The following is a 57,671-nucleotide window of genomic DNA, read 5'->3' as shown; positions in this document are numbered from 1 at the left end:
GACTATAGGTATATGTCAATATATTCACGAATAGGTTATGTCCTCTCAGGAAAGTATCTGCTCAATCTTACTGGAAGGAGAGACGGGTCGTCACGGTTTGGCCCAGGAAACAGATTCGGGAATTTTGGAGCACTCGGCATAGGATGGATATTCTCAGACGAGGAATTTATGAAAAATTCTATTCCATTTATAAACTTTGGAAAAATCAGAACAAGCTTTGGGGTTACTGGGAGTGATCAAATTGGCGACTATGCTTACTATAGCTTATACGAAGTCTATCCGCAGTCTTATCAAGGGGTTAGGGGACTTCAACCATCTTCTTTATTGAACCGAAATTTTAAATGGGAAGTAACAGAAAAGTTAGAAGCGGCAATCGAACTCGGATTGTTCGATGACCGACTTGGGCTGGAGGTAAATTGGTACCGCAATCGTTCCTCTAACCAACTTGTTAATTATCCGCTCTCTGTAATAACCGGATTCCCGTCGGTATTGACAAACTTCAATGCAACTATTGATAATTCAGGATGGGAAGTGTCAGTTAGAGCGGATCTCATGCAGTTTGAAGACTGGTCATGGAGGGCTTCCGCAAATATTTCGCTTCCAAACAACAAACTTGTAAAATTTGATGGCATTGAAAACTCACCATATGCTGAGATTTATAAGGTTGGTGCGCCACTCTACGTCAAATCTGTTTATCACTTTATTGGAATAAATCCGGATTCTGGGCTTTACGATTTTGAGGATACGAATAATGATGGATTAATAAATGAAACTGACAAGTCACCGGTTAACCTTCAACCTAGGATGAAGTATTTTGGAGGCATCAGTAACACTATCCGGTACAAGGAATTTGAGTTATCATTTCTGCTACAATTTTCACATCAGAATCTGGCTCGATTGCTGTCTGATATGCCGGGTAGGGCCGGAGTTAACCAACCATCTTACGTTCTTCAACGTTGGCAACAATCTGGTGACCAAACCGATGTTCAGCGCTACTCGACGATTAACGCGTCTGAAAATAGCTACAAGCGTTTTCTGGACTTCGTACAAAGTGATCATAATGTTACTGCAGCATCTTTCATACGGTTAAAGACCCTATCTCTCGGCTATGAACTGCCGGGTCAACTAATTAAAGCAGTTCACTTGATCGCTGCAAAAGTGTTTGTCCAAGGGCAGAATCTGTTTGCAATTACCCCTTATGATGGACTTGATCCTGAGACGGGTAATACATTACCTCCATTACGAATGTTAACTATAGGATTGCAAATTACATTGTGACGTGGTTATGGATATTAAAACATATAAATATACACTATGAAGACAAGACTATTTTATCTTTTCCTCCCAATTGTAGCCTTCAATTTCTCTTGTGACGACGAGGAGAAGCCGAAATCTGTGCCAATTGTGGTGACATCATCGTCAACTGATGTTACTCCGACGACGGCGATTGTTTCAGGTAGCATAACAAGTACTGGGAACTCCACTGTGATTGAAACTGGCTTTGTTTACAGTAGTAATGTATCACAACCAACAACGGCAGACAACGTGTTGAAGAGTATGTCCGTAAGTGAAAATTTTAGTGTTACCTTGCAAGGTCTTACCTCGGCAACGACATACCACGTTCGCGCTTATGCAATTAACGATGTAGGTACTGGATATGGTGAGGTAATTGATATTATAACCGAGAATGCGGCACCGATGGTGACCGAGCTCTCTATTGAGGGTTCACTTGAAATAAATAGCACTGTGACGGCTAAATACAAGTATACCGATTCTGAAAATGATCCCGAAGGAACGTCTCTATTTCAGTGGTATGCGGCTAATGATGCAAATGGTGTAGGCGAAACAGCGATTGCCGGTGCGACATCTAAAACACTAATAATTGAAGATGAACAGATAGGAAAATTTCTAAGATTCTCAGTCACACCAATGGCAGCTACCGGAACAACGGCTGGGAATGAAACAAAATCCGAATATTCGACAGCAGTCGGTGCGGAGAACGTAACATTCAATTATAATGGAGTTTCCGTTACATATGGGATAATTATCAGCAATACAACGCAAAGAAAATGGCTTGATCGAAATCTTGGGGCAACTAGATCGGCACAGACGCTCGACGACTATCAGGCATATGGGCACTATTTCCAATGGGGCCGACTTGCGGATGGTCATCAGATAGTAACACGTACCGGGCCCGCCGATGCGAATGTCACAGTGGGGAGCGGTACCACCACCACAAAATCCACTGATGTTGTACCCCCCGACAGTAAATTCATTATTGATTCTGAATTTGGAAGCGCGGGAGATTGGTTAGTGACGCAAGATGACAATTTGTGGCAGGGTGTGGAAGGTATAAATAATCCATGCCCAACCGGCTGGCGGATACCGACAAAGGATGAATGGGATGCTGAGGCGATTACATCTCTTGCCGACGGATTTGATAAATTAAAACTAACCTACACTGGATATAGAAGCGTCGAAGATGGTGGCATTTATACGTCAAGCACTCAGTCATATTATTGGACTTCCACAGTATCCGAGTCGGGCGGGAATAAATACTCATTTCAGGTCAGGTTTAGTGATGCATTCTACAACTCTATGACAAACCGGGCGAACGGCATAGCCTGTCGATGCATAAAGGATTGATTTTTTAATAACCGTGCGATGGGAATAGCGTGTTCTGTTGCCATCGCACTTTAAAACGATACAAAGACCATGTTTTCTAGTGAAACCCGAAGCGTTTTTTATATAACGACACGCTCATCATTTTCTGTGCTTCTTATAGCGTTGGCGATTTCGTCATGCGACAATTTCCTTGATGTAGACGTTCCCAACTCCAAAATAACCGACAAATTCGTATTTTCTGACGAAGCAACGGCGAACGCAGCGCTGGCAGGAATTTATCTGGATCTTTATCGAGATGGCGGATTTGCAGGCGGTGGCAGATTGGGAATTGTGACTCTCGCTGGGTTGTCTGCAGATGAGCTTAAAAACAACGCACATGATGATCCGCTTTACATCCAGTATGAACGAAATGACATTGATCCGAATAATATGTATTTGCTGAGTCTTTGGACCTCAATGTACAAAACAATTTATGAGGCAAATGCAATGTTGGAAGGGTTGGATTCATCCTCGGGACTAAATTCTTCACAAAAGAAGCAATTATCTGGTGAAGCTCTGTTTATTCGTGCATTCTGTTTTTTCTATTTGGTAAACACTTTTGGCGATGTACCTCTTGTTACTTCCACAAACTACACTATCAATCGTGGTCTTAGCAGAGCATTGCCTTCGGAAGTGTACGATCAAATTAAAACTGATTTACTGTCCGCAGAGAACCTTCTGTCAATGGATTACGTATCGCCTGGAAGAGTACGTCCAAATAGCCTCGCCGCATCAGCACTATTATCACGAGTCTATCTTTATACAGGTGACTGGGCAAGAGCTGAAGATAAGGCATCTAAAGTGATCGCAAGAACTGATTTATACTCCTTATTAGATGATCCCAACAAGGTATTTCTTCAAGGTAGTTTGGAAGCCATTTGGCAGCTTAAGCCGGCGGACAATGCATTCAATACAAATGAAGGTTATATTTTTAGCAAAGTGCAGGGGCCACTATTTAATGTTCTCAAAGATGAGATGGTGCTAAGTTATGAGGAGAACGACTGCCGACAAAATACGTGGATTACATCAACAGCGTCAGGTGGGAAGGACATTTACCTACCTTTCAAATACAAGAAGTTTGACCTCGTCACTCCAACTGATGAATATTCGATGGTTATTCGATTGGCTGAAATATATTTAATTCGGTCTGAGGCTCGTCTCAAGCAAAATAAACTTGAGTCAGCTATTTTAGATATCGATTCGATAAGATTCAGGGCGAAGTTACCTTTAATACATAATACCGATCCTACAATTGATAGTGATCATCTCTTTAAGCAGATTATTCATGAAAGAAAAATAGAACTTATGGTTGAATGGGGACATCGATGGTTCGACCTAAAACGTTGGGGTATCGCGGTTAATGTGTTAAGCGCAATTAAAACTGGATTCTCTGCGTACGATTCCCTATACCCGATTCCTCAAGCTGAGTTGTTCAATAATAAGAATTTGGAACCTCAGAATGCTGGTTATTGATGTTTTATATCTTAAATAGTTTAGTATTCTTACTATTGTACCGACAGTGCAAGGTTGGATTATTGTCACAAATATTTACATATGTAGTTTGTTACTGCGAGCACACATTGCCATCCCTCAGAACATTCTATGAAGAAACAGTCTAATTGTTCTATGTGCCTATTTCATATATCTCGAAGTCTGTCAAAACGTGTCCTTACCGGAGCGCTAACTTGCCTCACGATATTATCATTTGGTCAATCGTCCATACACCTTTCTGATAGCTTGCCAAGGGATGAAAATGTAGTGTACGGGGAATTGGCTAATGGATTTTCATATTCCATTTTGCAAAATGACCTGCCTCCGAATAAAACGTTTATGGCCTTAGTAGTACAGGTCGGATATTCTGATGAAGCGCCGAATGAAATTGGTATTTCACATTTTATAGAACATTTAGGATTGCGTGGCACAATCCACTTTCCAAATGGGATCCGAGATTGTCTTCAACGTCTTGGTCTTGAATTGGGGAGAGATTTTAACGCAACTACCGGCGATAAGACATACTATCAAATAGCGATTCCATCAAATGATTCAGTAATACTGAAGACGTCTCTGTTAGCTCTTCGTGATCAAGCGGGTGGACAGAGATTTCTGGATAATGATGTACGCGAGGAAAAAGCTGTTGTTCTTAATGAACTAACCAGAGGTAACAGTGAATGGTTTTCGACAATGTACGAAACGCGATATCAACTTCTTGGTCAAAACGCAGAGAATAAGAACGTTAAAGAATCTGAAATTGACAATATACAACGGGTTACTAATAGGCAAATTCAGAAATTCTACAGACGATGGTACCGGCCACGGCGGCAAATGCTTGTTGTTGTGGGGGACGTAAACGTGTCCGTTCTTAAAAAGCAGATCGAGCGCATTTTTGGTGATTTAAAGGACTTTAATCAGTTAGGCGAGCCTAACAGAAAAGATAAGATTTCTCGCTTAAGTGGAATGGATCATCGTTATATCGTTACCAAAGATCCGAACTCAAGAGATATTGCGGTTAGTATTTACAGGACAAAAATAGCGGAATTAAACATTAAATATCCTTCTACTGTTTCTGAACTAAAGGCCAAGGTACAGGACGATTTGTTTAACTGTCTCGTTAAAAATAGATTTGAAATTCTTGCGCAACGCTTTGAATTGCCTTTTCACGATATCTCTACAATAGTCGAGAGGCGGGCAATCGTTGAATCTGCCGGAATCGATGCCATTGAAACAAGATTTCATGCCTCTGGGGTGGAAGATGTTGAGTGGGCGTTAAGATTTATTGGCGATGAGATGCGGCGTATCGTGCGCTGGGGATTTTCAGACAGCGAGATGGAACGCGCAAAACGCCTAGTGATTCACCAGCGATTATCGGATTTGCGAACATCTTCTGCGTTGTTGGCTTCAATACGAACTTATCGGATGAATGGTAGTTTTCTTCCGGTCAATACTAGCCACGGTTATGAGGAATTGGCAAAACAAGTTTCTTCTGACGACGTTATTGATACTTTTCGTGATTGGCTGACGTCAGGGGCCAATGTTGATATGCACATATCAACTCCACCTGGAATCACGAAGCCTTTACCAACGAAAGCGGAAGCATTTACATGGTTAGAGGGAACGGAAAATGAATCTATACTTCCTCTAACTAATGTCAAGTTTATGATGCTACCAAATCCTTTGGCAAATCGGGAGGCGCCGGACTATTCGATCAAACCTTCATTTGAACCAAATACTACCGAACTAGTGCTCGCAAACGGCGCGAAAGTGCTACTTAAATGTTTAGGCCCGCCTCGTAAAACAAAGGAGGGCGATGGGGTCGATGTAGCTTTACACTGCTTCAGAGCGATTGGAGCGTCGAGCTATGGTGTGGCCGACTATCAATCAGCACGTGCAGCTGCTGCTATACAATCAAATATGGGTGTTAGCACGCTGAACTCTGTCGAGTACATGCAGTGGAAGCGCCTTAATAATGAAGCAGGATTAATACTGGGCGCATCACCTTACGTAACAAATGATGAATCTGGCATAAAAGGTGGCGCTTCTCTGAGTAACGTTGAGAGTCTTCTAAATCTCGTTTATTTACTTTTTTCGCAGCCAAGAAAGGACTCATTAGCATTTAATGCGTGGTTAAGAGATAGAGAGCGAACTGACTTACGTGAGCAGAATCATATTTTGCGTTTTGAGGATTCGATAGCACATACTATCGGAATAGAAGACAATGGATTCACTCGAGAGCAATTGAATCAAATAAACTATGAAAGATCCTATCGGATATACAGGGAATTGTTTTCGGAACCTGGTGAATACACATTCATACTTGCTGGATATTTTGATCAAAAAAGAATGGCTGAAATATCAAACCATTACCTAGGAGCGATTGTTGGCGGCGATGTGCCGCGGCCACAACGAACACACCTCCTACCTAAAGATTCTGCTAGCGTTTTAGGCCATCTCTCCCCACTGAAGAACTTAAGAGCCACAATCATGGGGGACTCCATAGGCAATGTTCATGTTAGAATTTTATTCCGTTGTACGCGAAAGGAGGACGCAGCAGCAACAGTTAAAATACAAGTGCTCAATGAGATTATAAAATCCCTACTATTCAATAGACTGCGAGAACGAGAAAGAGGTGTTTACTCTGTACTATCGAATTTGAGAACTTCTCTTAAAATGGACGAGGCAATTTTTGATATTAACTTCGAGGCGTCGCCTAATAATGTAGATGCACTTGTAGCCTCTGCTATAGATGAGATTCAACGAATTGCGCGGAACGATTATGAGGAACATATTTTTTACAATGCAATATCGACAGTGAATTCACGAATAAATGTACAGATGAATGATCCATTTTACTGGACGGAATACCTCAGTAGATGCTGTCGGAAAGCTTGCAACTTTGATATTGGATTGGAATTAAAGAAACTCCAACTACTTTCACGATCAGATTTAAACAAGTTTACTAAAAATTATGTAAAGGTTGAAGAATATTCTCTTTTTATGCTTCTATAGTTCCGAAGCGAATGTGTTATTAGCTCCGGGATGGCAGGATAAATATACGGTGACTCGCCTTTGTTAAGCTTGGGCTAATAGAAGACTAAATTAATATATAGAAAATGCCGACATGAACGTTTTTATTTAAAGATAAGGCGCCTTAGGAGGCGCCTTATCTTATTAGCTTCATGCTGTTCGCGGACCTATTGAACAATGCGATCAATAGTTGTTATGGAAGAGCTGATGGGTGCGGCGCTTGTATTGTGCAGCTGCACTTGGCAAGTTACCCGATAAGGTCTGAACGTTGCGTCGGTTTGTACCTGCGTTGTGCCGCCAGTAACCGGAACATTTACGGTGCAAAGGTTAGATCCGGCGTCATCGCATTGAACGCCTGTGTTGACGCACTGAGTCAGGCCGTTTGGATCTGACTTCAGTTTAGCGCGAACATAGACATTTTCAGGAGCAAGAAACGACGCAAATGCGCTTCCAACGGCGAGTACGAGAGCAAATGCTGCGAGGCTTAAATTTTTGGTTTTCATGGTAATTGAATTTTGGGTTTTATGAATTGCCTACCTTGTTTGTTCAGGTGGTCGGCGATATTCCTGATTTACCGTGCACGTAAATTTTTTTTGTGAAAATTGTATTGATAATATTGAGTAGTCTGTACATCACTCTTGTTATGAGCATTTCAATATTTCTATTATTTGTGGCTGGACCGGAACGTCTACTGGATTAGTTATTGGACAATTCTGTCGATGGTACTGACGTCAGATATGCCTCCACCGTCACTGCTGTATAATTCAACTACACAGCCCACACGATAGGGTTTATATGTCGAATATGTTTCTACCACAGTTGAACCACCTGTAACTGGTACATATATGGTGCAAACGGAGGTGCCCGTATCGTCGCATTGAACACCCGTATTAACGCATTGTGTTATTCCTGAGGGATCTGATTTTAGTTTAGCTCGAACAAAGGCATTTTCTTGGGAAGAATAGGTCGCCAATGAACCTCCAATGGCGATCAGCCATGTTATGATTATTAATAGAAAATTGTAAATGGTCATGCTTTATGTATTATTTATTTTTACTTATTTTATTTGGTAGTTTTTTAACGCGAGTTCACAGTTTACGAGCGATATTTTTCGTTGGATGTAATGGTATATAACGAACTGCTAATTATACTGTGAGACTAAAGTCTTTTGGTGATTTTGTTCCGGTAATATTAAACTATAAAGAATCAGATGGTGATCGTAAATCGCTATCAAATTTTCGCCCACCACTGAGAATGAAGATGGCAGGTGATTGTATTTTGCTTCCAAATGAAAACTGTATAGATAGGTTCCACGCACCATATCGTACACGTCAATCGTGCAGCCTTTCAGAAATTCCATTTTGTCTTCATTTTTTGCTAGCAAAGGCGATTGGATGAAGAGCCGATTTTCGGATACACAACTTTTTACGTTTATTCGAGCAGGCGGTGTAGCCAGTGTGCGATAACTTTTTGATTTAATGTTCGCTACTTTTATTGGAGCCTGACTGAATGTGTCTATCGTATGGAAACGATGGATTAAGTTTAATGATGTGTCAGCAATCATATACTCATTTCTATATGCATATACGTAAACTATCCTATTTATCTCTTTATTGTACAGCAGGTTTCCATCGACACAGAAGATTCCATCCACTTGTTTTTCTAATATGTCTGGTTTGAATTCAAAAAATGGCGAGTCAAGCGTTAGCGTTGCCAACTCACTTCCGTTGCTCTCTCGACTTAAGGATTTTAATGCAAGTCGGCTACCGCTAACGGGTACGGCCTCAGCAAAAAACGGAGCGCCTTTTGGTGAGAAATTTTTTGCTGATCTTGTACTTAAAGATCCTTTAAAAATGCCGGGCATCGAGCCGTGGCTTAAGTAAAAGAAGGGTGAGTCGACTTTCATTCGAAATACCCTATAATCTTCCGGTAACATTACTGTATCTAAGCCAACATTCATATGCAACGTATCGAGGCTTGGAATTGTTACTTGCAATAAGTGCAATGGGCCGGAATAACTGCCCAGATAAACTGTTTTTTTCGATGTACCCGCAATGTAAAATGAATTTACTTTCAGGTCGATATCACCGCGCTCGGCCACTGAAACAAATGAATCAAAATTTCTTTCGAATGATTCCCGAGGTATTTCGGCTGCAAAGGGGGATAAAGAGTAAAGTAGGTAAAGTACTACAATTCCAAAAGCCATGCACCCAGTCAGAATGATGATTTGCTGCCTTGTCATAATTAAGTATTATTCCAGTTGATATAGAATTCTCTTGTTTCAAGCAATCACTTGATGATGCTCGTTTCTCTTATTTAATAAGATTATTCCGTAAACCGCAAGTAGTGTAAAGCCGATATTAAAGACCAAGTGACCTTTCCAACCCATTTTATTAAGTACGCCGCCGCAGGAACAAGGTAAGTTTGGGGTAAATGCCAACATGAAGGCAATATATATTGAGAATATGAACATGAGGGTGAAACAACTGTATAGCGCTACAAGCTGAAGACGTGGAACAAATAGTATAGATGCAATTGCGATTTCAAGGCTTGGGATAAACCAGGCTATCCACCACTCATGATGCCATATTAATGGTGACTTTGCAATTTGCGTTTTGAACTCATCATAAGTCAGTAGCTTGCTAACCGCTGCGTATACAAATAGCACTGCAAACAGAACGCAGATAATGTCGAGAATGAATTGTTTTTTCATACGATTCTATTTTTGAAGATTCGCTGTTGACGTAACAAAGGTGCAATATATGATGTACGAATGGGTTCCTTTCTCTTTCGTTTAAGGGAGCATTTTTATAGTTGCGGTGCCCTCAGGCGGAGCGATATGCAGTGGGCGGATGTCCGAATTTTTTACTGAATGCTTGACTAAAGTTTTGTGAATGCCTGTAGCCGACTTTCGAGGTGATTTCGTTCACCGATAGAGTTGTGTCCCTGAGCAGAACAATAGCGCGGTTTAGGCGCTCTTCATACAGATACCGAATCGGTGATGTATCGAAATATTTTCTGAATCCTAATATTAGTTTTTTTCTACTTATCCCGGTTGCGTATGCAAGCAAATCAAGCGACCAATCCTTGTTCATTTCGTTGAGCATAAGCGAACGTGCCTTATCGATCATAAGAAAGAATTGGTCATTGTTTTTTTTGCTGGGTTTAGGCGTCAGAGTATGGTCGACAAGTAGGATAATCATTTCCGTTACTTTTATTTGGTTGAATACTTCCTGCGTGTTGCCTTTGCGATGGCGCCTTAGTTGGTCCAGAATGCTGTGCACCTCGTAAGGTAGTCTAAGCGGCAAGGGCATCTGATAGATTTCGTTGTTTCGTACGGACGCTAAAAGTTCACTGAAAACCGAATTGGCCGCGATACTCTCCAGGAGATCGGCCGGGAGCTGTATTAGAATTACAGTATGTAATCCGGATTTCAGCGTGAGATCACATTTGCCTGGTACTGTATGAACAATCTGATACTGCTTCGGATTTATTTCGGATCGCACTGCATTATGTACATACTCGATTTTACCCGAAAGATTGATTACAATGCCGGTAAATTCCGGAAAGCTAAAGGGAGTCGTGGTGTCTTTTTTTACATCCTCACAATAGTGAGTAAAAGCCAGGTGGGAGTTACTGCCTGCCAGAGGCACGGAAAACCCCAAAACGTTTGAGACGTTCATGACGGTTCAGATTATCGGTTGTTGTATCACAATTATCTTGTTCTGGAAGCATTTATTTGCAAATTTAGTTTCCTGCAGACGGTTTGAATTTTGGGGAAATTGTCTCGTGTAACTGTCGGTCAAATAGAGGAAAGTGACATGAGCATGGAATGGGACACCACGTAATCCGTTTGCGACCGAACTGGTATGCTTTTGCACCGCCTATAGTTGAGGAGGATAGAGGTAATAAATAATGTATTCTTTTAGTTTAACTGTAATGGGTAAAAAAGAATGTTTCTTTATCATCACGTAAAATGTAAAGACGTTTGAAATCTCTCGAAAAAAGCCTTTGAGTTGCGGTGATGATGTAAAAATACTGAAGAAGATTTCCTAGATGTTGACAAAAGTTTTCTTTTAACGGAGCAATTTGGCTGACCACAACTGTAATTTAGTTACGTAAGGATTGGTTTGGATCACCTGCGTGAGGGAGTGGTGTTTTTTGGGGAAGGCTGTTGTAATTGCGGGCTTTATTGGATTCTAAGCACAGGACAACATCAGTGGTTAATTTGTAACAAAATAAGATGATAGCCAATCGGAGTTCTTTTGAGCTTATTCGTGACTTGAAAATCAAGAGTTGTAAAACCGACGAACATAAGGACCTTCTAATGAAGATCCTTATGTATTAGTGGTCATTCCGCTGCGTAAAACAGTGTGGGACACGTGTGGACAACCGCTGTGGTGTGTTTGAGAATGGGTGTGCAGTTGGGGCCCCTTCGGCCGGGTACTGTAATCCATCCGCTACTGGTGGTGTTTACGCGTACCTCGCACAATTGAGTTCCGTTGTTGTCGCATTGCCCTCCGCACTTTACACACATAAAGACACTGTTGGCCGTGGGTTTCACCCGTATGTATGTGTCCTCAGGTGCAAGCATTGTTGCACTGGCAAGCGAAATACCGCAGGTAGTCAGGGCTAGGATACCGCCGATAATGGTTCTGTTTTTTGTTCTCATAATTATTTTTGGTTAGTGTGTTCGGATATTTCCAGGTCATATGTTAATAAGTATTGATCAAAAATTGCGAACAGGATTCCGTTGGAGACCTGGAAGTTGTTAAGGCGTTGATTTTTATAGTTGGGAACATGGAGGCTGCCAAGGTATGCCCCGTTTTTTATGCTGTAGGCGTCGATGGTAGCCCCGTTCATAAAAGTTTCCGGCGAGTCGTTATCGGCCAGTACTGTCGATTGAATGTATAATTTATCGTCTGCCACACAACTTAGTCCATTTACTTGCAGCGGAGGCTTAGCGAGCATTTTTTTGCCACTTTTTTTGATCTGTGCGATCTCCAATCGTGCTCTGGAAAATGTGTCGATTGTATGTCCGCGATACTGTAAGTCCATGTTTGAATCGGCCACGATAAACTGATTTCGATAAAAATAGACGTAGACCATGCGCTTGGCGTTTTGACTGTAATGTAATGTTCCGTCAACGCAGAATATTCCATCGATTTGTTTTGTAAGGAGGGAGGGTTTGAATTCCAGCTGGTTGGCGGCTTTTCGGGCAAGAATGTATTCGTTGCTATTTCCGTCATAGGATCGTAAGGCGAATGCTTCCTTACCGATCGGTGTTGATTCTACAAAATAGTAGTCGTTGCCGGTCATGAAGGGATACGCTTCCCAATTTTTAACCAGCCCGCGCAGGATTGCGGGTTCTAAACCGTGCATGAGATAAAAGTAAGGTGGTTTGACCTGAAGCTTGAACTGTCGGGGTTCCAGGATACTTTCCATGTGAACCTTTAGCATGACGTGTGATGAGTCTTTCAAATCGCTGCTGACAACGGCAACGTGGAACGGAGCGGTGGTATTCCCAAGATAGACGTGGCCATGATCCGTGCCCGCTATATAGAAGGAGTTTACCTCGAGGTCAATCAAAGCGTCGGGTGTTGTGAGCTTTTTCGCAAAGAACGATCGCTCAAATCCCCCTCTCGGGATGTCACGGGTCAGCGGGGACAATGCATACAATGTGACGATGATGCCGACCGATAGCAGGGTGCAGCATGCTAACGTAAGGCGACTACTCCGCTTAAATTGAAGCGCTTTCATTTTGTTGGTCAATTGAGAATTTTTCTGCTGCTACAAGTGCTGCCTGCTTGGCGTGGAGCCCGATGCCCAAGACAGCCAAAACGATAAAAATGATATTGAACAACATATGCTCTGTCCAACCCAGACTATTAAGGATGCCGCCACAAGAGCATGGTACGTACGGACTGAAATTGATAATAAACCCGATATATAAGGTGAACGTTAACATCAGCGTGAAACACCCAAATAGTGCGGCTAACAGAAGTTTTCGTATCAGTAAGGCGATTGCTAGTATAAGTTCAAGCGTTGGAATCATCCAGGCGATTGAAGGGGCGTAGTTCATGATCAACGGAGATTTGCCCAATTGAGCAACGAATAGATCATATGTCGCTAACTTATTTGTTGCCGCGTAGATAAAGAGAATAACAAATGAAAATACAATGATGTCCAATAAGTTAATAGCTTTCATGCAAGTTTCATTTAACGATTATCATATCCAGCCACCATGAAATTATAGTGAGAATTTGTGTGTGCGATTAAATGTACAAAATATAGCTTCCCAGATGTTGACAAAATTTTTGTTAGTGTTTTTTTGCATTAATGGGCGCGCAACGATTCATTACTCGTATAATATGTTTCCCAATTATTCATGACCAAGAACAGGCAGATTCTCTTGGAGATGCGGTCGGATCGCTACTATCGCAAAAAATACAGCGGTGTCCCGACCTGTAACTGCAGATCAGGACCACCACTTCCCAATTGTTTACCGCGCTAAACCGCCCCCATTACCTCCAGATACTTGTCAAACATTTTCAACAAATGCGTCCCGGTCACGACGACATGCATGTTATCATAATAGAGTTCCAGCAAATCCTCCGCCACCTCGAGCTCATCGCTCACCAGCCGCAGCTGGTAACTTTTGTTTCCGACAGCCTCGACCCGCCCCATAATCGATTCATGTTGCCCCGGCAAAAATACCATCACCAGGTTCCCTTCATCCCGCAACCACGCAAAGAGTTGCCGATCGTTATCCAATTCCGGCAGCACCGCGGGTACGTCCGGCATTTCGTTAAAGGCGAGCAGAAAGTCAACCTTGTCGTACCGATCCGTATTCAGCTCGGCTACAATGCGTTGCTTCCGCACAAACACAAACCCATCCAGCGTCAGCCCGTGCGTGATGAGGTGATCCATATCCCACACGTCGCCGGTATCGATCCGCACGCCGTGCACCTCGTCCGCAGCCTTAACCTTAATTTCCCGGTAGTCGCCACTGCTGAAAAAGGATATTGGCTGGCTCCTGGCGGTTGGACCCGATATAAGCTTTATTGTGGACCGGAACTTGTTAAAATCGTTACGTCTAATTGGCGCATACTTGAGTGACTATGTGAAGAAGAAACCGTAGGACCTACGTCGATCGCGATGGGACTTGTGTGTACCTCTTATTTTTCCGGTGCCGGGGGATGTTTGAAAAACAGTTCTTCGAGCGCCATTCGATTTTCCTTTTGGCATTTTGATAATACCTTCTCGCGAAGGTAGTTACTGAAGGCGGAGACTATGCCCTTTTCGGTGAGATTGAGAGCGTAGGTGCTCCGGTCGTAGAATCTTTCGTATGTTCCATTTTCGTATATGATATAGGTATTGTTCAATGTATGCTTACCTAACACAACTGTCGCTAGTTCTTCCTTCTTTATCGCCATAACTGGTTATTGCGCTATGTTTTAAAATAGCGAATAAAAGTCTACCTGCTTTTACCTTTCGCATGCATCACCTGTAAGTTGCTTTTTTCGCCGACGAAAATTGCGAATCTTAAGTTGCCTAATCCTGTAGAAGCATCCGTACGTTTTCGCGGGTGAGGCCGGTGTAGGTGCAGAAGTCGTCGATGGTGATGATCTGGCCGGGGCGCTTGCCGGTGAACTGGCGGATGCGACGCTGGATGCGGCAGGCTGTTTTGTAGCAATAGCCCATGATGCGCTGGATGTCTTTGGGGGTGATTACCACCGGATTTTTTTGCATGGTGCTGACAGGTCTTTGATAGGGCTTTAGTACGGCTTATGTACGGCTTTAGTAGGGCGTATGCCCGTCTTCGTTTTTTTCTTTTTTCGAAGTACTGTGATGGCCGATCTTTTTGCAAGGCTTTGGTACCTGTTTCTGTGTGGCGATGGGAACATGTGGGAACAAATGGGAATCTATAGGAACGGATGGGAACCTTTGGGAACTGTCGTTTTGTGTAGCCTCGGGCGGCGGGTATGTTTGAACCGCTGCAGCACACGAGGCGTACCGGCCAGCCTGTAATGGGCCGGATTACTTAATAACAAATTTTTTTTATGGCTAAACAAAAAGGAATCATTAAGGTGGAAGGCACACTGGGCGACATTACGTTCCTGAAAACTGCCGACGGCTACATCGCCCGCGAGCGGACGTCGCTGAATGGCGACCGGATCAAGAACGACGCGTCGTTTCAGCGGACGCGCGAGAATAATGCGGAGTTCGGTCGTGCCGCCCAGGTGGGACAAATTATCCGTACGGCGTTCCGCCCGCTTTATAGCGGCGTTGCGGACTCGCGGATGACCGGGCGCCTGACGAAGGAGCTGATGCGTGTGATCCGCACGGACGCGAGCAACCAACGCGGGCAGCGGACGCCGGAGGACGGTGAGCTGGGGCTTTTGCAAGGGTTTAATTTCAGCCGCGATGCGTCGTTGTCGAGCAAGCTGTATGTGCAGTTCGATGCGACGATCGATCGGGCCGCGGGAACGGCCACGGTGGCGCTGCCACTGTTTGCTCCCGGCAAGATGGTGAGCTCGCCGAGCGGGGCTACGCACTTTCGCCTGCTGTCGGGCCTTGCGCAGATCGACTTCGCGACCGGTGATTACAACCTGAGCCAGACACGCTCGGCCGAGACGCTGGTGAATAATCCCGCGGAAGTACAGCTGCAGCTGGCGACGACGTTCGAGCCGGGCACCGAGGATGTGTTGCTGCTGGCGTTCGGGATCGAGTTTATGCAGGTTGTGAACGGGCAGCAGTATGCCCTGAACGACAGCGGGTACAATGCGCTGGCGATCGTGCTGGTCGATCACCCGGGCCTGTAGACGGCGGAGTATTTGTTAAACGATTAAACCAACTTCATTATGAGTGTTTTGGAACGGATGCAGGAGCCTACTCCTGAGTTTTTCCGCTTGCTGCGTACGATCGGCCTGTGCCTGGTGGCGGCGGGTGGCGCCCTTGTGGCGGCGCCGGTTGCTGTGCCGGCGGTGGTTTTGACTGTTGCCGGGTACCTGACGGTGGCCGGAACGGTTATGACTGCCGTGAGCCAGGCGGCGGTGGAGAAGCGCGAGGAATGAAAAGTGATAGAGGCGGCTTCGGCCGCCTCTTCTTCTGCTTATGCTATGTTACACTCTTTAAAATTTTAATTATGTCTATTATGTCGACTATTCAGGATTTCATTATAAAAAAAGGCGCGGAGTTTCGTGCGGATCTGGGAAACTATCGGGAGGTTAAGATCAAGGGGATGGCGGATGAGCTGCACGGGGTGCGGATCGAGACGGGGAATGTGTGGGATATGGATCACTTTATCCCTCACGGGTTGGCGCTGGACGGGTTTGTTTTTGTACGGAAGCAGCGCATTTTGGCGGAGGTGAATGTGGACCGTTATGACAAGGTCGATTTTCTGTTTTCGCTTGGGGACATGCCGGAGCTGCCGGTGGTGTTGCCGGGGTTGGACCGGGACCGGCAGTTGTTCGAATGGCTGCGCGATGAAAGGTTGTTGGTGATGGTGTTTTTGCAGAAGCGGCACGAGTCGATCATGGGTTGGGTGGAAGTTGTGGAGGATGCTGGGTGTCAGCTGCGGTTGGTGAATGATGAACTGGAGGTGGCGGTGGAGCTGTTCGAGTTTGCTTATCGTAAAATTCATCTGATTGTGGTGGGGACGCACTTGCTGGAGATGTTTGATCGGTTTACTGTGGCGACGGGGCAGGTGTAGAGGGCGGTGGGATATGGTGGCGGCTGGCGCCGCCGTTGTGTTTGAGGTAGTCGGGAGACTACCGCCATGCTGGGCACGAGTCGCCCTCCCTTCGGTCGGAAGACTCGCGCCAGAATGCGTACATCAGCGCTGCGCGCTGGACCTGCTTAGATGTGCTAAAGTCATGGTACAGAAAATTATCAAATTCGGCGCTTGATTCTTATGGCAGTCCTCGCGTCAGATTCATGGAAGGCAGGACTATACGTCCTGCTTTTTTGTGTGCCCCCGCTTATCCCTCGAGCTTTTCGAAAACGCCACGAGGTTAAGCTGCTCGCGCAGTCTCGACCGCACGCGGTTGCCATAATGGGTTTCGATCTCCGACGCCTGCAGGTTCGTCGTGATATGTGTAAGCATACCCTGACTCGTAAAAAGCTCGTACCGGCTTAAAATGATTTCCGCCATGACGTTGCACTCAGTGCCGAAGTATTTCAGATTCTGCTCGGCGCCCAGGTCATCAAAGCAGTAGATCCGCGGACCGCGACTGTTGTAGGAAAGCTTACTATAGCGCGAAATCACTTTATAGCCTTCTTCCAGCAGCTCGAAGCTCACATCGCGACAAGACCGGATCGTGAATTGATGCGGCGGCGGCGGGATGGCGCGCATGAGCGTCATGAGCGCGGATTTGCCGCAGCCGACCGGCCCGGTGAGCAGCAGGCCTTTGTTCAGGTCGATGCCGAGGCGCCCGGCTTCGGCATCGTGCCGCAGAAAGTAGGCGATAAGCCGGTGGACGACCGGATAGTCCGTCTCGTCGATGGCGAAGTGCGGTCCGTAGGCCTGGCGGCCGTGTCGTTCCAGGAATTGGATACACCAGGTGTAGTCGATCATAGGGTTGTAAGGTTAAAGGTTTGCATCTGACCACGGTGGCTGCCGGCCGTCGGAAGAATATCCGGCGGCCGGTGCCGGTGGGTTCCCGATACGCTCGGGATGGACGGGCTACATAGGCTCATCGAAATCTTTGTCGTTGTCGGTGGCCAGGTGGTTGGGCCTGGGACCGTTCCTGGATCCCTTCGCGTTAAATTCTTCTGCTTTCAGCATCCAGCTACGCGCCACGGCCTGCCAGTCTTTTATGGGCGTGCGGTCGCGCCGTTCCCAGCCGTTGCCCTGGTAGTAGTTGTAAAATTTTTCGGCCTCGAGGGGTGAATTTTTTTGCTCGCGGAAATAGTCCACGGCTTCTTTCAGGTCCAGGGGGCGTGAATGTCGTGTACTCCCGGATCTTTCTTTTTCAGGAGCGGGGGCGGGGGCGTTGCCTCTCGTTTTGTCTATAGCGTTTTCAATGTTTAGAGTGTTTATAGTAGGTGGTACGTCTGGAGTAGAGGTTGTGTCGGGAGGTGTGTCGATCGGGGCACGGCGAACCGGCTGCGCGGGATCGTGGACCGTTACCCGGCTGGGGATATGCGGGTGATGCGAAGGCGCGTAGGTGATATACCCGTGATCGTGTAATTGGTTGAGCACGCGGTAGTACGTTTTGTAGGAGCCGAGGCAGGCGATGCGCATGACGTCTTCGCGGTTGATGGGCATCCGGTCGGCGAATTTTTTGCGGTTCCAGTAATAGAAGAGGGACATGTAGACGCCCAGATGCATGGTGGTCATGTTGTCGTCGTCGGCGAAGACGTCGCACGTGGTTTTGAAGTGGAGGATGAAGTTGGCCATAGTGTTTTTTTTATGGCCGCAAAGCAAAAGTCCGTGTCGTTGCAAGTCCATGTCACTTTTTGGGGGATTTCCCCCAACATTGGGGGAATGCGTTTTTGGCGTTAGAACGTAGATTTTTCGTCATTTTTTTTTACTATTTCTCTCAAATGATTTCCGATCTGCTCCCAATAGAGCAGGGCTTTGCGGCACACCGCCGCGTCTGTGAATCCGCGGCGGATCGTCTCCGGCGCCACGCGGTTGACGGACGAGGGGATGCGCGACAATCGTTCTGACCGCAGTACGTCCGTATCGCCCAGGTGGATAATGCCCTGCACATGCGCGGCATTTGCGATGGCACCGGCGATAACAGGACGTATGTGGAACATCAACCCGTCTTTCGCCGCCATATCGTCGTATGCTTCGTCTGACGCCAGCTCGTGCGGGATTTCCGCACGGGGTGTATGTATCGTCGGCGCGGGCACGACACTGACTTCGGCGAGCCATTTGGCGAGCTGCTGTTGTACGCTGGGTTTATAGGGATGCCAGGCCAGGTCCGTGGAAGAGGGAAGGCCGGCCAGCCGGAGCTTGTAGTCATGCAATTGCCCCAGGCGGGCTTCCGGCGATGTAGAGGTCTGCAGCTGATCGGCCATGATCCGGACACAATACGAGATGCATGCAGGGTCGTTGAGGTTAAGGGCTATCAACGTTCGTATCACGTCGCCATCGCCTGACGTTGGCTGGTTTCCAAACGCAAGCTGTTGCAACTTCTCTTTAAACGCACGCAGGTAGACGGCGGTATAGAACGTGAGATCGTCTGCGTGCCGCAGTGACTCGAATGGCTTGAGGGCTATGTCGATCAGACCTGGACTTACCTGCAAGGCCATGAGCCGGTCGCGCAGGGCGGCCAGGTCGCTGCCGAGCATTTGCTGGTACAGCGCGCACGCCCCGGGTGGCATGGGAAGACCGGGATCGATCTGTCCGCCGGCCAGCGTGACCGTATAGTCCAACAGGCGTTCGAGGACCCGGTAGGTATGCCGGCAAATATCGTCTGCCACGGTGCGGTGGGAGAGTGTGCTATACAGCTGGATCGACTGGGTATGTTGCAACAGGTGGTCTATCAGTTCCAGGAGCGCGTGCTGGCGCGATGCGAGGTAGCGGACCTGTGCGTGGGCGTGTGCGCGACATTCTTTAAAAAGCTCATACCGGACCCGGGCGGCGTACTCGTCTATGATCGGACAGACAAAGTGCAATAACGCTGCCCTGTCGGCGGGTGGAAGTGCTGTCGGGGGCGGTAATTGTTTGAGTACGATCCGGACATCTACAGCGATAATCTTTTGTAGTGCCGCCAGGTGCTCGCCTGGTTCATCTATATCATGTTCCATCGTTGGCTGACAATTAACGGGAGATCCAAACAACGGCGACCAAGCGGTTTAACGTCCGGGTGATCAGCCGGTAGGGGTGTTAAAAGAGTAGCGGTAACGATGGGGTTATGTGCGGCAGGGATACGGCGGCGATGCCGTAAAGAGATCCGGACGAAGAAGCGAGGGGGCAACGAAACAAGTAAAAAAAAGCCTCATGGCGTCTATGATTGGTTAGGTTCAGGCAATCACAGAGAGGGTCGGTATAGTATAACGGGGTTAATATAGGTAAAAATGTGGATTTTCGATAAAAGCTTGGTGTGGCCCCGTAAGCAGCTCGGATGTGTCATGCGCTATGGTGTACGAGCTGCATTCGCACGATCTGGATTGTTTTATCTTTAATAGACAAGCTGTACACAGGTCTGGTCGCACCGTTGAATATTTTTTCTTAAATATTCGGCGGGAGGTTTAGAATCAATACTTTTGTTTTCCACCAGGTATGACATGAAAAGATTTTACGTTTGGGTATTCATTATTACCATAGTCGGCTGGGGGATGAGTTGTCATGGCGACCGCATTGATCGGAACGTCCGGAACTCACAAAAATTGAAAGTCGGCATGACGCAGGAAGAGGCGTTGGCGATCATGGGTGAACCGGATTATATTAGGGAGCACGCAAATGAAAAGGGCGTTTATGATTATTATTACGAAAGTCCTTTCGGTGCATCCGACTTGATTTTCTTTACGGTCGACCCGGCAAAACGGGTAATAGAGGTTACGCCATATCCCGAGCTTCCGTACGCATTTGAAAGCGCTGCGCACCCGCTGGGCAGCGGCTATACTATCGATTTTTCAGATGTGTACAGCGGCGAGAAGGCATTGTCCGATTCCGCGAATAACGTGATCATCAAGGGCCCTGTGTTGGACTATGTGTTTGACTCCCTTTATATCGTCGTCGCGGAGCGGCCGTTTGATAGTATTCCCGCCTGCGCAGCTCCTGGCAAAACATTTGAGATCAAATGCCGCGAGGCTTTTGATAAGAGTACCTTTAGTCAGTATTGGATCGTTTACAAGAAGGATCGGAAGGTGAACGGCCCGTTGTCAGAGCGGAACTTTCAAGCCGTGAAAGACACCCTTGAGGTGGCGTCAAACCTGAAATACTGATCGCATCGCTTTCGGAAGAGCTGAAATAATGAATAACAAATGATGACGATGCTGAAATCGTTGCTGCTTATGATGTTCATGTTGACATCAAACTGTGATTGGACCGGCGGCGAAATCACGGACTACGGCGAGTACTGCGATGGTGAGTTTAAAATCAGTGTCTATGAAAAAGACAACCGCTTAAAATACGAGGTTCGCAACCGGAATGACGAGTTGGTGATCCAACAGGATATGAATATTTCTGTTTTCCAGCGTTGGGGGTTGTTCCTTGATAAGAAGAAGGATTTTTGGGTCCTCAGCTCCGACGTTGGCATTTCTGTCTGGCGAAAGGATCCGGACACAGGTCAATATCGCAAGCATACATTTTACCATAGATTGGGTAAAGACGATGTGCCGCCTGAGCTGTATGCCTCATCGCTTAGAAGGTTTTTATAACGGATGCGGTACGGGTGTCATGCGAAAAAATAGTTAACAGATGTGGATCTCGGTATTGGTTTTCGACCCCTCAGCGCGGGAAGACACCCTGGATACAAGGTGTCTGATGCAGCGTTCATCGATTGTTGAGGACATTATAAACAGGCACCTCGCGCGCGAGGGCCGGTTCTTTGTAAAGCCCCTGATGGGGCAGGCAAAAGCGGTGGCGGCCCGAAATCGCTCGGCTGTGCAAGTGGTCATTTCAATAACCTACACCATAGCTCCGAAGGAGCGTAACACATCAGCCCAGGCTGAAGGCCTGGGGCCTATAATATAGATGAGGGAATAGCCCTGTAAGGGCGTAACAGTCATAAGGTGAACTAAGTAACGAACGCAATCCCCGCCCCCGCATCGCTCGTCCGTAGGTCCGAAGCACGCGCCTCCGCGACCAGTTTCTTCCAGATCGCATTCCCCGTCACATTCGGATATTTCTCCCACAACAGCGCGGCCATGCTCGCGACAAACGGCGTAGGTGCCACACCATATCGGTCAACTGTCGCAACAAAATCGCGCTTGCCTGCCGCGGCTACAACTCACTCAACAATGCTTCCAGCTGTTTTCTGGTTCGTTCTACATCAGCAACGGCCCGCTCCCGTTCGTCTTGATTCACTTTTTTTGTTTTACCATTTTCTTTTTTGACGATCAGCGGACTACTACCCGTAAAGAGTATTGCCACCGTAGAACACTGCTCCGTTCCATGGCAGGATGTGCACCCGTCGGCGGCCTGATGCTTTGCAAAATACCCCGCCCACGCGTCGCTGGATCTAAAAGATGCCATCGATATAAATACACCGCGAAGGGAATCATTCTTTATATAAAACAGGGTCTCGGTGCCGCCAAACTCTGCATCCGTCAGGGTATTGATCAGTACCAATGCGTCGCCGTCATAATACCCGGTGAGCGCGCCGACAAACGTTTTATCGGGATACGTCTTCACCGTGACCTTTTTCGCCGCCCTGAGATCTTCAATCCTGCGGACAAAGTCATCCTGTAACAATTGGCTAAAGGCGGGATGAAAGGAGAGCGATACAAGTAAAGCGAGCAGGGATTTTAGTATTCTCATGTCGAACGAAATACTTGAAAATCCCCTGAAAATCCAAGACCTTCCAACGACCGGTCATTGACGTTTTGCCGCCGCGTATGTATATTGACTAAAGACCAAGACCATGGCAAGACTGCACCTTTTTGAGTTCGAGGATCAAGCCTGGTTCCCGGATTTTTTGCGAGACTACATGACCGCGTTCCTCCAGTTTTTGGCGAATACCACAAAGCTGTTCAAACCTGCGATCCCTATCCTGGAGGAAGCGCTGCGCAGCAGCGCAAGCCCAACGATCATAGACCTGGGCTCGGGCGGCGGCGGCGGGTTGATCTGGATCAACCAGGCGTTGAAGAATTCGATACCGGACCTTACCATAGTGCTCACGGATCTTTATCCAAACCTCGCGGCGTTCGAATCAACGCGTGCAAAAGCTTCCAATATCGAGTTCGTCACGGCGCCGGTAGACGCCCGAAACATCCCGGTGAACCTGGTCGGTTTGCGAACACAGTTCCTGTCGTTTCATCATTTTAAACCCGTCGATGCACAACGGATCCTGCAGGACGCGGTCGATGCGGAAAGTCCCATTGCCATTTTTGAAGCGCAGGAGAGAAGTTTGCCCAGTGTATTGGCGATGATGCTTTCGCCCATCACGGTATTCCTGGTGACGCCCTTTATCCGCCCGTTTACCGTGGGGCGCATCGTCTTTACGTATCTCATCCCCCTGGTACCGTTGTTTGTTTTATGGGATGGCGTCGTTTCATCCTTACGAACGTACTCGGTGTCGGAAATGAAAAACCTGGTGGCGGGAATTAACGGTTCGGAATCCTATGATTGGAAGATCGGTCGGATCAGGTCCGGACCGGGTGCTATCCTGTATTTGTGGGGCCGATCAAAAAACGATTAAGTTCCTGTTAGCCATCGGGTTGGTGCCTACTCTTCAACAACGAGACCCGCTGACCCCATGGAAGTTTTAACCAAAAAGCCCGTTACACCGTAATGATCAAGTATCATTCACATTAACGCAACTTGTTTTGAAAGATATCGGAAAATTAATGGCCGTCGGATCCGCTGCACTGCGGAAGGCGGCGGTTCACGACGAGGCCAAGCAGTACATTCTGGGCCATGAAAAACTGTACCGGCTTTTCAGCAAGGCGGCCAGCCGCTACGTTGCCGGCGAGACCCTGCCGGCCGCGGTGGCGCGCGCGGCGCAATACAATCAGCAGGGACTTGCCACGTCCATCGAGTTTATGGGCGAGAATGTAAAAGACGAGCACGAAGCCGCCGCGGCGACGGCGGAGTTCCTGGCCATCTGTGACCAGATCGCGTCGAAGGGACTCAAGTCGAATGTTTCCCTGGATCTGTCGCATATCGGCCTGGCGTTGTCGGCCGACCTTTGCCGCCAGCACCTGGCGCAGCTCTGTGAGAAGGCCGGGCAGGTGGGTATCGAGGTAATGATCAGCGCCGAGGATACAGCCAAGACCGATGCCGTGCTGGACATGTACCTCGGCATGGCCGGTCGCTACGAGCATCTGGGCATTACGGTGCAGGCGTACCTGCACCGCACCCGGGACGATTTTAAACAGCTGATCCAACGACCTAACAGGATCCGGCTGGTGAAAGGCGCATTCGACACGCCGGAAGGCTTGTCGCTCCCGCGCGGAGGCGAGCTCAACCAGGCCTACCTCGCCTATCTCGATCAGCTGTTGGCGAGCCACCACACATGCTCCATCGCAACCCACGACCCGCTGATCCAGCAGGAGGCCGTCAAACTGCTTTCGCGGCATCAAATGCCTCAGCAGGCATACGAATTCGAAAGCCTGCTCGGGATTGCCACCGATCAGCTCCTGGACCTGATGCGCGCCGGTCACCCCGCGAAAATGTACATCGTCTACGGCCAGGAGTGGTATTTATACCTGTGCAACCGCATCGCGGAAAACCCGATGAATCTATTTCTGGCGTTGGAAGATATCATGCAAAGCTGATGTCGATGTTGAACGTCGTCAGTAGGGGGCGTCTGAAAAGATGTTCCTCTGCGTGACGACGTTGTCATAAAAGCTCGACCGGAGTACTGCGGATCATGATCTCCTGTTGCCGGTATTCTTTCAGCAACTGTTCCTTCAGGTCTGTCCAAAATGAATGGTCGAGACCCGCTGTCACGACTTCGTATATGACGAGGTCATCACGCACAATGTTTTCCCGGTCTTCTTTCCACAGGCCTTTTGCCGGTGCTCGCTGGTAGACAGTCACACCGTTGAATTTTTCGGTCAGTACTACCTGAAGGTTTTTATAGCTTGTTTGCGGAAAGGGATGTCCGTCGTTGTCGTACAGGGGCAGGAAGATCTGGATGAGCCTGTGTGTTGCCATAGCGCGTGGATTTTTAAATGACTACTTCTTTATCACGGTGTAAATACAATGCCCACGCCTGCGTCACTGCTGCGCAGGTCCAGCGCCCGCGCACCCGCTACGAGTTTCTTCCAGATCGCATCACCCGTCACATTCGGATATTTCTCCCACAGCAGCGCGGCCATGCCCGCGACAAACGGCGTAGCCATGGATGTGCCCGACAGGATATCGTACTTGCCTTTCTTCGTGCAGCTGATGATGTCGACACCGGGCGCGGTAATATTCACCTGGTTGCCTTTCTTGCGCGAGCCGCCGCACGAGAAGTCGGCGACCTGGTATTGATGATCCACGGCGCTGACGGACAAGATCGACGGACAGTTGGCCGGGTGGTTCACGGGCTTGATCACACCGCGCTTGCGACGACTGTCGTTGCCCGCGGCGGCGATCAGCAGCGTACCTGACTTCAACGCGCGTCGCGCCACCGTTTCATAGCTCTCGTAATACGTCTCTCCATTCTTTACGGCGGATCCCAGCGACATCGAGATCACTTTGCATTTGCTCTCCAGCGCCCACTCGATGCCCGCGAGTACAAAGTTGTCTTCGCCCTCACCGTTGTTCTTCAATACCTTGGCCACAAACAGCTGCGCGTTGGGCGCGACGCCGTAGCGAAAGCCATGCGACTGGCTCACGTGCCCCGCGGCCACACCGGCGCAGTGCGTGCCGTGGCCGTCGACGTCGTTCGGAGATTGTCCGACGAACGATACCGCACGGATCTTGCGGCCTTCGAAGTCCGGGTGCCCGGTGTAGATGCCGGTGTCGAGGATGGCGATGCGTACGCCCTTGCCGGTATACTTCGATTGGAGCACGTTGGTGGCGTGGATGCCCCAGGTGGCGTGCTCGTCGTCGAGGTAGGACGTCAGGGGCTTTTTTGCCTGCTTCGTGTTCCTGGTATTGCGGCCGGCCCGTTTGGCGAGCGCATAGACGTAGCGTTCACGTTCCTGGCCGAGGAAGATGCGGTCGCCGCTGCGCGCGGTGGTGAGGCGGTGTACTTGCTCAGTATGCGGGGCGTTGACGACCGCTACCTTCAGTTGATCGAATACCACGCCGTCGGCTTCTGCCAGGGCTTTAGAAACGGCGATGAGCGGCGAGGTAGTGCTTTTATAGTCGCGCAGGTTGGCCATGCGCAGCGACACCGTCTGCGCCTTGCGCTCGATGGCCGCGCTGCGGGCGGTGTCGTCGAGGACGACGAGGTCGCGGCCGGTAAAGCGGTGGGCGCCGGCTTCTTTTTCGGCGGAAGCGGGCGGCGCGCCGGCGCTGCGGCGGGTAAAGGAAAAGTTAGCCATGCGGAAAGATACTAAAACCTAAAAAAATAAAGTGTTCAAGATAGCGACCGTAGCGTCGAGGTTGCTTTTTACGTACCTTGCCTGACTCTTTCTAACTCCTAACTGACTATGGTGCATATGTCTGGCGGCAATCGTTTCGGCGCCTTTTTAATGCTGGTCGTCATTTTTATTGTGGTGAACGTAAGCCACGCACAATCCCCCCAGGTTCCGCAGCTGCCGACCGTCGTGCCGGTTTCGCCCGAAGCCAGCGCGTTGGCGAAGTATATCAATTACCCCGTGAGCTACAGCACCGGCCTGGTCGACATCAGCATTCCGCTGTACGAGATCAAAGTCGCCGATTTAACCTTGCCGATCGACCTCAGTTACCATGCGTCTGGAATAAAGGTCAATGAAAATTCCGGGCTCGTGGGACTCGGATGGACGTTGAATGCTGAGCCCAGGATCTCGCGTTCGGTGGAAGGGTTGCCCGATGAGGAGGGCTATCTCTGGCACGTTACCAACCCGCCGCAAGGCCAGCTGAACGAGATGTATTATAACGAGCGATTGGCGACCGGTGGCAGCAACATCGACGAGCAGCCCGACGCATTCTTTTATAAGCTGTTGTCGGGATCCGGCAAATTCTTCGTGAGCAAAAAACTGCGGTCCACCGAGGTGCCAAAATTTATGACCGTACCGTATGCCCCTGTTTCAATCGACAATGCCAATATCGTGGCGATCTCAAATCATACCGCCGCACTGATAAATTCGTTCAACGTCCGTGATCAGCACGGTGTAGCCTACAGCTTCGCGAATGTTGAAAAAAATTTCCTGCCGGGATTTCCCGAGGCCACGCTCAATACGTGCTGGAAGGCGACCACGGTTACATCGTCTGTCACAGGGCAGGCACTTTCGTTTACATACCAGCCGGGGAGTATAGAAACGGTGCAAACCCTTTCCGACGTGGCGCAGCTGCACGACAGCTTATCCAATGTGGCGACTAATCAGACCGGCATCGCGGGCCACATGGGATGTGCCACCGACCGCAACTCGGTGCCACGGCTGACGGAGTGTATCAATGGCGATTGCAATTATAAGTACTGGGACATCGCGAATGGTCAATGGGTTGTCGAGCCGGCTTCCGGGAGCGATTGCGTCGCGCCGCTGTTAGGCGGTGGCTCCACGACGCAGATCAGCACCATCCGCCTGAAAGAGATCAGCTACTCCGGGGGCAAGGTGGTGTTCGAGATCGGTAACATCGCCCGGCACGGTGATTGTCTCTCGAAAATCAAGATCTACAGCAATAGCGTATTGATCAAGCAATACGTGTTCAGCTACGAGCCGTCGGGCAGCAACTTCTCGCGTGACCGGATCCTTCTCACCGCCATCGATATGCAGGACGGCAACGGCGTTTCGATCGGAAAATATGAGTTTCGATACAACGCCGGAGGATTGCCGGATTACCTCTCCAAGCAATTGGATTATTGGGGATATTATAACGGCATCAATAACGACTATTACGGTAGTTTGATTCCGCCTCGTATGGTAAGCACGGACAACAATCCAGACTACCACGACGCCATTGTGCCGATCGGCAAGGCCAATCGGTCACCTGTCCTGAGCGCTGCTCAGGGTTTGACCCTCAGCGCTATACACTACCCCACGGGAGGGACGACGTCATTCTGGTATGAGCTCCATCAATACAAGGAGGGGGGTCAGGTAAAGAACGCGGGAGGCCTTCGCATCGCCCGGGTACTTCATACCTCGAACGCCGGCACGATAGAGCGCACCTACAAGTACGGCGTGGCCGAAGACGGCGCGGGAATAATTCGTTCCTCGCCGGCAAATCCCGAAAATTTCTCGGCCGAACAGCTGGATGTCTTCTACTTTCAGGCAAGCGCCCAGCCTCTTTATTTTCGTTCGAGAAAACGGATCTTTTACTCGCAAGCGCTGGCCGATCTGTTTTATGCCAATGGCTCGCCCGTGATGTATGACTTCGTGACCGAGTATGAGTCCGACGGCGCGAGCAGCCTCGGCAAGACGGTATATCAGTATCGTGTTGAATCCAGTGGTTATTTCGGCCATTACCGGGTTCCTAAGACAACGGTCGTCATGGACACGGAAACCGATTGGATGTATGGGCAGCTGATCTCAAAACGGGTGTACCGGGGCAATAAGGCAGAAGGGGTATACAGACTGGTTTCACGCAATGTCTATAACTATGGGTCGGAAAATTTAGATGAGTCCATTTACGTTGGAAAGACTTATTGGGCAAAAAATACCTACGGATACCCTAACAAGGACGGTTATTACGATACGTATATTCTTCCGGGAAGTGTTCAATACTTTCCCTACAAAAAGCAAACGGGCGCCATGGTGCTTCATAGCGACACGGCTGTTACATACCATGGCTCCCGCAAGATGACGCGCGTTACCTCGTATACCTACGACAATAAAATTGCGCTTTTGCCTACGCAGGTGAAGACGACCGCCAGCGACGGCACGCAGATCGTTACGACCACCCAATACGCTCACGATCTGACCCTGACCGGCCCGGCCGAGACCGGCCGGCAGAAACTGATCGCAGACTGGCGGGTCAGCACCGCGCTCGAGCAAACGCAAACAAAAGGCTCGGGTGTAAGCAAGTCGCGGACGGACTACGGCGTGTTTAACGGCAAGGCCCAGCCTGCAGCGATCGTTACCAATACCGGCCCGGCCCTGGCCGATGAGCCGCGTGTGTTGTTTGACGATTACGACGCCAACGGCAACGTACTCAGCGTTTCGAAAGCGAACGATAGCAAAATATGCTATATCTGGGGCTATGGTAAATTGTATCCGGTGGCCAAAATAGAGGGGATCACGCAATCGGACATCAGCGTGACGACGGTGGCCAACATTGGGAACCGGCAGTTCGCTCAAACGTCGGACTATAATTCGGTAAAGCCCGACGTGGAATTCCTGAAGACGCAATTGTCGGCGATACGTTCCGACCCGCGCTACAAGGTCACGCTGTACACGTACTTTCACGGAAGCCTTTCGTCGGAGACAGATGTCAGCGGCATTACGACGTACTACGAATACGACAGCTTCGGACGATTCAAGCTGGCGCGTGACAACGATGGCTATATTCTGAAGAAGTATCAATACAACTATAAAACCGGCGCGGGAAATAATTAATACGTCTTATGTTTTTACACAGGGTTAAGTTTTTATGCACGACGGTTTTTTGTGTTGCGCTGGCGTACGAAGCGTTGCCGCAGACGGAGGAAGACCCACAGCCATTGGCAGATACGCTACAGCGCCTCGATGCCCAGGCCGAAGCTACCATGGCGACTCCGCCGGAGCCGGTGCCGGTCCACGGCAGCCGGTGCGGCCCGGGCGTGGTAAGCCTTACCGGCGTACGGGAAACGTCGGCAACGACCTTTAACTTTTACGCCACCGCTACCGCAACCAACTATTTATACCAGGGAAGGGACTATGTAACGCCCTATTTAACGGCCACGACGACGTATTATATCGCCACCGTCGACATCGGTACGGGCGCGGTGAGCGGCCGCGTGCCCATTATGGCAAATATCTATACGCCGCCACCGGCCCCTACCATTGCCTCGGAGGTATCGGCGTTTCCGGGCGGGTCGGTGAATATTTTTGTGCACCCCGTGTCGGGTGTTAGCGGATACCGGTGGTATACGGTGCCCAGCGGCGGTACACCCCTCAGCGGCGCCAATGCCAACATCACCACGGTGACGGTCGGTACCACGCCTACAACGTACTATGTGGCGACGGTGACGGGCGGCATGTGCGAGAGCGCTACCCGCAAGGCGGTTGTAGCGAACGTGGAACCGGCGCCCGTACCCACCGTGACAAACAACGGCGTGGTGGCCATGGCCGCGCCCGTAACGCTCGATGCCGGGGCCGGATACGCCACCTATGACTGGAAAAACAGCACCGGCACCACGATCAGTACAGCCCGTTCGTTTGAAACCACAACGCCCGACGACTATACGGTGACGGTTACAAAAACGGGCGTTTCGGGAAATGGTACGTCGGCGGCGGTGAAGGTCGCGCCACAGGAGACGTTCCTGAAAGGAAAGAATTATATTCTGACGAATACCGCGCACGTGCCGACGGCCACGGAAAATGACCTGGACCTGCGCACAGCAGACGGCCGCGAGCAGGCCATTCAGTACATGGACGACCTCGGCAGGCCGATGCAAACCATCGCCATCCAACGCTCGCCCAATAAGAAGGATATTATAACACCGGTTGTATACGATGCGTATGGCCGCGAGAGCGTGAAGTACCTTCCGTACGCTTCGCGCACGGAAGGTAACGGGTTGATCAAAAATGCGTTGTCGGGTCCTGCCGGCTATCCCTCGTCGGCACACTATACCTTTTACAATACACCCGGCGACAAGATCGCCGATGACACGCAACCATTCGCGGCAACTACCTTCGACAGGTCTCCCCTCGGACTGGTGCTGGAACAGGGCGCACCGGGATTCGACTGGCGCCCGCAGGGTATCGTCTCCGTGTTCGCGAGCGGGTTGCCCGGAAGTGTCGAGAGCTCGTACCCCGACTATGACCAATACTACGACTACTCGGAGTTCGTGATCGACCCGAATGGCGGGGGTGGCGGTGTACGCATCAAGATCACCAACAATGTGCTGACCGTCACCTTTAACGCAGGGTTCACGTCGGCATTTCTGAAAACGGGTCGCGTGAAGCTCATTGACATTCCCTCGCTCTACGATATCGATCTTGGAATTATCGGCGAGGGAAAGTACTATGCCTACATCCAGGACCGCTATCTTTCCGTGGAATCGTTGACCATCCCCGCCCAGCGTGCAACGCAATTCGCCTTGCCGGGGCCAAACGCGAGTGTGGTCTTTACCCGGAACCTACTGGCGCCGGAAACAGGAACAGGCGGCCCCGCCACGGGCGTTTCACGGGCCACACAATATAGCTATGACGCAAATGCGGCTGATGAGGTGCTTAAGCTGACGCCCGTTGCTGCGACCGCGGGTTCCTTCGCGCTCATTTCCACGGGCGGTGGAAGTACGCCCGCCTATTATGCTGAAGCGACACTGAGCAAAAAAGTCATCCGCGATGCCGATAAGAACGTCATCATCGAGTACCACGATATGCAAGGGAATCTGATCCTCAAAAGGATTCAGGCTGTAGCAGGGAACGTCCCGATCAATGACACGAACTATGCCGGCACGTATTACATCTACGACGACTTTAACCGCCTGGTGTGTGTGATACCACCGGAAGCTGCACGGCTGCTGCCTACGCTGTATTACAACAGCGGAGCAACGGACGCTACAAAAGAAGCTTTCCTCAAGCGCTGGGCCTTCCGGTATGCCTATGACACCCGGCACCGCCTGGCGATGAAGCAGGTGCCGGGAAGTGAACCGGTGTATATGGTCTACGATTCGCGCGACCGTCTCGTCTTGACACAAGACGGCAACCAGCGCACCGACGCTGCCGGCAATGTCACAAAAAAGGAGTGGTCGTTCACGAAATATGACGTCATCAACCGCCCGGTAATGACCGGTGTCTATACCCACGGCACCGTGGTGAACCAGGCAGCCATGCAAAACCATGTCAACTCCCTGATGGTGAGCGGCACGCAGCTATACGAGGAGTACAACGGCGCGGTCGCGACAGAGGGTTACACCAATAGGGTGTTTCCAACGAGCGCGACCAATTTACTGACCGTAACATACTACGACCAGTACGATTTCAGGTCGATGTGGACCGGAAACTATAATTATGTGAACGACGGCCTTTCCGCCACACCGGCCTCGGGACATACCTACTACCAGCCGGCAGCCGAAAGCACGCATGTGGCCGGCCTGGTCACTGGCAAAAAGGTAAAGCTCCTGACAGGCAATACCAGCACCCTCTGGCTCAAGACGGTCACGTTTTACGACGATGAGCACCGGCCGGTCCAGGTGCTCTTCGATCAGTATAAAAGAGGACCGGGACGGACGTCGAATGTGTATGATTTCGCAGGCCGTGTGCTCAAGTCTAACGTTACGCACATGGACAACGTCGTTACCTGGAAAGACCTGGTCAACGTGGTGGAGAACGACCTGACGCTGGTCAAGACAACGCCCGAGGCGTCGTGGAACGGCGGCGCGGTGTCGGTAGAGCAGATCCCGGCAAACACAGACGGCTGGCTGGAATTCACGGCGTCTGAAACGACAAAGGTTCGTATGATCGGCTTGTCCGACCAGAATACGAACAGCTCGTATAACAGCATCGATTTTGCAATATACCTGGTCGGAACCGGCGACCTGCGCATTTACGAGAACGGAACGGAGAAGGCCTCGTTTCCGAATGCTTACAATGTCGGCGATATATTCCGTGTCGAACGGACCGGTGGTGTGGTGCGATATTATCGCAACGGCGTATTGCTCTACACCTCATTGATCGGATCTACCACGCTATTGATGGCCGACGTATCGATCGGACATTTGCAGGGCACCGTGGTGGGCGCGAGGATCTCGGCCAGTACGCGGTCGAGGTCCGTCACCCGCACGTTTAAATACGATCATGCCGGACGCCTTACGCATACCTGGCACCAGGCAGACAAAGGGGCCAACATCCTGCTGAGTAAGCTCGACTACAATGAGCTCGGCCAGGTTGTGGATAGGATGCTGCACAGCACGGTAGCGTCCGCAGCCGACAACCGGCAATCGGTCGACTACCGCTACGACATCCAGGGCAAGATCACATCGATCAACAACGCCGATCTCACCAACGACGGCGTGCTGAATGACGATGCGACCGACTATTTCGGCATGCACCTGCTATACAACACGGTCGACGCCGGTCTGGGCAACGCGCAATACTACAACGGCAATATTTCGGCGATGCGGTGGAGCAATTACGGCGCCGGTACGGTGAAGCAGAAGGCATCCACGTATATGTATGACCGCATGAGCCGCCTGTCGGCCTCTGCGTATCACGAGAAGACGACATCATGGGGGACGCTGGGCAACAATCGTTTTGCCGAAACGGGTTTGTCGTACGACCTGAACGGCAACATCCTGAAGCTCACACGCAATGACAATCGCGCGACCGGCACCATGGACGTGCTTACCTACGACTATGGCGCAGGGACCAGTCAAAGTAACCGGTTGCTTTCGGTGACCGATGACGGCGACGACCTGGCCGGATTCATAGAGGATGTTGCTGCCGATGTAAACGACTATACCTACGACGCCAACGGCAACATGACGCGCGACCTGAATAAAGGGATCGGATCGTCGCTGACCGATGCTACCAACCGCATTACATACAACATCCTGAACCTGCCGGAGGTCGTCACCAAAGCGGGTAATACCATACGCTACCTCTACGACGCCGACGGCACGAAGCATGCGCAGACCGTTACCTTCGGCAGCCAGGTGCGGCAAACGGAGTATGCCGGGGAGTTCGTGTATGAAAACGACGCCTTGCAATTTATCAACCATGAGGAGGGACGCGTTGTTACCGCAGCCACGACGTTGGTCTACCGCGCCGACGCCGGCCTGGCCGCAGACTTCACCGCCGTGAATGCTGCCGTAACGACCACGCAGAGCGGCACGAGGACGTATGTGAAAGTAACGGCCAACGGTCCGGTTGCCCGCACGGGCGTGTTCCCCGTAGGCGGCGATTTTGTCGTCGCGGCCGGGGAGCGTTACAAGGTCCGGGTAAAGGGCTATCGCACCGGCGCCAGCGCGGCAAATCTGTTGATCAAAGCGGGCGGCGCCGATTTGAGCTGGCCGGGCGCGGCGCTGCCGGCGGGTGTGAGTGCAGAATCGTGGGTGGAGCAGATCGTCGTGATCCCCAACGGCGCGACGACGCTCCAGGCAGGCGTGGTATGGGGCACCGTCACGAGCGGGGAGGTCATGTATCTCAGCGATGTCGAGATCACCCGGCTGGCGTCTGCGGTGAACGAGTACCAGTATCACCTCAAGGATCATTTAGGAAATGTACGGCTTACGTTCACGACCGCGGTAACAAACCATGCTTTTGCCGCCGGCTTCGAATCGGCCGACCAGAGCAACGAGGCGTCGGCATTCAACAACTACCCCGCGGGCGGCGCGATCAACACCCAGCCCGAAAACGCGACGACCGGCACCCATTCACACCTGCTCAACGGCGGTTACTCCGGCCAGATTGGTCTGGCAAAAAGCTTTAGCGTAATGCCCGGCGACGTGGTGAGCATCCGGGCCACCGCCCGGTACGCAGCCCCTACCGGCATGCCTACCAATTACAACGGTTTTGTGGCATCGTTATTAGGAGCCTTCCATTTGCCCGCGCCCGTTGCCGGCGAAGCTGGCACCGCATCGGCAGGCATGAACGCCTTTGCCAATTGGGAGATGGGCAGCGCAGGCAATGCCGGTGGGCCGGACCCCATGAAACTGTTCGTCAACATCGTTGTATTCGACAAGGACTATAATTTATTGGATGTTGCATACACTGCTTCGGCGGAGTCGGGGGCCGAGATCACGGCGAGCTATACGATCGGGGAGCCGGGCTACGCATATGTTTATTACAGCAATGAACACCCCTACCAGGTCAATGCGTATTTCGATGATATCGCGATCACGCATACACCAAGTGCTGTGATACAGGTGGATGATTATTATCCGTTTGGGATGACTTTCAATTCTAGTCGACGGGAAGAGTTATCGCTAAATCGATACTTATATAATCAAGGTCTTTTAGGTAAAAAGTTTTTAACCGAACGCGTCTACGACCTCGGATTAGACATTGACTTGACCAAGTATAGGGCGTACGATCCGGCACTTGGCCGGTGGTGGCAAATAGATCCGTTGGCAAGCGAAATTGATTTAATAAACCTAACTCCTTACAACTATGCATTTAATAATCCTGTCCGGTACAATGACCCCGAAGGAGATTGTCCATGCATCCCGATCTTTATTGCGATCGCAGAAGGCGTCGTAGCTGTTGCGGAGGGTGCAACTCTAACTGTCGGCGCAGCGACCGTGGGGGCTGCTATAGGCACTGCCGTCAAGCTTTATGGCACTGATATACTGGAGGCGATCGGCAACGGTGGCCCGGGTGGAACTCCTGCCGTAAGCTTCGCCATGTCTTCCAGTCAACGTGGAGAGCTAAGTTCAGGTAATTTTCTCAATGCCAAAACTAAAAGAGACGGTCCTCCAAATCCTGATGGTGCTAAAGGTAAACCGGATCATCAGGAGAAAGTAAAAGAGCTCGAAAAGAAGGCGCAATCGGAGGCAAAGGAGGGTGAAACTGTTGTGACTGAAAAGAAGATCGCAAACGAAAATTCCAACCGGAAGCCTGATGTGCAGATCATTGACCCCAACGGTAAAACGAGAAAGGTATTTGAAGCAGAGAGACGCCCTGGCAGCAAAAGAAACCGCATGCGGGAAGAAGAATACCGGCAACTGGGCATTGATCAGGAAACTCATAAAGTAGGTGGAGCACCCAATAACATAGTCCCGTTTTAAGATGGCACAGGTAGACTTCTATTTAGACTTAAAAGATAAAATTGATCTTATCTCCTTAGTACTCGAGGAAGGCGGATATGCTGTTCCCGCTATTCACTACGAAGCACCAATCTACCATGAGATACGGTGCATCGACGACTATTTGTTGTATGCTAATACAAGTGTTTTACTGTTTATCGTCCATGATTCATATTTCAAAGAGCAATTAGTATGGGAGACGATTGACAAAGAAAGAAAACAATTTTATTATTTGCGTCAACGTGTCGGTGGGCCAACTATAGATTTTTACTCCCCTGGAGTAATTGAAAAAAATGGTACTCGGTTTGTTGGTCAGGGAAATATAACTTACTATACGTCTTACCAAAGCCCCAGCGCCGGAAAGAATACCGAAGCACCGGAGGCACAAAAGATTTTGTATAAGAAGCTGTTAAAACAAATCAAAAATGGTCTGGCATTAAAAAACGGAAAGCGAACCTATTGGGTTGGAAAGAACACTTTGGTTAGCTTGACAGCGGGTGGCAAACTTATGAATGTAGGCGATGACTTGTTTGATGGTTTCTTACACTTTATTAAAGAAAATCGGTAATGGTCTCTACGCCTTGCGGAACTTGGCCCTTATTGAACGCTGCTCGATGGGCGTCGTTTCCGAGGTCCATTTTGAATCTGATCCATCTATTTGACGGGTCAAGAACAGCCATATACCAGTCTCCTGTCACATCCGCGGAAAATTGCCAGAGGATGTGATATCCGTCTTCGTTTGTAAATCCTTCGTAATCCGCCTGGATAATGCCTTCGGTCATTTGCCAGAGTATTGTTTTGATCCGTGTTACGACGTCCCAACCAGTGGTTTGATCCGAGAAATCCAATATTTGTAGAGCATAAATGACTTCTACATGAGAAAAGAACTCCGTAATCCACCGGACGGCAGATTTTGGATTACAATTCTGGATTTCCTGCTTAAACTCTTCCAATTCACTACGGCCCAGGTCGTCAATGACCGTAGTTTTGTCAATGACTACTATGTCGTCGCCGTTTCTTGTTCCGATATTGATCGACTTCCAATCGTCGCCAGAACGAGATTCGATGTTGATGACAACCGGCAGGTTTGCATCTATAAGGGTTTCCTCGATGGTAGAAGTAGAAATTTTTACATCGGTTCTTCCAAAAATCCGAATGAAATATGGCATACTAGGGTTTCTTAGTGTAAGCAAAAAAATAAATCACACTGGTGGCAATTTTAACAGGAAATAGCCATTAAAGGAAATAAACAGAGGGTTACATGCTCATTCGCCTTTCACCCCCTACGCACACACACATCCCGAATCACGCGCGCTAGCTATAACGGTCATTCCGCCACGGGTAGGCCGTATTGGAATACCCGCGTTCTTCCCAAAACCCCGGCTGGTCAGCGGTCAGGAACTGGATCCGCTTGATCCACTTCGCGCCCTTCCAGGCGTACAGCTGCGGCGTGATCATGCGTACAGGCCCGCCGTGTTCCTGTGGTAACGGTTTGTCTTCGAAGGTGTGGACTAACAGTACATCGGGCTTCAGCGCTTCTTCGAGGGAAAGGTTGGTGGTATACGTATCGTAGCCGTAGCAGAGTACATGTGTGGCCTTGTCGCGCGGGTGAACGAGCGAGGCGAGGTCCATCAGCCGGACGCCCGTCCACCGCATGTCGAGCTTCGACCAGGTGGTGACGCAGTGAAAGTCGGAGGTGTCGTCGGTTTGGGGCAGGGCCATGAAGTCCTGCCATGTGAGGCGTACGGGGTTTTCGACGGCGCCGTCGACGATCAGGCGCCAGCGTGTCAGGTCCACATCGGGTTGATAGCCCAGGTCGAGCACGGGCCACTTCTGCGTGATGGTTTGTCCCACCGGCACTTCGGGCATGCCGTGGCGATTGAGTTTGCCAGTGCCTTGCGGCCGGGTGTCGGCCACGGAGGGAGTATCTTGCATTTTCGCTTCGAAGCGCGCTTTGAGCTTCATGCGGGCTTCGACGATGCGGGCGAGTTTGTCGGGATCTTCCATGACGTACCGGTTTGATGTGGTAAAGGTACGAGGAAACCGACCGTGCCTAAATAAAAAAGCCCTGAAAGGGCGTGACAACCCAGCCCAGGCTGCAGGCCTGGGTGCTACGGCATAGGTGATGGAATAGCCCTGTAAGGGCGTAACAATTTGTTCTATTGGGCGGGCCGCTCCGGTTTACCGTGAATGATGACAACCGAGCCGCGGCGCTCGTAGTGGACTTTGCCGAGCGCCAGCGCCAGCGTATGGAGGATGTTGTCGAGCGTTACCTGCTCGTTTTCAAACTCGGCGGTGAGGGTGCATCGCTTCAGCTCGTCGTTCTTGATGATGATCGTGGCGTGGAAGTGATTGTCGAGCGTGCGGGCGATCTCTTCCAGCGGGGCATTCTTGAAGCTGAGCCGGGGAAACGGCCAGCTTACGCGATCAGGGTCGAAGGTTTCGACCCGGGTCTTGCCGGTATTGACGTTCAGTGTCAGCTGATGCTCGGGCGTTACTTCAAAGTCCTGACCGTCGAAGTGGACGACCACCAGCCCATGCGCGACGGATACGCGCGCAATGCCCTGCTCGGGATCGGAAGAGACGTTAAAGCCCGTGCCTTTTACCTCGACGATAGCGTCGCCCAGGGTGTTTACCAGGAAGGGTTTTGTCGGGTCGGGGGCTATCTCGAAATACGCGGACCCGCGTTGCAGGTTTACGACGCGGCGGCGGTCTTTGTTGACCAGCGTGGGGGCATAGCACAGTTCGGTGGCGGCGGAGGTAATGATAGAACTTGCGTCGGGGAGGTCCAGCAGCCGTTCTTGTGTCACGACGATCTTGTTGTCGCAGCTGGCGGCCCGGTCATCTTTCAGCCAGAAGAAGATGAAGGTGAGCAACACCGCGCCGATCAGGGCCACCAGCGGACCGACGGCGATGCGGGAAACCGCCGGCGTGGGTTCTGCGGGGGTATGAGGGTTTATCATGACAACTCAGGGGTTTGGTTTGGTAGAAGAAAGCTAACGGTTCTGTATAGTATTTCATACAGATCCTATAGTAAAGACACGTGGGGGATGTGGCGGTATTAGATAAGTGCGATAAAAAAATCAAAATTGACAGTAAATACCCTCCGCAAGGTATGAATAAGACTGAAATATAAGGTTAAGGAGATTATTTTACTTTTCCCAGGTCGTCGAGGGTAAAGGTCGTGACGGGGTTGATTTTTAAGTTGTTGTCCTTATAGGCCATAAAATACTCTGCAAGCCGCCGCTGCTCTTTGTCTTGGGAGCGTTTCATGCCGGCGATGTCAAGCTCCAGGTTTTTGAGCTTTGTAAAATCCTCTTCGGTGCGGATCAGCACTGTTCTTCCCGCAATAGGTTCGAATACTGTCGATACTCCGGAAAACACACCCTGGAGCACCTGGGGTTTTTCGCGTTTGCCCAATTTGTAAACGTGGTGGATCTCTTTGCCTCCGGATGCATGCATGAGTATAAACAGGCAGCCGTTCTTCAGGAGGGCGGCGCCTTCATACGTCCATCGCGGCCCGCGCAGCTTGAAGTGCACACCGTTGTCGCGTTCGAAGATCTGCACCGGTGAGCGCATGAGGGTGCCTTCTTCGGCGTTGCGCCGGACGTAACAATAATAATTGCCGGTGCAGCTGACCAGCTCGTTGTCCAGCGGCCGGTCTACACGGTCGCACCACTCCAGGAATGTTATGCCGGGGATAAGAAAACCCGCGAGCTTATCGAGCTTGGGCGGCTTGTATGAAAGGACCCTGACATTCGTCTTTCGTGCTTCTTTCGCACGCAGGAACAGATATTTATAGAGGTACCGGCCGCTGATCGCCACGTCATCAATCATATCACTGATCTCTTCAAAACCTTTTGTGTCTTGCGGACGATTTGTTTTGCGCGCCAGCGCCGCGAGGAGTTGTTCGATGTGGTGAATTTTTACATCCATAGTATTATTTGTTAGAAGTCCGTGTACAGGAACGAAACGGGACATTACAGAATAGCAACGGTTATGCTATTGTACAGTGTTTGCTGACCTTTGGTCTACGTTAACGCGATCGATCGATCATCGCTTGCGACGAGGAATTTACCGGTGCTGCCCGCCATGGGGCGGTCCCGGTAAAAGCCTCCAGCAAGTCACACCTTCCATGGCGAAGTAAAGTTCCAGGCAACTGGCGGGAAAATCAGCAGGGATTACATGACAGGTCTCTTACGACCTGCCCCGGGACTTCCATGCCTTTTCCAACCAGCCTCCTGGACACAATGGAAAACAAATCTGATCATTAAAATGAAAACTTTTAAATATGTAATGCTCGTCGTGTTTATATCGATCACTGCCGTAAGCTGTACGGAGGAGCTGGTTCGTCCCAACAATGAGGACAAACCGATCGTGATCCCGCCGCCCAAGCCGTAATTGGCCGCTTTTTATACGGTGGAGTCCTTGAACGGCTCCACCGTTTTTTTTATCTTAGTGTTTACTCTAACCTGCCTTGCGCTTTGCAATATGCGTTTTATATCTATAGGGTGTGTGTTTTTTATACTCACGTTCTCTGTTGCCCGCGGTCAAAACGCCCGCCTGGACGGTCTCCGACGCTCGTTGCACACGGCAAAGGCGGCTGGCGATCCTTATAAAATTTCGTTGTGGTTGTCTCATATTGGTTACCATTATGATAGCACGATGCAATATGATAGTGCTTTTCACTATTACAAGTTGTCGTTGTCTCCGCGTTATAAGTCCAATAATGATACGCTGAATGCTTCGTCACTCAACGCCCTGGGCACATTGTTTCATTACCGGGGCATGATGGATAGTGCCATTTATCGCTATAGTGACGCACTTCGTCTCTATCAGCGACTCCATCAGGACTATTACGCTATGGCCGTAGAGATCAATCTGGCCATGTCCTATAAAGAGATCGGTCTTTATAGGGAATCGTTGGATACGCTTTTGAACGCGCTGGATTATCTCGAGCGTCAGCCACCGATGCGCTACCTCGTTGTCTGTTACAATACCATCGGCGGTGTTTGTACCAAAGCCGGGGACTATCAGCAGGCACTCGAATACTTTAATAGGACGCTGCAAGCCGCGCAGGTCACCGGCGACGATGATTACATTGCCATATCCCTCAATAATAAAGGCGAAACCTTTCTGTACCTCACCCAATACGATAGCGCGCTGGCGTGTCTGATTCGCGCTGAAAATATAAAGCGCAGCGCGCGTGATACCAACGCGCTCGGAAATACGTTGGGTCTGCTGGGAGAAACCTACATGGCGTTGGGAAATGATGCACGTGCCGCTTCCTTCTTACAGGAAGCACTGGCCATTAAAACCGCTGCCGGGGCTCGCCTCGGACAGTTAGTAACCCTTCTTAATTTAACGCGATTAAATATACGCCGGCAAGAGTATGCTGAAGCGAAGGTCTTGCTGGATCGTGCCGAAGTACTGGTGCGGGAGAAGGGAGAGCCGGATTATCTGCGTCAGGTGTTGGAGCAACGATTTGCATTGTATCGTGCCACGCACCCTAACGATCCGACGATACGTGTGGTGAACGAATTGTTGATTGTTAAAGATAGTTTGTTGAACAAAGACAAGGCGAAAAGCCTGCAAGCAATCCATGTTCGGTACCAGACGGCTAAAAACCTGGAATACATCGCTGATCTGGAGCAGGAGGATGTCCGTCATCAGGCCTGGATCAGGTGGCTCGTCGGAGTTGCCGTAGCGGTTACCATTGTCGTGTTTGTGATATACTTACTATACCGGTCCAGCCAGCGAAATAAGAAGAAGGCCGAGACACTGTTTAAGGAGCTGAACCATCGGGTGAAGAACAACCTGCAGATCCTGTCGAGTGTATTGAGCCTGCAATCGCAGAACGTGAAGGATGAGGATGCGCTGCTGGCGATCAAAAGCAGCGAGAGCCGTGTGAACGCGATGGCGCTGATCCATAAGAAACTTTACCGCGACGATAACCATCGCGCCATCGATATGCAGGATTACGTGCAGGAGCTGGGTAACTATCTGGTGCATACGTACGGCTTTACCGATGGCCGACTGGAGCTACGGATACAATGCGACGCCGTGGCCATAGATGTCGATAAAGCTATACCCATCGGGTTGATCTTAAATGAACTGGTCAGCAATGCGCTGAAGTATGCATTTGACAAACACGCTGCGCCCACACTGGAGATCCGCTTGCAGGAACAAGGAGCGGACGAGATCCGGATCGACGTGCGGGACAACGGTGTAGGCATAAGTCCGCAGAAGACGCGCGAGGGTTCGGGTTCGTTCGGGCTGAAGATGGTAAAGATGTTGATCAAAGAGCTGAAGGGAAGGGTCGATGTAGAGATACAGGCCGGAACGGTCTACCAGATTGTATTACCCCTATAAAGTTATGACTGCTATAAACGTTTTGATCGTGGAGGACAAAGTCCTGATCGCCGAGGACATTGCCGCCAAGCTACGCAAACACGGACTGGAAGTGGCCGGGATCTACGACACCGGCGAAGAAGCCATGGAGGCCGTCAAGACCCTCCGGCCGGACCTGGTATTGATGGACATCGAATTGGCCGGAGCCATGGACGGTATCTCGGCGGCGCACGTGATGACGCAGGAGCACGACATTCCGGTGATTTACCTGTCGGACTTTGCCGACCCGAAGACACTGGATCGTGCCAAGAAGACGCAACCCGCCAACTACCTCACGAAACCGTTTAATGAAAACGAACTGGTGCGGGCCATTGATATAGCCTTTACGAATGCCAACACGCATGCGGCAAAGCGACCGTTGAAGAAGGACCATGTATTTCTGCGCGAGGACAACCAGGTGTTCAGCCGGCTCAAGCTCGACGATATATTGTACCTGAAGGCGGAGCGCGCCTACTGCAATATTGTGACCGAAGCCCGGGAGCATACGTTTTCGACGAGCATGAACCACATTTGGGATCAGCTGGGGCATGACGATTTTGTGCGGGCGCACCGCTCGTATGTGGTCAATCTCAATCGCATTACGTCGCTGGATGGAAACGTTATTCACCTGGGCAAGAAGCAGGTACAGATGAGCGACGGCTTTCGCGAGGAAGTGTTAGGCAGGCTGAAAATCATCCGCTAAGCCTCGGAAAAGAACCTGTTGTACCCGGAAAGCGGGTTTGTGTGTTATTCCTGTTTAGTAGAGTATTAACGCTAAATACGAAAGGGAATGGCCAGACCTAAACGCTACCAGTATGATGTCTTCATCTCGCATGCGGTGGAGGATAAGATTCCTGTTGCGAATGATTTGGACAAGGCGTTGCGTGCGGAAGGGCTTCAGGTTTGGTATTCCGGTAAAGAATTGAGTGTTGGAGACGAACTAACCGAAACTATTTACGAAGGATTAGACCAGAGTCGCTTTGGTGTAGTGATTGTAAGTCCGACATATTTACGGAAGGCGTGGGCGTTAGGAGAGTTTTTTCGATTGACACAGCGACAAGGGAAGGCGGTACTCCCGGTCTTTTATGACATCACGCCGGAGGAGCTTGCGGCCCGCTATCCTCCCATGGCGAACTTGGTGGGGGTACCGATGTCGGCGGGGATTGATGTTGTTGTAAAAAAATTATGCAAGGTAATTCAAGACGACGCAAAGCCATCGAAATTGGGGCGTCTGGGAAAGACGCGGCAATCCTTATATAATTCCCCGGTTCGGTTGGGGACACTTATTGCGGCGTTGCTTGCGCTGGGTATAGCCGCTATGTACGGGGTGCTTTTGACGATCGGGCAGAGGCCTTCGGCAGAACTTGTCGATAAAACGATCGAACACCGTATGGCGTCTTTACAGCGTGGTGTAGACCAGCAATGGCATGACGCTACCCGCGGAAGTCAGGGTAAGCCGGCCACGTCGGCGGATGCCGCCTTTTTATATGATAGCTTCTGGAAGACCAGATCCTATTATCGGAATGAGTATACATTGGTTACGCCGGACAAGGAGATTAGCGGCCGTCGTAACGTGGAGATGACCTTACGACACCCCATGAAAGAGCTCGTTCCGGCAAATGCCTATTTTATGTCCGATGCCCAGGTCTATTTGAATGGGTCATCCTATATTTTTTATAATACACGCCCGATAACCTACACGACGACGGCGTCCAGCCACGACGGTCAGTACGAGGTCACGGTGAACTATGCCGAAGGGATACGCATGGTCTATACGGTCCTGCAATTTCCTGGATCCGAAAGTGATACAAAGCGGCATCAGGTAACGATCCAGGCGTTGCCGCCAACCGAGACGTATACTTTTGTGGATAAAGGGGGCGCGTGGGAACTTCACGAGATTAAGTAACGTGGAAAGCCACAGCAGCCTGCTGGAAGAAATAGCCTCTGGTCCGGAAAGCCGGGTGGCATGACTTCTGGCGGCGAGACAGTTTTAGCACATAGTTAACCCCTATGTGTTATGAGCTTGACAAAAGTACTGGACGACTGGTCCGACTATGACGACCGAAAACAAAAACAGCAGGATGCCCGCTTCTTTTCTTGCACCGAAAAATGGGAAGTAGATTACCTGGTCGACAAGATTCACGACGCCTTTGGCTATCTCGATCGGCTGGCCATTCGCGACGCGATCACCCATTTCTGCTACCGCAGCAACGCCCCGCATCCCCGCAGGATCTTTGTTACGAGTGTACTGACACGTTTAGGAGTGATCGCCCCATGAGAAAGCTGACGTTGTTTTTTGCGTGTATCTGGCTCCTGGCATGCACCGCACCACCCGTGGCGGCGCAGACGGTATATGTTACCAAAACAGGGAAAAAGTATCACGATGCCTACTGCCGTTATCTCAGCCACAGCAAGATTGAGATAGACCTGGCCAAAGCCCTGGAGCTGGGCTATGATGCCTGCAGTGTCTGCAACCCTCCTACGGAAGTGGAAGGGGTTGACGCCGATGAAGCTACGCCCGCGCCGGAGAAACCGGGTGATCGTACGACGCCGGCCCCATCGGCCAAACCGGCACACCCGAAGCCGGATAAGAAAGCGGCGACATCGTCGCAGTGTAGCGCGCTGACAAAAGCCGGCACACGTTGCAAGCGCGCTGCCAGTACCAACGGCCGTTGCTGGCAGCATCAATAGGAAAGGTCCATGCCGGGTCAGGAAGATGGGCGGAAGCCCTGGGAAAGTACGTTGTTTAAAAGTCCGCTGCCATCGCGTACTTCCTGTCGTCAACGAATCGAACCCCATGTATCGCGCGATCTTCCTAAGCCTGCTGTTGTTCACCCGCTGCTCCACGTCAGACGTTCCCGTATGTCCCGACAAAACCTGTGATGACTACGCCACGCAGGCCGAAGCGCAGGCGGCCTTTGATGAAGATCCGTCCTGCCTGGGCGAGCTTGACAACGACAGCGACGGTATGGCCTGCGAACATCTGGCGGGCGGAAGCAATCCCAATACAACCCCCGGCACCACGCCGGGTACGAACTGTCCCACCACGTCGAACTGCGGATGTTCGGGAAAGAAAAAAGATAGCTGTGGCGGCCCATGTTGCCAATGGACGACGGGCCAGGGGTGCGGATGTAAATAGCAACTAACTAATAACAACCATGAAAAATCCGAAATTTCAAATGTTCACGGGCAGTGACAAGCAAATTTATTTTCGACTACGAGCCGCGAATGGTGAACCCATCTTAGCAAGCGAAGGGTATACTTCAACGTCAGCTTGTACTGAAGGTATTGACTCCGTTAAGCGAAACGCACCCTATGACGAACGCTATAAGCGGACAGATGCTACCAGGAACTATAGATTCAATTTAACCGCGGCGAATGGGCGAATCATTGGCCGAAGCGAAGGATATGAAACCAGTGCCGCCCGGGAGGATGGCATTGCGGCTGTGAAACGGACTGCTCCAGACGCCCCGACGGAAGATATTACGACATAAGGATTTTTATGTAAACGCTGTCTATATGGCTTGGTCTTTCCGAAAATCCAAATCTTTTGGCCTGTTCCGGTTTACATTCTCTAATCGTGGGCTCAGCATGTCTGCAGGTGTAAAAGGCGCGCGGATCAGGTTTGGTGGCCGTGGCACGCATGTTACGCTGGGTGCCGGCGGAATCTATTATAGTCAGAAGCTGGGTGGGAGGGCTCAGGCTGCCGCTGTCAACGCCTGGTCTCTGAAGCAGGCTGAGGTCGAGGCCAATATGCGTGACGCAGAAGACGATGCCGCCATGAATCGTCTGACGGACAGTACCTCACAGGCATTCGTGGAAGAGCTGGAGTCCAAGGCACGTAAAGTCGCTTTTTTTAAGGCCGTGCTTATTGCAAGTCTGATCGCCATGGCATTCTACATTAGTTATGCCAGCGAACAATTTGTTGTGTCTGAAGAGCATAAGACGATCTTTTCGGTCGATAAGCGAAGGGTGCATATTCGCGCACTTCCGGATAAGCATTCCCGTTCGCTGGGCATGACTTTTCAAGGCACACGATTGGATGTGATCGATACTTCTTTTCAGGATTGGATCAAGGTTACCTATCGGCACGGCGCAGATTCGGCGGGCTTCATACACGCCAGCATGGGAAGACTTGGCCGTGAATTGGCAAAACGCCAGTACGAATCACGTGCGGACAAAATGCCGGTGCTATACGTACTGGGGGTATTGCTCGCGGTTTTGTTGGTGGCTTTGCTAATCTGGATCCGGCGCCTGGATGAACGACGAAAAACGATGTTTGTGAATTATACCATGGATGATGGACTGCGTGCGCTGTACGATAAGTTCATCGAATGCTTCCAGGAATTCGCGTCCACCGCCCGGGTATGGCATACCGGAGATGCGGTGACGCTGGACGACAGCCGTCGTCATGGAGGTGCCAGTCAGGCAGTAAACCGTAAGGTTATACGAGAGATTTCACCACACCGACTCCCATCGCCCCACCTGGTCATAAACGTTTCGGTGCCCTATATCCGGCTGCCGGATAAAGAACTTTATTTTTTCCCCGAACGGATCATCTTTCGGCGCGGGCGACAGCTTGGAGCCGTGTTCTATAAACATATCCAGGTTATGCGCGGCAATGTGCGGTTTCAGGAAAGTGAAGGACTGCCCCCGGATGCCACCGTGGTAGAACAACGCTGGAAATACCTGAACAAAAACGGTGAACCCGACCGGCGCTTTCGCGATAATCAACTGTTGTCGATTTGTAACTATACCGAATACACGTTTACATCCCAACAAGGATGGAACGATACCATCATGACCTCGCGTGTAGGGGCGATGGACCGGTTTGCCGAGTTTATCAAATTGATCGGAGCGTATCAGCAAAAAGTAACATGACAATGGAAAGCCGGTTTTATGTCGGTAAGATCCGCAACAGCACGCTGACGCGCTCGCGCTTTGGCGACTACGACTTCAAGGAAGAGATCATCGCGCAGCTCGGGATCGAATTGCCCGGGAAGGCGCACGGCACGTACGGGCAGCTGTTGTTCGACAAACGCTGGTCTGCGCGCCGGGCTGAAATTCTGGCGCGTGACAATCATTGCTGTGTGATTTGCACCGCAGGCGAGAAACTGCAGGTACACCACCGCCAGTATCATTACATCGTGCAGCTGCGGCAGTATAAAGCGCCGTGGGACTATGCCGACAACCTGATGGTCACGCTCTGCGAGCGCTGCCACCAGCGTGGCCATAATCAGTATCATGTACCCATAATCTATCTATAGTATGAGCTTATTTAATTTTGTGAGAAGTTCCAACGGTACGGGTACCGTTGACGAGGTAAAGACCGAGAAGGTTTCGACCCTGCACAGCATTGCTTCCCAGGAGCCGGTTGCCAGGACGGCAGTTCCGGAGGTACCGGAGCATGTGTTTGTGGAGGCTTCCAAAAACAAGCCGCCGAAGGCCGCGGTGGAACCGCCGCAGGCCCGCGCAACCAACGACATTCATACCTTGTACCAGTACCTGGAGCAAAACCTGGAAAAGCGCGGCTATGAAGATGCGCTGATCAATCCGGATACCAGCTACATGGAGGAGAACGTATTGTATATCAACAACGATCTGCAACTGTTGATCGCCCGGGTGAAGATGTATTACACGGGATACCTACGCACGATCGATTTTCACATCGACTCTCGCAGCCGGAGCGGCATGCTGGAGACCGTGGATGAATTGGTGACACACAAAAAGACCGTGGAAGAAGAAATGCGCGAAGTAGAGTCGATCGGCAAGGATGCAAATGAAGGCAAGGGGTTGTGTCAGAACCTGGTGCTGGGATACAAAAAAGGGTTCCGGAATGGTTTTGCCGCCATTACTTACAACGCTGTTTTGGGAAAAAGACCTAACCTGTAATGGTATGAGAAACGGGTGGTTAAAGTTTGGATGTTTCCTGACGGGGATCAATTATGAGATCCTCAGCACGTGCAGCGAGCTGTCGAAGAAGCGACTGTTGAAATACACGTCGGCGTTGCTGATCATTTGCTTGCTGTGGATGGTCATCGGCTATGCGTTTACGGAGCGTTATTTAAAAGGAACGTGGTACGTGTGCCTGGTAGGAGCGGCGGCCATGATATTCCTGATCATACAAATAGAGCGGCAGGTAATTCTGTCGTCGCGCGATAATCGTGGTCTTCAGGTATTCCGCGGCGTCATCGCCATAGCGATGGCATTGATCGGTACAGTCATTATCGATCAACATTTATTCAAGGACGATATCGATAAACGAAAGTTATTCAGCATGGATGAGGAAGTCAAATTGATCTTGCCGGGCCGGGCGGAGGAGCTGAAGCGCCAGCTGGACGAGATGGATTCTATCATTCTTTCCAAGGAAGGCGAGCGGAAGTACATAGCGGATGACGTCGTCAAAAACGCATTTGTGACCATCGTCGAACAGGATATATCGTATGATAGCGCCCGCAAGAAGGTGGTGACCGTGTCTAAACGAAAAGTACCTAACCCCAAGGCGAGTTTGCTGGAGCCCATGGACAAAACGATAATCTCTTTACGTAAAGAGAAGGCAAAAAAAGATAGCCTGTTGCTCGGTCTGCGGCCGCAGATCGAGGCCGATATCAAAGCCAACGTGGGGTTTCTGGACGAGCTCGAGGTCATGTTTGATCTGCTGACGGAGTCTGGCGTATCGGCCTGCGCCTGGTCCATTTGGTTCATTTTTCTGTTGGGTCTGGAGCTCTTTATTCTGGTGAGCAAATTGTATGAAACAGAGACAGACTACGACCGCCGCATGCAACAACAAATGGAGCTTCATTACCGGCGAATCGATCTGTTAAAACAACAGGCCGAGTAGGCCGCGGTCCCCTACGACGATGTTACCCCCCAACCGGCATCGGACACGCAAAAGAAGGCATTGCCCTGAGGGGGTGCAACAAATCCGGCAGGTGCGTACATAAATTGTTGCGCCCTTACAGGGCTTGATATCGCTGTATTGCCTATTACCCAGGCCTACAGCCTGGGCTGGTATGTTATGCCCTTACAGGGCTGGTTGTGTTCCGTTTCCTTGTTGTTGTCTGCTACAAAGAGACTTGCCTTGTCCAGCGTGTCGATCTATTAAACAGGCCGGCCTCAGCCATCAAGTAAAGAAAGCTATAGCCCTGAAAGGGCGAGACACAATAGCCCAGGCTGCAGGCCTGGGTGTATAGCGTATAAGCGAAGGTATAGCCCTGTAAGGGCGCAACAACCGGAACGTGCGCCCACTGCACCAACCTGCATCAAACAATACCAGGCGGAGCGCGGACCCAGACGTCTTTTTGGTATAAATATTGTTTCGTTAAAGAAACTCTACCTAACCCTAACCGCGTATGGCCATCTTTCTACGGGCGTATCCGGTGAGATCGCTTCTCACCTTGTTATTCTTCCTGTCCGTTATGCCGCGGGCGTACGCGCAGCTGGAAAAAGTAGATACCACGGATTTTACGCCGATGCAGTTGGAAACGCTGCGGGTGTTTCGCACGAGCCAGGAAGCACGCCCGCGGGGCTGGCGGCTGTCGCGCGACCGCGTGCGGCCCATCGGCACGTCGCGCGGTACGGACATCCACCTGAAGCGTATGGTACTGTTGCCCGCCTTTGCGGCGCCGTCTCTCAACGCCGGTTCCGACGAGACGCGATCGTCGGGGTCTTCTTCCTATCAGATCTGTCTGATCGTAGGCGCCGGCGCCCATGTGCGCTGGGAACGCGTACGATATGACGGCTATACGGTCGAAGTAAAGAAGCCCATTGGCATCGAGCCCCAGTTGTTGCTCTATCGCCGCAGCGGTAAGGGCACCCGGGCGTTTGAAGGTGTTTATGCACTGTCGTTTACATTCCTGGGATATGCATCGTTAGGATATGGATACTCTACCAATAACGCCCTGACCGGCAACGACCGGCACATGATCCTCGCCGGCGTCACCGTACCGCTCGAAGACGTACTCCATTAAGCCTTGTCCTAAATACCACCCGAAGTTGTCACAAATGCCGCGCCCGGAGGATGAGCCCAGGTGGTAAGTTTGTTGTGTAAAATGGAATCCTTATGAAAACATGGAAAAGCATAGGCGCCGTATTCGCCGGACTGGCAGCCATCTTTGTGCTATCCGGTGCGACAGACGCCATACTCGAAGGCACCGGCATCATGACGCTGCCGTTTGCCGACAACGGCACGGGCTTTATTCTCCTGGTCGTATTATACCGGCAGCTGTACGTCGCCCTCGGTGCGTACATCACCGCCGCGTTGGCACCGGATAAGCCCATGAAACATGCCATGATCCTGGCGGCGATCGGCTTTGTGCTGGGCGTAACCGGCGCGATCGTTATGTGGCACATCCCACCGCATTGGTATCCTGTTTCACTGGTAGTACTGGGCTGGCCCAGCGCCTGGCTGGGAGCGTGGCTACGCTTGCGGAAACGGTTGACGGTGACGTCGCGAGTATAATCTATGTGCCCCAGGCCTGTGGTGTCGCTCCAGCCTGGGCTATTTTGTTGCGTCCCAGGCCTGCGCTGTCGCTCCAGCCTGGGCTATTTTGTTGCGCCCCTTCGGGGCTTTGATGTGGGTTGTGGTGTTGTGCCCCAGGCCTGCGCTGTCGCTCCAGCCTGGGCTATTTTGTTGCGCCCCTTCGGGGCTTGATGGTTTGCGGTGTTGCGTCCCAGGCCTGCGCTGTCGCTCCAGCCTGGGCTATTTTGTTGCGCCCCTTCGGGGCTTTGATGTGGTTGCGTTATTTGTCTGAAGGCCTGGGAGGTATAACACAACCAACGGCCAAGCCCTGTAAGGGCGCGGCAAATTTCTGACACCCACCTGCTATAATAAAAAACGGAGAGTTTACATGCCCTCCGTCTTTTTTAATATTTCTTAACACCTAGCGCAACCCGATAGCTATTGGGTCTTTCGATCGAAGGGAGGGCGACTTGTGCACGGCTGGCGGACTGTTCGTGCACGCAATGGAGGGGGCCTGGATTACCTCGATACCTTGGTCTGTAAGTTGACTTCAGTATATAAATTATTGAATATACCTTAAAAAGCTTCGTTGCATTCAACGGAGTTTCGCGCCCCCTCTCCGGCGAAACAGGTACATTTATCTGATTATACGGCTTCCTGACTAAATTTATTCATGAATAGAGGGACGAAAGCCCTTTAATCATAATCTGTTTTGTATTTTTCACTGACCCTTAGGTGCTATTCACAGTCGTGCGCTATGATACCAGTTAGTGAAATCATTTTTAATCATCCATTTATATTTTATGAGAAATGTTATCCTTTACACCGCCCTGTTCCTGCTGATCGCAGTGACATCGTGGCGATGCTCCGACGAGCAGCTCGTGAACGGTTCCAGCGCCCCTGACCATGCCCTGGATATTTCATCGGCCAGACATGGTTCTGTATCAAATCTGCTGGTGCCTGCGATTACCATGAACGCGTACATCGATTTTCCTATTCCTGCGTTTGTGTTCTCGATAAACGGCCCCAGCGGTGCGATTACGGTCGACTGGGGCGACGGTACCACCGACGTGTGGACGTTAAATAATAATATTATCGTTTACCACTATTACACCGCGGAGGGAAACTACCCGGTTACCGTGACAGGCGACCTGGAGACTGTTACCGCGTTCCAGGCTACATCCTCTTCCATCGCAGCGATGGATCAGCTCGATATATCCGCGCTGCCCGCGCTGCAGTATTTCGAGCTCACGGTAGCACGAGGCCCGGCTGTTGTCGACCTCAGCCATAACACGGCGCTGAATTCGATTACATTGCGCGGTTCGCCGCAGACCACCACGCTGCTGCTTCCTCCCAACCATGTCATTAACTATGTCGACATCAGCGCAACGACGCTTTCCAATAATACGTCGCTCCCCGTAGCGACCATCAATGCACTCATTGATAATATCCACACCTCCGTCGTCAACAACCCTCGCAGCGGCGAATTCAAACTCGCCGATCAAAGCGGAACGGGTTGGGTTGGTCCGCCTTCGCCCGGAGCCGTAACACAGCTCGAAGATCTCGGGGACAACTACAGCTGGACAGTACTACCGTAATTTTCGAAGCATCTGCCTGGAACTAAAAAAAAAGGGAGCTCGCAGGCTCCCTTTTTTTACGTCACCATACCATTCGCCTCAGCCTGGGCTATTTTGTTGCGCCCCAGGCCTGCGCTGTCGCTTCAGCCTGGGCTATTTTGTTACGCCCCTTCGGGGCTATAAATGTGGGTAGATTCAAATAATAGCCACGTGATATGAACAGAAGAAACACAACACCTCAGCCCACGTTATGTTCCGAAACTATAGTATAAATGAAGATACAGCCCTGAAAGGGCGTAACAAAATAGCCCAGGCTGAAGGCCTGGGAGGTATAATACAACCAACGACCAAGCCCTGTAAGGGCGAAACAAATTTCTGATACCGACGTGCTATAATGAAAAACGGAGAGCATGCACGCCCTCCGTCTTTTTTAATATTCCTGGTTCAGTACTATTTCTTCAACGTCACCACCCCGCTCGCTTCGAGCTTGGCGCGTTCGGCTTCGGGCAACTTCCAGCCGGCATCAAAGTATCCGTCCGACACGATCGTACCCGGTGTGCCTTTAAATAAAGCAAAGTCTTTAAAGTCACCCAGCGTGGCAATCGCCACGGGCGCAAACTGGAACGGCTGTTGTTTCGCCATGGCCCACCATGGCAAACCGGAGTTGATCACGACATAATGCCCGTCAACCGGCAACACATAGAACAATCCGTAGTCCGTTGTGCCGGCCTTCAGCTCGACCGGTAAGCGTTCGCTGTATTTGCCAATAAGCGTGTTTGTCTCGCGCGTACCAAACAGCACCAAGTTACAGCTTTCAAAATCACTGGGGCGTACATCCTTGTCCGCCACCACGCGGGGAAACACCATGATGCGGCCCAGGAACGCATTGCGATACACCGACCAGTTAGCGGCTTGGATCGCAATATCCATACGGGCTTTCAGCTCTGCCTCCGACGGATTGCCGGCCGTGCCGTATACATATACATGGCGCTCGCCAAAGGCGGCGCTGACCGGACCCTCGGCACCCGGCTTCTTCGCGCCCGCCGGCGCTTCATATTTTGTGTTGACCCATTTGCCGGCCTGCTGCTGGAAAGAGAGCGCTGGCGCCGTCGTTACTTTTACCTTCTTGCCGTCGAGTATTACTTGTAAGGGCTTGGCGGCGTCGAACTTCGGATGGCCCGCCAGTTGTAAGGTGAAGGCGCCCAGCGCGGTGGTTTTGATGGTGAGCTGGTTGGGCGCAGTGAAGGCGGCGTCGATCGTGGCGAGCGTGCCGGGCGTAAGCTGGTCCAGCGTTACCCAGTAGGCGTGGTTATATTTATAGTTGCGTGAGTTATAGAGCACACGGTCCGGGAACCGCTGGCGGGTATACTTCCTGAACCAGTCAAAGACCGCTTCATCTTTATAGGCGTTCTCCCAGCTGTTGTGGTTTACGCCGGGGTACTCGGTATACTCGACATGGACGCCGAGATCTTTCAGTTTTTTTGTCCAGTCGCGCGAGACGGCCACGGGCACGGCGCCGTCCTGGTCGCCGTGGTGGAAATACATCGGTACGTTCAGCGCGTTGCCGGCGAGGTCGTCGGTGCCCTTTGGCGGTGCGGGACAAACCGGGAACAACGCGGCCCAGATATCGGGACGTGTCAGGCCGATCCACAGCGTGCCGCCGCCGCCCATGGAGAGGCCCGTGAGGTAGGTGCGGTCTTCGTCGATGTTAAAGCGTTTTTTGACATCGGCCAGCACATCGTACACATCGTGCTCGGCTACACCCTGGTAGCCCATCGTGCCGCGGGCATACGGACTGGCGACAATGTAGTCGACGTCTTTCCATTCGGGAAAATACAGCGTAGCCTCTACGTCGTTCTCGCCGTTGGCGTTGCTCTTGCCAAAGACGCGGCGCAGCGACAGGCGGTGGTTGGAGCCGGCGCCGTGGAGCATGACCACGAGCGGGTATTTTTTGTTTTCGTCGTAGTGCGGGGGCAGGTACAGACCATAGGGCTGCTCGGTGTCGTCGATCGAGGAGAAAAAGGTCATCACCTGGGGGCCAGGCGCCAGCTTCTGCGCGCGGGCCGCCGGCAGCAGCAGGGCTGTCAGCGCAAGGGTTGTCAGGAATGTGCGTAGGTTCATGAATATCGGGTTGTAAATAATCGCCCCTCCCGATTCGTCGGGAGGGGACGGTTAAAGTTAATGGTAAATTATGTTTATCAGAATGAATAATGCCTGTGTGGGATCGGCTTTTTCATTCTTATACACAAAATACAGGTCGTGTTTGCCGGAAGTGGGTTTGAGCGGCGCGGTGACGATCTGCGGCTTCGGCGGTGTTTTGCCGCCCAGGTCCATCACGACCGGCGTGATCATCGGCGACTCGCCCACCACTTCGCCCCCGGGATAATCCAGGCGCACTTCTACGGTGCCGCCGGCGGCGCCCAGCATGTTCTCCGGTGCCATCGCCACGAACGAAATGGCGCTGATGCCGGTCAGGTCTACCTGCTTGAAGATGAGGTGCGCGCCTTTGGAGGTGCCGATCATCAGCTCGATGGGCGGGTCGGGCATTTTATACTTCTGCACTTTGTCCCACTGGTCGGCCGCGCCGGCCATGACACTGGCGCTGCGCAGCGTCATGGTCTTCTCGGATGTGATGGGCGCGATGCCGTTCGCCCCATGGTCGGTATAGGCTGCGCGCAGGATGACCGTACCCTGACCTTGCGAGCCTTTGGGCGGCGTGGGGGTATAGCTGCCCTTGATCGGCAGCGACGCGGCGGGCGCGTTGCCCAGGCTCAAAATATACTTCACCATCTGCTGCACGTCTTCTTTCTTCAGCTGCGGGTGTGCGGCCATGGCCGTCTCGCCCCATACGCCGCCGCCGCCGGCGATGATCTTGCCGGTGAGGTACTCGAGCGCCTTGGGATCGTTTTTATATTTGGCGGCTACGTCGAGGTAGCGTGGACCGATGGACTTTTTGTCGATGATGTGGCAGGACTTGCAGTCGCTGTTGTCCATCAGCCGTTTGCCCACGGCCATGGAAGCCGATGCATCGGCCGCCTGGTGACCTTGCGCCACGGCGATCTTGTCAAACCCTTCGAGGTAGTCGATCGACAACGATACATGGTCGGCCGTGATGGTACCGGCCTCGGTGCTGCCGTCTTCTTTGTCCGTTACTTTTACTTCGTAGTCGAACGGTTTGCCGGGGAAGAAGAAGCTGGTGTTGCCTTTCGTAATGTCGAACGACAGCTGCGGCGGGTCGTTGCCGGCCTCGAGTGTTATTTTGGCGGTGGAGGTATCGCCTTTGGCATCGGTCACGGTCAGGGCGGCTGTATAGACGCCGGGCTTGTCGAGTGTGACAGACGACGTGGCTTCTGCGTGTGTCGCCACCTCCTGGCCATTGGCCGCGGTAACCCTCCAGGCATATTTCAGCTCGTCGTGATCGTAGTCCTTCGTGCCCTCGGCGTTGAGGTTCACGGTAAAGGGCACGGCGCCGCGCGTATGGTCGGCGGCCATGCGGATCTGCGGCTTGCGGTTGCCGCCGTTGTATTCGATGCGGACAAGCCGCGCATCGTCGTTGCCCTGGAACCAGGCCGTGCCGTATTCGAGTATATACAGATCGCCGCTCGGGCTGAAGGCCATGTCCATGGGGTTGCTGAAACGGTGGCTCGGCATAAAACGCTCCATGGATACATAGTTGCCTTCTTTGTCCATCGTCACGGCCATGATCCAGCCGCGCATCCATTCATAGATGAACAGCTTGCCGTTGTAATACTCGGGGAACGCGCGGGGTGCGTTGACAAAGTCTTCGGTATAGTATACCGGACCGGCCATCGCCGTACGGCCGCCGGTGCCGACCAGCGGGAACTCGGGCGAGGCGTCGTACGGATACCAGATGAAAGCTTTCTGCGCGGGCGGCAGCTCTTTCAGCCCCGTATTGTTAGGGGACTCGTTGCGGGGCTTGGCCGGGTCGAACTTCGCGCCGGTTTTGTTGCTGGCAAAGTCGTAGTCGAAGTAGGCTTTGTTGTCGCCGACAAAATACGGCCAGCCATAGAAGCCGGGACCGCGGGCCTGGCCGATCTCGTCGTAGGCGCGTGGCCCGAGCGTGGTAGAGTCCTTGCCGGCATCCGGGCCGACGTCGCCCCAGTAGAGATAGCCGGTCTTTTTATCGAAGTCGATCCGGTAGGGGTTCCGGTTGCCCATGACATAGATCTCGGGGCGTGTTTGCGCCGTGCCTTTGGGGAACAGGTTGCCGTCGGGTATGGTATACGTGCCGTCGGCCTCGGGGTGTATTCTCAAGATCTTACCGCGCAGGTCGTTGGTATTGGCGGAGGACTTTTGCGCATCCCACGGGCTGCGCTCGGCCCGCTCGTCGATAGGCGCATAGGCGGTGGCGCGGGGACTGGTGTTGTCGCCGGTGGAGAGGTATAGATTGCCGTGGGCATCAAATGCCATGGAACCGCCGGTGTGGCAACACTGCTCGCGTTGCACGGCCACTTCCAGCATCACCTTCTTCGACTCTTCGATCAGCTTGTCGCCGCGCAGCTCGTAGCGCACCAGGATGTTCCTGGGCTCGGCGCCCGGATCGGAATAATAAAAATATACCCAGTGGTTGGTGGCGAACGCCGGGTCGAGCACCACGCCCAGCAGCCCGTCTTCCGCTTCGCTCTCTTTGCCTTCTTTGTCTTTATACTTGGTGCTGACGGCAATGGTAGCGATGACCTTGGTCTTCTTTTCCTGCTGACTATAGATCTTTACCGCGCCGTGACGCTCGACGAACAGGATGTCGTCGCCGGGCAGTATCGCCAGCTCTACGGGCTCGTTCAGCTTTTCATCCAATACCACTTTCGTGAAGCGGTTCTCTTCGGGCATGCGCAGCGTGTGTGCGGCTTTGTAGTTCAGCGGCTCATCGCCGCCAAGCACGAACTGCAGGCCGCCCCACAGGTGGCGCAGGAACAACGGGTCGCTGAAGGTTTCGTTGGTGTGGCCCAGGGCGGTATAAAAGGCGCGGCCGCCGTCGTAGTGATGATACCAGGCCATGGGGTGGTGGTCGCCGTTGGTGCCGCCTTCGTATGACTTCTCGTCGATGGTGAGCAGCACTTTTATATCGGGGTTGATGTCTTTGAAGTTATAGAACTCGTCGTCGCGTTTCCACGGGTCGGGCAGCGAGTCGGTGGCAGGGTTGTTTTTGTCTACGACGTGAAAGTCGGCCGTGCGTACGTTCGGGGCGTTGGGGTGGCTGGTAAAGTATGCGCCCACCAGCTTGCCGTACCACGGCCAGTCGTACTCGGTGTCAGACGCGGCGTGTATGCCCAGGTAGCCGCCGCCGGCCTGGATGTAGCGCTCGAAGTTGTTCTGCTGCTCGCCGTTGAGTACGTCGCCCGTGGTGCTGAGGAAGATAACGGCTTTGTAGCGTTTCAGGTTCTCTTCGTGAAAGGCGGCGCTGTTCTCCGTGGTGTCGACAACAAAATGATGTTGCTGTCCCAGTTT

The 57,671-nt window shown here is 51.3% G+C and carries 51 protein-coding genes (2 of these 51 cut by a window edge); 29 read left to right on the top strand and 22 right to left on the bottom strand.

The features are described from left to right. From KK078_RS17160 to KK078_RS17145, 4 genes are all read left to right on the top strand, one after another. Nucleotides 1-1,278, top strand: partial view of a SusC/RagA family TonB-linked outer membrane protein gene (locus tag KK078_RS17160; protein WP_254091530.1) — the 3' portion only. Its footprint begins 2,100 nt before the window's first position; the window shows 1,278 of its 3,378 coding nt (coding positions 2,101-3,378); its start codon lies off the left edge, out of view; the stop codon is at nt 1,276-1,278. A 36-nt stretch (nt 1,279-1,314) separates the two neighbouring features. Next, nucleotides 1,315-2,646 (top strand): FISUMP domain-containing protein, encoded by a 1,332-nt coding sequence (locus KK078_RS17155; protein ID WP_254091529.1) that lies wholly within the window; start codon nt 1,315-1,317, stop codon nt 2,644-2,646. A 69-nt stretch (nt 2,647-2,715) separates the two neighbouring features. After that, complete coding sequence (locus KK078_RS17150) at nt 2,716-4,137, top strand: RagB/SusD family nutrient uptake outer membrane protein (protein ID WP_254091528.1); 1,422 nt, start codon at nt 2,716-2,718, stop codon at nt 4,135-4,137. A gap of 129 nt (nt 4,138-4,266) precedes the next feature. After that, nucleotides 4,267-7,167, top strand: a complete 2,901-nt coding sequence (locus KK078_RS17145) for a M16 family metallopeptidase (protein WP_317195939.1) — start codon at nt 4,267-4,269, stop codon at nt 7,165-7,167. 185 nt (nt 7,168-7,352) lie between these two features. On the opposite strand, the gene KK078_RS17140 is transcribed toward KK078_RS17145, so the two are convergent. The 9 genes from KK078_RS17140 to KK078_RS17100 all read right to left on the bottom strand — a co-directional run bounded on the left by KK078_RS17140 (nt 7,353) and on the right by KK078_RS17100 (nt 14,937). Then, the gene (locus KK078_RS17140; protein WP_254091526.1) at nt 7,353-7,688 is read right to left on the bottom strand and encodes a DUF6520 family protein; all 336 of its coding nucleotides are present in this window, start codon (nt 7,686-7,688) and stop codon (nt 7,353-7,355) included. A gap of 638 nt (nt 7,689-8,326) precedes the next feature. Further along, entirely contained in the window at nt 8,327-9,427 is a 1,101-nt protein-coding gene (locus tag KK078_RS17135) for a hypothetical protein (RefSeq protein ID WP_254091525.1), read from the bottom strand. Nucleotides 9,428-9,466: 39 nt separating this feature from the next. Next, nucleotides 9,467-9,898: a MauE/DoxX family redox-associated membrane protein gene (locus KK078_RS17130; RefSeq protein ID WP_254091524.1), complete on the bottom strand. Its 432-nt coding sequence runs from the start codon at nt 9,896-9,898 to the stop codon at nt 9,467-9,469. 112 nt (nt 9,899-10,010) lie between these two features. Continuing rightward, the gene (locus KK078_RS17125) at nt 10,011-10,868 is read right to left on the bottom strand and encodes a helix-turn-helix transcriptional regulator (RefSeq protein ID WP_254091523.1); all 858 of its coding nucleotides are present in this window, start codon (nt 10,866-10,868) and stop codon (nt 10,011-10,013) included. A gap of 991 nt (nt 10,869-11,859) precedes the next feature. After that, nucleotides 11,860-12,945: a hypothetical protein gene (locus tag KK078_RS17120; RefSeq protein WP_254091522.1), complete on the bottom strand. Its 1,086-nt coding sequence runs from the start codon at nt 12,943-12,945 to the stop codon at nt 11,860-11,862. Then, nucleotides 12,926-13,393 carry a MauE/DoxX family redox-associated membrane protein gene (locus KK078_RS17115; protein ID WP_254091521.1) on the bottom strand — a complete coding sequence of 156 codons (468 nt, stop codon included), beginning with the start codon at nt 13,391-13,393 and terminating at the stop codon, nt 12,926-12,928. Before KK078_RS17115 ends, KK078_RS17120 begins: the two co-directional genes overlap by 20 nt. 302 nt (nt 13,394-13,695) lie before the next feature. Next, a complete protein-coding gene (locus tag KK078_RS17110; RefSeq protein ID WP_254091520.1) occupies nt 13,696-14,115 on the bottom strand; it encodes a hypothetical protein in 420 nt (139 codons plus the stop codon). A gap of 248 nt (nt 14,116-14,363) precedes the next feature. Continuing rightward, nucleotides 14,364-14,621: a hypothetical protein gene (locus KK078_RS17105; RefSeq protein ID WP_254091519.1), complete on the bottom strand. Its 258-nt coding sequence runs from the start codon at nt 14,619-14,621 to the stop codon at nt 14,364-14,366. A gap of 118 nt (nt 14,622-14,739) precedes the next feature. After that, on the bottom strand, nt 14,740-14,937 hold the full coding sequence (locus KK078_RS17100) for a coenzyme F420-0:L-glutamate ligase (protein WP_254091518.1): 198 nt from the start codon (nt 14,935-14,937) through the stop codon (nt 14,740-14,742). A 311-nt stretch (nt 14,938-15,248) separates the two neighbouring features. On the opposite strand from KK078_RS17100, the gene KK078_RS17095 reads away from it, so the two are divergent. The 3 genes from KK078_RS17095 to KK078_RS17085 all read left to right on the top strand — a co-directional run bounded on the left by KK078_RS17095 (nt 15,249) and on the right by KK078_RS17085 (nt 16,900). After that, entirely contained in the window at nt 15,249-16,010 is a 762-nt protein-coding gene (locus KK078_RS17095) for a hypothetical protein (protein WP_254091517.1), read from the top strand. Nucleotides 16,011-16,049: 39 nt separating this feature from the next. Then, nucleotides 16,050-16,262, top strand: a complete 213-nt coding sequence (locus KK078_RS17090; protein ID WP_254091516.1) for a hypothetical protein — start codon at nt 16,050-16,052, stop codon at nt 16,260-16,262. A gap of 80 nt (nt 16,263-16,342) precedes the next feature. Next, complete coding sequence (locus KK078_RS17085) at nt 16,343-16,900, top strand: hypothetical protein (RefSeq protein WP_254091515.1); 558 nt, start codon at nt 16,343-16,345, stop codon at nt 16,898-16,900. A gap of 237 nt (nt 16,901-17,137) precedes the next feature. On the opposite strand, the gene KK078_RS17080 is transcribed toward KK078_RS17085, so the two are convergent. The 3 genes from KK078_RS17080 to KK078_RS17070 all read right to left on the bottom strand — a co-directional run bounded on the left by KK078_RS17080 (nt 17,138) and on the right by KK078_RS17070 (nt 19,950). Further along, on the bottom strand, nt 17,138-17,764 hold the full coding sequence (locus tag KK078_RS17080; RefSeq protein WP_254091514.1) for a P-loop NTPase family protein: 627 nt from the start codon (nt 17,762-17,764) through the stop codon (nt 17,138-17,140). Between the two features lie 108 nt (nt 17,765-17,872). Then, nucleotides 17,873-18,589 carry a hypothetical protein gene (locus KK078_RS17075; RefSeq protein ID WP_254091513.1) on the bottom strand — a complete coding sequence of 239 codons (717 nt, stop codon included), beginning with the start codon at nt 18,587-18,589 and terminating at the stop codon, nt 17,873-17,875. A 101-nt stretch (nt 18,590-18,690) separates the two neighbouring features. Continuing rightward, nucleotides 18,691-19,950 carry a hypothetical protein gene (locus tag KK078_RS17070; protein WP_254091512.1) on the bottom strand — a complete coding sequence of 420 codons (1,260 nt, stop codon included), beginning with the start codon at nt 19,948-19,950 and terminating at the stop codon, nt 18,691-18,693. Nucleotides 19,951-20,430: 480 nt separating this feature from the next. On the opposite strand from KK078_RS17070, the gene KK078_RS17065 reads away from it, so the two are divergent. Together KK078_RS17065 and KK078_RS17060 are read left to right on the top strand one after the other, a co-directional pair. Beyond that, the gene (locus KK078_RS17065; protein WP_254091511.1) at nt 20,431-21,090 is read left to right on the top strand and encodes a hypothetical protein; all 660 of its coding nucleotides are present in this window, start codon (nt 20,431-20,433) and stop codon (nt 21,088-21,090) included. A gap of 48 nt (nt 21,091-21,138) precedes the next feature. Beyond that, nucleotides 21,139-21,525, top strand: coding sequence for a hypothetical protein (locus KK078_RS17060; protein WP_254091510.1), 387 nt, complete (start codon nt 21,139-21,141; stop codon nt 21,523-21,525). A 359-nt stretch (nt 21,526-21,884) separates the two neighbouring features. Here the strand turns inward: KK078_RS17060 and KK078_RS17055 are convergent, their stop codons facing one another. Both KK078_RS17055 and KK078_RS17050 read right to left on the bottom strand, forming a co-directional pair. After that, nucleotides 21,885-22,043: a hypothetical protein gene (locus KK078_RS17055; protein ID WP_254091509.1), complete on the bottom strand. Its 159-nt coding sequence runs from the start codon at nt 22,041-22,043 to the stop codon at nt 21,885-21,887. Between the two features lie 47 nt (nt 22,044-22,090). Beyond that, nucleotides 22,091-22,627: a hypothetical protein gene (locus tag KK078_RS17050; RefSeq protein WP_254091508.1), complete on the bottom strand. Its 537-nt coding sequence runs from the start codon at nt 22,625-22,627 to the stop codon at nt 22,091-22,093. A gap of 103 nt (nt 22,628-22,730) precedes the next feature. Between KK078_RS17050 and KK078_RS17045 the strand changes: the two genes are divergently transcribed. After that, nucleotides 22,731-23,507 (top strand): hypothetical protein, encoded by a 777-nt coding sequence (locus KK078_RS17045; RefSeq protein ID WP_254091507.1) that lies wholly within the window; start codon nt 22,731-22,733, stop codon nt 23,505-23,507. Nucleotides 23,508-23,634: 127 nt separating this feature from the next. Continuing rightward, on the top strand, nt 23,635-24,585 hold the full coding sequence (locus KK078_RS17040) for a proline dehydrogenase family protein (RefSeq protein ID WP_254091506.1): 951 nt from the start codon (nt 23,635-23,637) through the stop codon (nt 24,583-24,585). A 64-nt stretch (nt 24,586-24,649) separates the two neighbouring features. Here KK078_RS17040 and KK078_RS17035 read toward each other — a convergent pair whose 3' ends face one another. Both KK078_RS17035 and KK078_RS17030 read right to left on the bottom strand, forming a co-directional pair. After that, entirely contained in the window at nt 24,650-24,967 is a 318-nt protein-coding gene (locus KK078_RS17035; protein ID WP_254091505.1) for a hypothetical protein, read from the bottom strand. A 32-nt stretch (nt 24,968-24,999) separates the two neighbouring features. Beyond that, nucleotides 25,000-26,289 carry a S8 family serine peptidase gene (locus KK078_RS17030; protein ID WP_254091504.1) on the bottom strand — a complete coding sequence of 430 codons (1,290 nt, stop codon included), beginning with the start codon at nt 26,287-26,289 and terminating at the stop codon, nt 25,000-25,002. A gap of 108 nt (nt 26,290-26,397) precedes the next feature. On the opposite strand from KK078_RS17030, the gene KK078_RS17025 reads away from it, so the two are divergent. Genes KK078_RS17025 through KK078_RS17015 form a run of 3 tightly spaced genes read left to right on the top strand, consistent with a single transcriptional unit; the run spans nt 26,398 to nt 36,345 of the window. Further along, the gene (locus tag KK078_RS17025) at nt 26,398-29,442 is read left to right on the top strand and encodes an RHS repeat domain-containing protein (RefSeq protein WP_254091503.1); all 3,045 of its coding nucleotides are present in this window, start codon (nt 26,398-26,400) and stop codon (nt 29,440-29,442) included. 8 nt (nt 29,443-29,450) lie between these two features. Continuing rightward, a complete protein-coding gene (locus KK078_RS17020; RefSeq protein ID WP_254091502.1) occupies nt 29,451-35,759 on the top strand; it encodes a DUF6443 domain-containing protein in 6,309 nt (2,102 codons plus the stop codon). Nucleotide 35,760: 1 nt separating this feature from the next. Next, complete coding sequence (locus KK078_RS17015; protein ID WP_254091501.1) at nt 35,761-36,345, top strand: hypothetical protein; 585 nt, start codon at nt 35,761-35,763, stop codon at nt 36,343-36,345. On the opposite strand, the gene KK078_RS17010 is transcribed toward KK078_RS17015, so the two are convergent. From KK078_RS17010 to KK078_RS16995, 4 genes are all read right to left on the bottom strand, one after another. Continuing rightward, the gene (locus KK078_RS17010; protein WP_254091500.1) at nt 36,329-36,946 is read right to left on the bottom strand and encodes a hypothetical protein; all 618 of its coding nucleotides are present in this window, start codon (nt 36,944-36,946) and stop codon (nt 36,329-36,331) included. The two genes, KK078_RS17015 and KK078_RS17010, sit on opposite strands and share 17 nt — an antisense overlap. Nucleotides 36,947-37,091: 145 nt before the next feature. Continuing rightward, nucleotides 37,092-37,784, bottom strand: coding sequence for a sulfite oxidase-like oxidoreductase (locus tag KK078_RS17005; RefSeq protein WP_254091499.1), 693 nt, complete (start codon nt 37,782-37,784; stop codon nt 37,092-37,094). Nucleotides 37,785-37,936: 152 nt separating this feature from the next. After that, on the bottom strand, nt 37,937-38,740 hold the full coding sequence (locus tag KK078_RS17000; RefSeq protein WP_254091498.1) for a FecR family protein: 804 nt from the start codon (nt 38,738-38,740) through the stop codon (nt 37,937-37,939). Nucleotides 38,741-38,924: 184 nt separating this feature from the next. Next, the gene (locus KK078_RS16995) at nt 38,925-39,713 is read right to left on the bottom strand and encodes a hypothetical protein (protein WP_254091497.1); all 789 of its coding nucleotides are present in this window, start codon (nt 39,711-39,713) and stop codon (nt 38,925-38,927) included. Between the two features lie 339 nt (nt 39,714-40,052). Between KK078_RS16995 and KK078_RS30500 the strand changes: the two genes are divergently transcribed. The 15 genes from KK078_RS30500 to KK078_RS16925 all read left to right on the top strand — a co-directional run bounded on the left by KK078_RS30500 (nt 40,053) and on the right by KK078_RS16925 (nt 52,226). Next, on the top strand, nt 40,053-40,178 hold the full coding sequence (locus KK078_RS30500; protein WP_262898708.1) for a hypothetical protein: 126 nt from the start codon (nt 40,053-40,055) through the stop codon (nt 40,176-40,178). Between the two features lie 264 nt (nt 40,179-40,442). Beyond that, complete coding sequence (locus KK078_RS16990) at nt 40,443-42,149, top strand: tetratricopeptide repeat-containing sensor histidine kinase (RefSeq protein WP_254091496.1); 1,707 nt, start codon at nt 40,443-40,445, stop codon at nt 42,147-42,149. A 4-nt stretch (nt 42,150-42,153) separates the two neighbouring features. Then, nucleotides 42,154-42,870: a response regulator gene (locus tag KK078_RS16985; protein WP_254091495.1), complete on the top strand. Its 717-nt coding sequence runs from the start codon at nt 42,154-42,156 to the stop codon at nt 42,868-42,870. Nucleotides 42,871-42,957: 87 nt separating this feature from the next. After that, nucleotides 42,958-44,073 carry a toll/interleukin-1 receptor domain-containing protein gene (locus tag KK078_RS16980; protein ID WP_254091494.1) on the top strand — a complete coding sequence of 372 codons (1,116 nt, stop codon included), beginning with the start codon at nt 42,958-42,960 and terminating at the stop codon, nt 44,071-44,073. Nucleotides 44,074-44,184: 111 nt separating this feature from the next. After that, a complete protein-coding gene (locus tag KK078_RS16975) occupies nt 44,185-44,445 on the top strand; it encodes a hypothetical protein (protein ID WP_254091493.1) in 261 nt (86 codons plus the stop codon). Beyond that, nucleotides 44,442-44,858: a DUF5763 domain-containing protein gene (locus KK078_RS16970; protein WP_254091492.1), complete on the top strand. Its 417-nt coding sequence runs from the start codon at nt 44,442-44,444 to the stop codon at nt 44,856-44,858. The genes KK078_RS16975 and KK078_RS16970 overlap by 4 nt, the downstream gene beginning before the upstream one ends. A 106-nt stretch (nt 44,859-44,964) precedes the next feature. Continuing rightward, a complete protein-coding gene (locus KK078_RS16965; protein ID WP_254091491.1) occupies nt 44,965-45,306 on the top strand; it encodes a hypothetical protein in 342 nt (113 codons plus the stop codon). 19 nt (nt 45,307-45,325) lie between these two features. Beyond that, on the top strand, nt 45,326-45,661 hold the full coding sequence (locus KK078_RS16960; RefSeq protein WP_317195938.1) for a YegP family protein: 336 nt from the start codon (nt 45,326-45,328) through the stop codon (nt 45,659-45,661). A gap of 25 nt (nt 45,662-45,686) precedes the next feature. After that, nucleotides 45,687-47,048 (top strand): DUF4236 domain-containing protein, encoded by a 1,362-nt coding sequence (locus KK078_RS16955; protein ID WP_254091490.1) that lies wholly within the window; start codon nt 45,687-45,689, stop codon nt 47,046-47,048. Nucleotides 47,049-47,050: 2 nt separating this feature from the next. Further along, nucleotides 47,051-47,434: an HNH endonuclease gene (locus KK078_RS16950; protein ID WP_254091489.1), complete on the top strand. Its 384-nt coding sequence runs from the start codon at nt 47,051-47,053 to the stop codon at nt 47,432-47,434. Between the two features lies 1 nt (nt 47,435). After that, nucleotides 47,436-48,059 carry a hypothetical protein gene (locus KK078_RS16945; protein WP_254091488.1) on the top strand — a complete coding sequence of 208 codons (624 nt, stop codon included), beginning with the start codon at nt 47,436-47,438 and terminating at the stop codon, nt 48,057-48,059. A gap of 4 nt (nt 48,060-48,063) precedes the next feature. Then, nucleotides 48,064-49,008 (top strand): DUF4407 domain-containing protein, encoded by a 945-nt coding sequence (locus KK078_RS16940; RefSeq protein ID WP_254091487.1) that lies wholly within the window; start codon nt 48,064-48,066, stop codon nt 49,006-49,008. A gap of 511 nt (nt 49,009-49,519) precedes the next feature. Further along, the gene (locus KK078_RS16935) at nt 49,520-50,137 is read left to right on the top strand and encodes a hypothetical protein (RefSeq protein ID WP_254091486.1); all 618 of its coding nucleotides are present in this window, start codon (nt 49,520-49,522) and stop codon (nt 50,135-50,137) included. Nucleotides 50,138-50,229: 92 nt separating this feature from the next. After that, a complete protein-coding gene (locus tag KK078_RS16930; RefSeq protein WP_254091485.1) occupies nt 50,230-50,628 on the top strand; it encodes a hypothetical protein in 399 nt (132 codons plus the stop codon). Between the two features lie 803 nt (nt 50,629-51,431). Then, nucleotides 51,432-52,226, top strand: a complete 795-nt coding sequence (locus KK078_RS16925) for a hypothetical protein (protein WP_254091484.1) — start codon at nt 51,432-51,434, stop codon at nt 52,224-52,226. 429 nt (nt 52,227-52,655) lie between these two features. Here KK078_RS16925 and KK078_RS16920 read toward each other — a convergent pair whose 3' ends face one another. Then, nucleotides 52,656-54,326, bottom strand: a complete 1,671-nt coding sequence (locus tag KK078_RS16920) for a carboxylesterase family protein (RefSeq protein WP_254091483.1) — start codon at nt 54,324-54,326, stop codon at nt 52,656-52,658. Between the two features lie 57 nt (nt 54,327-54,383). Beyond that, nucleotides 54,384-57,671, bottom strand: partial view of a ThuA domain-containing protein gene (locus KK078_RS16915; protein ID WP_254091482.1) — the 3' portion only. 180 nt of this gene lie beyond the right edge of the window; only the last 3,288 of its 3,468 coding nucleotides appear in the window; its start codon lies beyond the right edge, outside the window; it ends in the stop codon at nt 54,384-54,386.

This window comes from Dawidia soli (assembly GCF_018598185.1).
Taxonomy (GTDB): domain Bacteria; phylum Bacteroidota; class Bacteroidia; order Cytophagales; family Cyclobacteriaceae; genus Ohtaekwangia; species Ohtaekwangia soli.
This window is presented reverse-complemented; position numbering and strand designations above follow the sequence as displayed.

Coding starts and splice junctions, on each gene's coding strand:
- KK078_RS17155 (WP_254091529.1), top strand. CDS start 1,315: ATGAAGACAAGACTATTTTATCTTTTCCTCCCAATTGTAGCCTTCAAT.
- KK078_RS17110 (WP_254091520.1), bottom strand. CDS start 14,115: ATGGATCACCTCATCACGCACGGGCTGACGCTGGATGGGTTTGTGTTT.
- KK078_RS16965 (WP_254091491.1), top strand. CDS start 44,965: ATGTATCGCGCGATCTTCCTAAGCCTGCTGTTGTTCACCCGCTGCTCC.
- KK078_RS16960 (WP_317195938.1), top strand. CDS start 45,326: ATGAAAAATCCGAAATTTCAAATGTTCACGGGCAGTGACAAGCAAATT.
- KK078_RS17005 (WP_254091499.1), bottom strand. CDS start 37,784: ATGGAAGATCCCGACAAACTCGCCCGCATCGTCGAAGCCCGCATGAAG.
- KK078_RS16975 (WP_254091493.1), top strand. CDS start 44,185: ATGAGCTTGACAAAAGTACTGGACGACTGGTCCGACTATGACGACCGA.
- KK078_RS16950 (WP_254091489.1), top strand. CDS start 47,051: ATGGAAAGCCGGTTTTATGTCGGTAAGATCCGCAACAGCACGCTGACG.
- KK078_RS17080 (WP_254091514.1), bottom strand. CDS start 17,764: ATGATCGACTACACCTGGTGTATCCAATTCCTGGAACGACACGGCCGC.
- KK078_RS17120 (WP_254091522.1), bottom strand. CDS start 12,945: ATGAAAGCGCTTCAATTTAAGCGGAGTAGTCGCCTTACGTTAGCATGC.
- KK078_RS17145 (WP_317195939.1), top strand. CDS start 4,267: ATGAAGAAACAGTCTAATTGTTCTATGTGCCTATTTCATATATCTCGA.
- KK078_RS17135 (WP_254091525.1), bottom strand. CDS start 9,427: ATGACAAGGCAGCAAATCATCATTCTGACTGGGTGCATGGCTTTTGGA.
- KK078_RS17015 (WP_254091501.1), top strand. CDS start 35,761: ATGGCACAGGTAGACTTCTATTTAGACTTAAAAGATAAAATTGATCTT.
- KK078_RS17105 (WP_254091519.1), bottom strand. CDS start 14,621: ATGGCGATAAAGAAGGAAGAACTAGCGACAGTTGTGTTAGGTAAGCAT.
- KK078_RS16935 (WP_254091486.1), top strand. CDS start 49,520: ATGGCCATCTTTCTACGGGCGTATCCGGTGAGATCGCTTCTCACCTTG.
- KK078_RS16940 (WP_254091487.1), top strand. CDS start 48,064: ATGAGAAACGGGTGGTTAAAGTTTGGATGTTTCCTGACGGGGATCAAT.
- KK078_RS16955 (WP_254091490.1), top strand. CDS start 45,687: ATGGCTTGGTCTTTCCGAAAATCCAAATCTTTTGGCCTGTTCCGGTTT.
- KK078_RS17100 (WP_254091518.1), bottom strand. CDS start 14,937: ATGCAAAAAAATCCGGTGGTAATCACCCCCAAAGACATCCAGCGCATC.
- KK078_RS17075 (WP_254091513.1), bottom strand. CDS start 18,589: ATGGCCAACTTCATCCTCCACTTCAAAACCACGTGCGACGTCTTCGCC.
- KK078_RS16925 (WP_254091484.1), top strand. CDS start 51,432: ATGAGAAATGTTATCCTTTACACCGCCCTGTTCCTGCTGATCGCAGTG.
- KK078_RS17035 (WP_254091505.1), bottom strand. CDS start 24,967: ATGGCAACACACAGGCTCATCCAGATCTTCCTGCCCCTGTACGACAAC.
- KK078_RS30500 (WP_262898708.1), top strand. CDS start 40,053: ATGAAAACTTTTAAATATGTAATGCTCGTCGTGTTTATATCGATCACT.
- KK078_RS16970 (WP_254091492.1), top strand. CDS start 44,442: ATGAGAAAGCTGACGTTGTTTTTTGCGTGTATCTGGCTCCTGGCATGC.
- KK078_RS16930 (WP_254091485.1), top strand. CDS start 50,230: ATGAAAACATGGAAAAGCATAGGCGCCGTATTCGCCGGACTGGCAGCC.
- KK078_RS17070 (WP_254091512.1), bottom strand. CDS start 19,950: ATGGAACATGATATAGATGAACCAGGCGAGCACCTGGCGGCACTACAA.
- KK078_RS17045 (WP_254091507.1), top strand. CDS start 22,731: ATGGCAAGACTGCACCTTTTTGAGTTCGAGGATCAAGCCTGGTTCCCG.
- KK078_RS17050 (WP_254091508.1), bottom strand. CDS start 22,627: ATGAGAATACTAAAATCCCTGCTCGCTTTACTTGTATCGCTCTCCTTT.
- KK078_RS17000 (WP_254091498.1), bottom strand. CDS start 38,740: ATGATAAACCCTCATACCCCCGCAGAACCCACGCCGGCGGTTTCCCGC.
- KK078_RS17020 (WP_254091502.1), top strand. CDS start 29,451: ATGTTTTTACACAGGGTTAAGTTTTTATGCACGACGGTTTTTTGTGTT.
- KK078_RS17025 (WP_254091503.1), top strand. CDS start 26,398: ATGGTGCATATGTCTGGCGGCAATCGTTTCGGCGCCTTTTTAATGCTG.
- KK078_RS17140 (WP_254091526.1), bottom strand. CDS start 7,688: ATGAAAACCAAAAATTTAAGCCTCGCAGCATTTGCTCTCGTACTCGCC.
- KK078_RS16995 (WP_254091497.1), bottom strand. CDS start 39,713: ATGGATGTAAAAATTCACCACATCGAACAACTCCTCGCGGCGCTGGCG.
- KK078_RS16990 (WP_254091496.1), top strand. CDS start 40,443: ATGCAATATGATAGTGCTTTTCACTATTACAAGTTGTCGTTGTCTCCG.
- KK078_RS16985 (WP_254091495.1), top strand. CDS start 42,154: ATGACTGCTATAAACGTTTTGATCGTGGAGGACAAAGTCCTGATCGCC.
- KK078_RS17065 (WP_254091511.1), top strand. CDS start 20,431: ATGAAAAGATTTTACGTTTGGGTATTCATTATTACCATAGTCGGCTGG.
- KK078_RS17125 (WP_254091523.1), bottom strand. CDS start 10,868: ATGAACGTCTCAAACGTTTTGGGGTTTTCCGTGCCTCTGGCAGGCAGT.
- KK078_RS17150 (WP_254091528.1), top strand. CDS start 2,716: ATGTTTTCTAGTGAAACCCGAAGCGTTTTTTATATAACGACACGCTCA.
- KK078_RS17095 (WP_254091517.1), top strand. CDS start 15,249: ATGGCTAAACAAAAAGGAATCATTAAGGTGGAAGGCACACTGGGCGAC.
- KK078_RS17060 (WP_254091510.1), top strand. CDS start 21,139: ATGCTGAAATCGTTGCTGCTTATGATGTTCATGTTGACATCAAACTGT.
- KK078_RS17030 (WP_254091504.1), bottom strand. CDS start 26,289: ATGGCTAACTTTTCCTTTACCCGCCGCAGCGCCGGCGCGCCGCCCGCT.
- KK078_RS17010 (WP_254091500.1), bottom strand. CDS start 36,946: ATGCCATATTTCATTCGGATTTTTGGAAGAACCGATGTAAAAATTTCT.
- KK078_RS17090 (WP_254091516.1), top strand. CDS start 16,050: ATGAGTGTTTTGGAACGGATGCAGGAGCCTACTCCTGAGTTTTTCCGC.
- KK078_RS16920 (WP_254091483.1), bottom strand. CDS start 54,326: ATGAACCTACGCACATTCCTGACAACCCTTGCGCTGACAGCCCTGCTG.
- KK078_RS17085 (WP_254091515.1), top strand. CDS start 16,343: ATGTCGACTATTCAGGATTTCATTATAAAAAAAGGCGCGGAGTTTCGT.
- KK078_RS17130 (WP_254091524.1), bottom strand. CDS start 9,898: ATGAAAAAACAATTCATTCTCGACATTATCTGCGTTCTGTTTGCAGTG.
- KK078_RS16945 (WP_254091488.1), top strand. CDS start 47,436: ATGAGCTTATTTAATTTTGTGAGAAGTTCCAACGGTACGGGTACCGTT.
- KK078_RS17115 (WP_254091521.1), bottom strand. CDS start 13,393: ATGAAAGCTATTAACTTATTGGACATCATTGTATTTTCATTTGTTATT.
- KK078_RS16980 (WP_254091494.1), top strand. CDS start 42,958: ATGGCCAGACCTAAACGCTACCAGTATGATGTCTTCATCTCGCATGCG.